Annotated in this window: 47 protein-coding genes, 1 CRISPR repeat array and 1 riboswitch (1 of these 49 running past the window's edge); of the genes, 25 read left to right on the forward strand and 22 right to left on the reverse strand. The window is 66.3% G+C overall.

Annotated elements, in window-relative coordinates:
- Window positions 1-72: 72 nt before the first annotated feature.
- The 4 genes from AC3WP6_RS15015 to AC3WP6_RS15030 form a co-directional block, all read right to left on the reverse strand.
- Window positions 73-5058: an RHS repeat-associated core domain-containing protein gene (locus AC3WP6_RS15015; RefSeq protein ID WP_492628417.1), complete on the reverse strand. Its 4986-nt coding sequence runs from the start codon at window positions 5056-5058 to the stop codon at window positions 73-75.
- Between the two features lie 738 nt (window positions 5059-5796).
- Window positions 5797-6543 (reverse strand): class I SAM-dependent methyltransferase, encoded by a 747-nt coding sequence (locus AC3WP6_RS15020; protein WP_492628418.1) that lies wholly within the window; start codon window positions 6541-6543, stop codon window positions 5797-5799.
- Between the two features lie 41 nt (window positions 6544-6584).
- Window positions 6585-7118, reverse strand: a complete 534-nt coding sequence (locus AC3WP6_RS15025) for a pseudouridine synthase (protein WP_492628419.1) — start codon at window positions 7116-7118, stop codon at window positions 6585-6587.
- Between the two features lie 7 nt (window positions 7119-7125).
- Window positions 7126-7788, reverse strand: coding sequence for an NYN domain-containing protein (locus tag AC3WP6_RS15030; RefSeq protein WP_492628420.1), 663 nt, complete (start codon window positions 7786-7788; stop codon window positions 7126-7128).
- Between the two features lie 144 nt (window positions 7789-7932).
- Here AC3WP6_RS15030 and AC3WP6_RS15035 point away from each other — a divergent pair, with 144 nt between their 5' ends.
- Complete coding sequence (locus tag AC3WP6_RS15035) at window positions 7933-8982, forward strand: aldo/keto reductase (protein ID WP_492628421.1); 1050 nt, start codon at window positions 7933-7935, stop codon at window positions 8980-8982.
- Here AC3WP6_RS15035 and AC3WP6_RS15040 read toward each other — a convergent pair.
- The 3 genes from AC3WP6_RS15040 to AC3WP6_RS15050 all read right to left on the reverse strand — a co-directional run bounded on the left by AC3WP6_RS15040 (window position 8880) and on the right by AC3WP6_RS15050 (window position 13433).
- The gene (locus AC3WP6_RS15040; protein WP_492628422.1) at window positions 8880-9956 is read right to left on the reverse strand and encodes a TraB/GumN family protein; all 1077 of its coding nucleotides are present in this window, start codon (window positions 9954-9956) and stop codon (window positions 8880-8882) included. The two genes, AC3WP6_RS15035 and AC3WP6_RS15040, sit on opposite strands and share 103 nt — an antisense overlap.
- 135 nt (window positions 9957-10091) lie before the next feature.
- Window positions 10092-10496: a DUF4156 domain-containing protein gene (locus AC3WP6_RS15045; protein WP_492628423.1), complete on the reverse strand. Its 405-nt coding sequence runs from the start codon at window positions 10494-10496 to the stop codon at window positions 10092-10094.
- A gap of 60 nt (window positions 10497-10556) precedes the next feature.
- The gene (locus AC3WP6_RS15050; protein ID WP_492628424.1) at window positions 10557-13433 is read right to left on the reverse strand and encodes a M16 family metallopeptidase; all 2877 of its coding nucleotides are present in this window, start codon (window positions 13431-13433) and stop codon (window positions 10557-10559) included.
- A 174-nt stretch (window positions 13434-13607) separates the two neighbouring features.
- Between AC3WP6_RS15050 and AC3WP6_RS15055 the strand changes: the two genes are divergently transcribed.
- The 5 genes from AC3WP6_RS15055 (at window position 13608) to AC3WP6_RS15075 (ending at window position 17653) form a co-directional block, all read left to right on the forward strand.
- Complete coding sequence (locus tag AC3WP6_RS15055; RefSeq protein ID WP_492628425.1) at window positions 13608-13799, forward strand: hypothetical protein; 192 nt, start codon at window positions 13608-13610, stop codon at window positions 13797-13799.
- Window positions 13800-13830: 31 nt separating this feature from the next.
- The gene (locus tag AC3WP6_RS15060; RefSeq protein ID WP_492628426.1) at window positions 13831-14304 is read left to right on the forward strand and encodes a tRNA (cytidine(34)-2'-O)-methyltransferase; all 474 of its coding nucleotides are present in this window, start codon (window positions 13831-13833) and stop codon (window positions 14302-14304) included.
- 209 nt (window positions 14305-14513) lie between these two features.
- Complete coding sequence (locus AC3WP6_RS15065) at window positions 14514-15170, forward strand: ubiquinone biosynthesis accessory factor UbiJ (RefSeq protein WP_492628427.1); 657 nt, start codon at window positions 14514-14516, stop codon at window positions 15168-15170.
- On the forward strand, window positions 15167-16816 hold the full coding sequence (gene ubiB / locus AC3WP6_RS15070) for a ubiquinone biosynthesis regulatory protein kinase UbiB (protein WP_492628428.1): 1650 nt from the start codon (window positions 15167-15169) through the stop codon (window positions 16814-16816). Before AC3WP6_RS15065 ends, ubiB begins: the two co-directional genes overlap by 4 nt.
- A gap of 111 nt (window positions 16817-16927) precedes the next feature.
- A complete protein-coding gene (locus tag AC3WP6_RS15075) occupies window positions 16928-17653 on the forward strand; it encodes a pseudouridine synthase (protein WP_492628429.1) in 726 nt (241 codons plus the stop codon).
- Here AC3WP6_RS15075 and AC3WP6_RS15080 read toward each other — a convergent pair.
- The gene (locus AC3WP6_RS15080; RefSeq protein ID WP_492628430.1) at window positions 17639-18034 is read right to left on the reverse strand and encodes an acyl-CoA thioesterase; all 396 of its coding nucleotides are present in this window, start codon (window positions 18032-18034) and stop codon (window positions 17639-17641) included. The genes AC3WP6_RS15075 and AC3WP6_RS15080 overlap by 15 nt on opposite strands.
- Window positions 18035-18177: 143 nt before the next feature.
- Between AC3WP6_RS15080 and AC3WP6_RS15085 the strand changes: the two genes are divergently transcribed.
- From AC3WP6_RS15085 to cas2, 4 genes are all read left to right on the forward strand, one after another.
- Window positions 18178-20520, forward strand: coding sequence for a S9 family peptidase (locus AC3WP6_RS15085; protein WP_492628431.1), 2343 nt, complete (start codon window positions 18178-18180; stop codon window positions 20518-20520).
- A gap of 242 nt (window positions 20521-20762) precedes the next feature.
- Window positions 20763-23981, forward strand: a complete 3219-nt coding sequence (gene cas9, locus AC3WP6_RS15090; RefSeq protein WP_492628432.1) for a type II CRISPR RNA-guided endonuclease Cas9 — start codon at window positions 20763-20765, stop codon at window positions 23979-23981.
- A 1-nt stretch (window position 23982) separates the two neighbouring features.
- Entirely contained in the window at window positions 23983-24930 is a 948-nt protein-coding gene (gene cas1, locus AC3WP6_RS15095) for a type II CRISPR-associated endonuclease Cas1 (protein WP_492628433.1), read from the forward strand.
- A gap of 43 nt (window positions 24931-24973) precedes the next feature.
- Window positions 24974-25273, forward strand: a complete 300-nt coding sequence (gene cas2, locus AC3WP6_RS15100; protein ID WP_492628434.1) for a CRISPR-associated endonuclease Cas2 — start codon at window positions 24974-24976, stop codon at window positions 25271-25273.
- 73 nt (window positions 25274-25346) lie between these two features.
- A CRISPR array of direct repeats spans window positions 25347-28062; the repeat unit is 37 nt; unit sequence GAGCGTAGCAGATCAGGAAATGCGCTCTGGCCGGAAC.
- Between the two features lie 203 nt (window positions 28063-28265).
- Here the strand turns inward: cas2 and AC3WP6_RS15105 are convergent.
- The 4 genes from AC3WP6_RS15105 to AC3WP6_RS15120 form a co-directional block, all read right to left on the reverse strand.
- A complete protein-coding gene (locus AC3WP6_RS15105) occupies window positions 28266-28499 on the reverse strand; it encodes a glutaredoxin family protein (protein ID WP_492628435.1) in 234 nt (77 codons plus the stop codon).
- A gap of 167 nt (window positions 28500-28666) precedes the next feature.
- Window positions 28667-29782 carry a ribonucleotide-diphosphate reductase subunit beta gene (locus AC3WP6_RS15110; RefSeq protein ID WP_492628436.1) on the reverse strand — a complete coding sequence of 372 codons (1116 nt, stop codon included), beginning with the start codon at window positions 29780-29782 and terminating at the stop codon, window positions 28667-28669.
- Window positions 29779-32283, reverse strand: a complete 2505-nt coding sequence (locus AC3WP6_RS15115; RefSeq protein WP_492628437.1) for a ribonucleoside-diphosphate reductase subunit alpha — start codon at window positions 32281-32283, stop codon at window positions 29779-29781. Before AC3WP6_RS15115 ends, AC3WP6_RS15110 begins: the two co-directional genes overlap by 4 nt.
- 183 nt (window positions 32284-32466) lie before the next feature.
- A riboswitch (cobalamin riboswitch) is annotated at window positions 32467-32680 on the reverse strand.
- 90 nt (window positions 32681-32770) lie between these two features.
- Entirely contained in the window at window positions 32771-33109 is a 339-nt protein-coding gene (locus AC3WP6_RS15120) for a P-II family nitrogen regulator (protein WP_492628438.1), read from the reverse strand.
- A gap of 178 nt (window positions 33110-33287) precedes the next feature.
- Between AC3WP6_RS15120 and ubiK the strand changes: the two genes are divergently transcribed.
- The 3 genes from ubiK (at window position 33288) to AC3WP6_RS15135 (ending at window position 37274) form a co-directional block, all read left to right on the forward strand.
- Window positions 33288-33545, forward strand: coding sequence for a ubiquinone biosynthesis accessory factor UbiK (gene ubiK, locus AC3WP6_RS15125; RefSeq protein ID WP_492628439.1), 258 nt, complete (start codon window positions 33288-33290; stop codon window positions 33543-33545).
- A gap of 155 nt (window positions 33546-33700) precedes the next feature.
- Window positions 33701-35200 carry a YifB family Mg chelatase-like AAA ATPase gene (locus tag AC3WP6_RS15130; protein ID WP_492628440.1) on the forward strand — a complete coding sequence of 500 codons (1500 nt, stop codon included), beginning with the start codon at window positions 33701-33703 and terminating at the stop codon, window positions 35198-35200.
- Between the two features lie 283 nt (window positions 35201-35483).
- A complete protein-coding gene (locus tag AC3WP6_RS15135; RefSeq protein ID WP_492628441.1) occupies window positions 35484-37274 on the forward strand; it encodes a cation:proton antiporter in 1791 nt (596 codons plus the stop codon).
- Between the two features lie 48 nt (window positions 37275-37322).
- Here the strand turns inward: AC3WP6_RS15135 and aceA are convergent, their stop codons facing one another.
- A complete protein-coding gene (aceA, locus tag AC3WP6_RS15140) occupies window positions 37323-38609 on the reverse strand; it encodes an isocitrate lyase (protein WP_492628442.1) in 1287 nt (428 codons plus the stop codon).
- A gap of 37 nt (window positions 38610-38646) precedes the next feature.
- Window positions 38647-40245: a malate synthase A gene (aceB, locus tag AC3WP6_RS15145; protein ID WP_492628443.1), complete on the reverse strand. Its 1599-nt coding sequence runs from the start codon at window positions 40243-40245 to the stop codon at window positions 38647-38649.
- A gap of 138 nt (window positions 40246-40383) precedes the next feature.
- Here aceB and AC3WP6_RS15150 point away from each other — a divergent pair, with 138 nt between their 5' ends.
- Window positions 40384-41409 carry a LysR family transcriptional regulator gene (locus AC3WP6_RS15150; protein WP_492628444.1) on the forward strand — a complete coding sequence of 342 codons (1026 nt, stop codon included), beginning with the start codon at window positions 40384-40386 and terminating at the stop codon, window positions 41407-41409.
- Window positions 41410-41425: 16 nt separating this feature from the next.
- On the opposite strand, the gene AC3WP6_RS15155 is transcribed toward AC3WP6_RS15150, so the two are convergent.
- From AC3WP6_RS15155 to AC3WP6_RS15165, 3 genes are all read right to left on the reverse strand, one after another.
- A complete protein-coding gene (locus AC3WP6_RS15155) occupies window positions 41426-42019 on the reverse strand; it encodes a 1-acyl-sn-glycerol-3-phosphate acyltransferase (protein WP_492628445.1) in 594 nt (197 codons plus the stop codon).
- Window positions 42019-42441, reverse strand: a complete 423-nt coding sequence (gene arfB, locus AC3WP6_RS15160) for an alternative ribosome rescue aminoacyl-tRNA hydrolase ArfB (protein ID WP_492628446.1) — start codon at window positions 42439-42441, stop codon at window positions 42019-42021. Before arfB ends, AC3WP6_RS15155 begins: the two co-directional genes overlap by 1 nt.
- Before the next feature lie 166 nt (window positions 42442-42607).
- Window positions 42608-44575: a M1 family metallopeptidase gene (locus AC3WP6_RS15165; protein WP_492628447.1), complete on the reverse strand. Its 1968-nt coding sequence runs from the start codon at window positions 44573-44575 to the stop codon at window positions 42608-42610.
- A gap of 161 nt (window positions 44576-44736) precedes the next feature.
- On the opposite strand from AC3WP6_RS15165, the gene queF reads away from it, so the two are divergent.
- Window positions 44737-45561 carry an NADPH-dependent 7-cyano-7-deazaguanine reductase QueF gene (queF, locus tag AC3WP6_RS15170; RefSeq protein ID WP_492628448.1) on the forward strand — a complete coding sequence of 275 codons (825 nt, stop codon included), beginning with the start codon at window positions 44737-44739 and terminating at the stop codon, window positions 45559-45561.
- On the forward strand, window positions 45558-46052 hold the full coding sequence (locus tag AC3WP6_RS15175; RefSeq protein ID WP_492628449.1) for a hypothetical protein: 495 nt from the start codon (window positions 45558-45560) through the stop codon (window positions 46050-46052). Before queF ends, AC3WP6_RS15175 begins: the two co-directional genes overlap by 4 nt.
- Here AC3WP6_RS15175 and AC3WP6_RS15180 read toward each other — a convergent pair whose 3' ends face one another.
- Window positions 46053-47075, reverse strand: a complete 1023-nt coding sequence (locus tag AC3WP6_RS15180) for a glycerophosphodiester phosphodiesterase family protein (RefSeq protein WP_492628450.1) — start codon at window positions 47073-47075, stop codon at window positions 46053-46055.
- An 81-nt stretch (window positions 47076-47156) separates the two neighbouring features.
- Between AC3WP6_RS15180 and AC3WP6_RS15185 the strand changes: the two genes are divergently transcribed.
- The 5 genes from AC3WP6_RS15185 (at window position 47157) to AC3WP6_RS15205 (ending at window position 50880) form a co-directional block, all read left to right on the forward strand.
- A complete protein-coding gene (locus tag AC3WP6_RS15185; protein WP_492628451.1) occupies window positions 47157-47828 on the forward strand; it encodes a hypothetical protein in 672 nt (223 codons plus the stop codon).
- A gap of 76 nt (window positions 47829-47904) precedes the next feature.
- A complete protein-coding gene (locus AC3WP6_RS15190; RefSeq protein ID WP_492628452.1) occupies window positions 47905-49335 on the forward strand; it encodes an MFS transporter in 1431 nt (476 codons plus the stop codon).
- 81 nt (window positions 49336-49416) lie between these two features.
- Window positions 49417-49920 carry an SRPBCC family protein gene (locus tag AC3WP6_RS15195; protein ID WP_492628453.1) on the forward strand — a complete coding sequence of 168 codons (504 nt, stop codon included), beginning with the start codon at window positions 49417-49419 and terminating at the stop codon, window positions 49918-49920.
- 72 nt (window positions 49921-49992) lie between these two features.
- Window positions 49993-50358 (forward strand): cupin domain-containing protein, encoded by a 366-nt coding sequence (locus AC3WP6_RS15200; protein WP_492628454.1) that lies wholly within the window; start codon window positions 49993-49995, stop codon window positions 50356-50358.
- A gap of 57 nt (window positions 50359-50415) precedes the next feature.
- Window positions 50416-50880 carry a hemerythrin domain-containing protein gene (locus AC3WP6_RS15205; RefSeq protein WP_492628455.1) on the forward strand — a complete coding sequence of 155 codons (465 nt, stop codon included), beginning with the start codon at window positions 50416-50418 and terminating at the stop codon, window positions 50878-50880.
- Between the two features lie 7 nt (window positions 50881-50887).
- Here AC3WP6_RS15205 and AC3WP6_RS15210 read toward each other — a convergent pair whose 3' ends face one another.
- Both AC3WP6_RS15210 and AC3WP6_RS15215 read right to left on the reverse strand, forming a co-directional pair.
- Window positions 50888-51760, reverse strand: coding sequence for a DNA ligase (locus AC3WP6_RS15210; RefSeq protein WP_492628456.1), 873 nt, complete (start codon window positions 51758-51760; stop codon window positions 50888-50890).
- Window positions 51761-51874: 114 nt separating this feature from the next.
- Entirely contained in the window at window positions 51875-52417 is a 543-nt protein-coding gene (locus AC3WP6_RS15215; RefSeq protein ID WP_492628717.1) for a DNA-3-methyladenine glycosylase, read from the reverse strand.
- Window positions 52418-52544: 127 nt separating this feature from the next.
- On the opposite strand from AC3WP6_RS15215, the gene AC3WP6_RS15220 reads away from it, so the two are divergent.
- Window positions 52545-52868 carry a DUF1820 family protein gene (locus AC3WP6_RS15220; RefSeq protein ID WP_492628457.1) on the forward strand — a complete coding sequence of 108 codons (324 nt, stop codon included), beginning with the start codon at window positions 52545-52547 and terminating at the stop codon, window positions 52866-52868.
- Here AC3WP6_RS15220 and AC3WP6_RS15225 read toward each other — a convergent pair.
- Complete coding sequence (locus AC3WP6_RS15225) at window positions 52865-53500, reverse strand: class I SAM-dependent DNA methyltransferase (protein WP_492628458.1); 636 nt, start codon at window positions 53498-53500, stop codon at window positions 52865-52867. The genes AC3WP6_RS15220 and AC3WP6_RS15225 overlap by 4 nt on opposite strands.
- Window positions 53497-53667, reverse strand: coding sequence for a hypothetical protein (locus AC3WP6_RS15230; RefSeq protein WP_492628459.1), 171 nt, complete (start codon window positions 53665-53667; stop codon window positions 53497-53499). Before AC3WP6_RS15230 ends, AC3WP6_RS15225 begins: the two co-directional genes overlap by 4 nt.
- Before the next feature lie 158 nt (window positions 53668-53825).
- Here AC3WP6_RS15230 and AC3WP6_RS15235 point away from each other — a divergent pair, with 158 nt between their 5' ends.
- The 3 genes from AC3WP6_RS15235 to AC3WP6_RS15245 all read left to right on the forward strand — a co-directional run.
- Window positions 53826-55112: a sensor domain-containing diguanylate cyclase gene (locus tag AC3WP6_RS15235; protein WP_492628460.1), complete on the forward strand. Its 1287-nt coding sequence runs from the start codon at window positions 53826-53828 to the stop codon at window positions 55110-55112.
- Window positions 55113-55472: 360 nt separating this feature from the next.
- Window positions 55473-56537 carry a glucokinase gene (locus tag AC3WP6_RS15240; RefSeq protein WP_492628461.1) on the forward strand — a complete coding sequence of 355 codons (1065 nt, stop codon included), beginning with the start codon at window positions 55473-55475 and terminating at the stop codon, window positions 56535-56537.
- Between the two features lie 145 nt (window positions 56538-56682).
- Window positions 56683-57671, forward strand: the start of a protein-coding gene (locus tag AC3WP6_RS15245) for a TonB-dependent receptor (protein WP_492628462.1). The gene runs 2203 nt beyond the window's last position; 989 of the gene's 3192 nt are visible here — the first part of the coding sequence; its start codon is at window positions 56683-56685; the stop codon falls past the right edge of the window.

Here is a 57671-nt window from a genome sequence, read left to right on the forward strand (position 1 = left end):
CAAAGACAATCGAGAGCGGTACTCCAAGCGGAGCAATAAGGGTCGCCTTCCAAATGGTTGGCTTGTTTTCATTCATGGTTGGCAGGCCGCTCCACTACACCACCTCCATCCACCGGTGTTACCGAAGATAGGAATATCCCCACCGAAAACGGGGAACGGACCCCATCCTTTAGTTGCACCATAGCGTTTGAAAATGGCATTGTGAAAGTCAGAAATATCTTTCGCTGTCGCCCTAAAGGGATTGCTTGGCGTAGCCTTGGAGAGCTGCTTTACGCGAGCCCGCATTAAGTCATTCCTGATACTTTCCATATCCTTCTCTGGGCACTTACTCCCTCCGATCCTTAGGGCGTAGTGAAGATTGGCATTAGTGAATTTCGCACCGATCGAAGAAGAGACACTATCGCCCACACCAGTCGCAACCACACCAGCGGCACAGGCATATGAGTCATTACCAGCGCATGCAGTTTGATAGTACATAGCGTAATTCCCTGCCTGTGCATATGCCATTTCAGTCTTCGTATTCCAGCAACCTTGTTGGTTGCACATTAGCCCGAGACTATCTACCCGACTCAGAGGGTTCCCATTCACATAGGCATAAGTACTCCAGCCACCAGTTAATCCAATGGGATCGCTTTGTATATAGCGTGCCGTCGCAGGGTCGTAGTCACGATTGACGCTGTAGCTGAGCCCCGTCTCTGCATCGAAGTACTGCCCCGGGAACCGTGGGTTATACGTATACCCGTTGCTCGTCGGCATCTGCTCCCCCCACGCATTGCCCTGATAGGCCCAGCGCCAGATCACGGCACCAGTGCCGTTGCTGATGGCCCGCGGTGTGCCTAGTTGATCGGCCACCACATAGGTCACGGTGCTGAAGCCGCGGGTATCCACGTTCGCCACCGGGATGTCGTCCAGCCACACATAGTCACGGCTCGCCTTCCCGTGTTCGGCCAGTAGCTGGCTGCCCTCGTCGTACGCGAACCGTTCGATGCCGCGCCCGCCGCCCTGCCCTCGGGGACCGTGCATGTTGCCGTGCCCACCCTGTCCGCCATGGGGGTTGCGACCGCTGAGGTCCTTGACGATGCGCTCGCCCAGCGCGTTGTAGGCATAGGCCGCCACCGTATTGCCATTCAGCTGCGCTACGCTCAGCCGGTTGCGGTTGTCGTAACCGAGCCCATAGGCGACACCGGCCTCCCTGACCGCGGTGGTATTGCCGTTGGCATCTGCCGCCCGCGTCGCATTGCCGGTAGAGACGAGCTGGTGGGTTCCCGGCTTGTAGCGGTACGCGCCCGTGGCCAGGCCGCTGCCGCGCTTGCTGAGCCGGTCGCCGGTCTGGTTGTAGGTGACGTTTTCCAGCGCGCTGCCGTTGGCCTGGGTGATCGCGGTGAGGCGGTACAGCGGATCGTAGCTGTAGGTTTCGGTCGCCGGATTCGCGCCGGGAGCGTTGCCGATGGCCGTGATGTTGCCCATCGCATCCCGTGCGGCGTGCAGGCTGAAGGCTGGGCTGGCGAGGTCCGTCAAGCGGTAGTTCGCATCGTAGGTCCGTGTGACGGTTTGCCCGTTACCCAGCTTGTAGCCACTAACCGGACCGAACGGCAGGTAAGTGACGTCGTTCACCGCCGTGACCGCGCCGCCACGCACCGGCACCACTTCGATGGCACGAATGCGTCCGTCCGCGTCGCGGGTGTAGTTCGCGCGACTGCCATCCGGGTAGCCAAGCGCCCGGAGCCGTCCCGCTGCCGTGTAGGCGTAGTCGACGGTGTCGCTGCCGCTCGACACGATCTGCCGCTTGCGGATGACACGCCCCTGGGGGTCGTAGCAATACACGGTGGTGGTGGCAGCCTCGACGATGCGGGTCAACCGACCCACTGGAGCCGAACGGGCGCATCCGGTGACACCATTGGCCTCGTCGTAGCGATAGGCCACGTTCTGTGTGTTGTCGGGATAGCCGGCACCCGTCCGGCGCCCCAGTGCATCGTAGGTGTAGGTCGATGTAACGCCCCTGGCATCGGTGCTGCTGAGCAGGTCGCCTGCCGCATCGAAGCGACGCATGGTTGTGCCGGTATCCGGGCTGTGCAGCGCAACGGCATCCCCCAAGCCATCGTAATCGTAGCTGGTGACAAGGTCGTCGGGATCGCTGACGCCATTGAGGCGATCCAATGCGTCGTAGGCGTACAGGCTCAGGGTGTTCTTTGTCGCCGCATCAGTGCCGTTGTAGTTTTCGATCGTACTGACCAGCCGATCCAGGGCGTCATAGCTCCGACGCTGCTGCACGCCCAGGCTGTCAGCGCTGTGCACCAGGTTCCCGTTAGCATCGTAGCCGTCGCTGGCACTCGCACTGAACACTGTCCGGTTCAGGCCATCGACCACCTTCGTCAGTTCACCCCGCATATTGAAGGTGCGGCCGAGCCGGCGGCGTACCGCGTGGTTGCTGTCAAGCACTTGCTCAGCCGTCTTGTTGCCGGCAGCATCCAAGGTGTATTGAACGCGGTTGCCCAGTGAGTCCGTAATGCCTGTGAGGCGGTGGGCGGCATCATAGGCATACCGGGTAGTGACGTTATCCGGATCGATCATGGAAGCGACCGCGCCGTAGGGCGTGTAGGTAAATCGGGTGGTGGCCCCACCCACGCGGCGCGAAGCGAGCCAGCCACGCGGGGTGTAGGCAAGGTCGGTGTGGACGCCGTTGGGGTCGGTCTGTCGCGTGACGCGACCGTCGGCATCATAGGAGGCGATGGTCGTGACATGCCCCAACGCATCGGTGATGGTGTGCAGATCGCCGGCCTGATGGCAGGCAGCGCCGGGCGTGCCGCAGTCGACGGCACTGTTGGCCAGGTAGTAGCTGTACCTGGTGACCTGCGCCACGTCCGTGCGCGGCCCCGTCGAACTCAGCAACAGGCCAATCAGCGGGCAACGCGCATCGTCCACCGCGTCACAATAGGTGTATGTCCAGCGGCGCACCCCTGCCGGCACGGTGCCCGAGACACTGCACGCATAGCCGCTCGCTGCGCGGTTGCCTGGGTCGATCTCGCAACGGGCCAGGGGTTGGCCGCGAGTGTTGTAGACCCATTGTGTGGAACTGACGACAGCACCGCTGGCGTCCGCCACGATACGTGTCAGCGGCACCCGCAATGACGTGTTCCAGCGGAGACTGGTGGTGCGCTGCACAGGCGTACCCGAAGCGTCGACCTGCTGTGCCAGCAAGCCGTTGGCGCCAAAGGCCGTCTTGGTGGTGCTGCCATTGAAGTCCGTCGCGGACGCGACGCGACCATTCGCATCAAACGTCGCCGACCGATTGGGCTGTCCGCACTCGGGCCCGCAGGGGGAACTCACCGTGCTCGTATGCATGGAGCCATACGGCGCAACGAAGTTCAGCGTTGTCTGCGCTCCGGTCGGATACGACACCGTCGTTGTGCCTCCCGCGTTGTAGGCGACCCGCGTTTCTTCGACACCTGATGCCAGCATCGACAGGACGGCCTGCCCTTGGGCGTTGTAACCGATGCTGGTGTAGCGATTGCCGGCTTCGTCGATGCTGCCCGTCAAGGCGCTGGAAAGATTCGCCCCGCCTGTAAGCGAGCTTTCGTTGTACACATACCGGTGTGACGTCTTGTCGGGATACGTGACCGACGTCAGATTGCCTTTTGTGTCATGGCCGTAGGCTATCACACCACCGTCCGGTTCACGAAGAGCTGTCAACTGCGCGTTGCTGTCGTAGGAAAAGCCCAGCGTCCGCCCATGCGGACCGGTAACCGCAAGCAGCAGTCCCGGCGCCGGCGCTACGCCGGCAGGGGTGTCGGCCGCACTGTAGGCCAGCGTCGTAACCTGGCCATTCGTGTCCGTCATGGAGAGCAGCTTTCCGTCCCGGTCATACCCCTCGTGATACCGGGTCGCGGCGTCGAAATAATCCCAGCCGGTGACCGCGCCAGAAGCATCCATCAGCTCCATGAGACGGTCGGAAACATCGGGATCAGGGGTCCACTGGCCCGCGGCCAGGGTGAACTTCAGCTGGCGCCCGTCAGCACGGAAGATCGTGGCAGCTGTCGCTTTGCCGCCGGCGTACTCGATGCTGCGATCGAAACTGCTGCGCCAGTTCGCACCAACATGGGTCGAAGCAACGGTTGAATCACTGTTGTAGTAGCGATGGAAGCTGAGTGCGCCCAGTGACAAGTCGCCATCGTCCCGGAATTCATTACCCGTTGCAAGGTTTATGGGATCGCCGGCGCAATTGCACGGCTTGCCGAGGTTCTTCCCCGGGTCATACAAACTTTGGGCGGCGGGAACGATTGCTATGCTGGTTGGACTAAAGTTGTCATTGAAGAGAGTGAATTTGGACAAGAGGGCGCCGGATTGTACGTCGAACTGATAGACCCGGCCGCTCCACATGTCGAGCGCAATGAACGTCTTCTGCTTCGGATCCACCGCTACATAGGACAAGCTGGGATAAGGGCTGTCATTCGCAACGTACTGTTGAATGACGTGCCCATCCTTGTTCAACCCGTATACGAAATCCTCCCACGTCCCCACCAGCATGTTGCCGTTGTCGATGCCCCGAATGGAATAAAGCAATTCGTAGGGCGGCTGAGCAGCAGGATCCGGGAATGAATCCACGAGGTTGGGCATTTGGGTGCCCGTGCAGACATTGAACTGCTTTACGCTCTCCCCCATCGAGGTGTAGCGGATCGTGCACTGGTCGGCGGCCAGATAGGCGTAATCCACCCCAAACCCAGAGGTTGGATCCCACTGAGCAGCGTAGGTTGCCAGCACATTACCGCGACCATCAACCTTGAAGATGGGCGCAGGTTTATTCGGTAGGCCATCCGCACCTATATAAGCATTGCCGCTACTGGAGAATACGATTTGATTTATGCCGACACTGGCACCGCCATAAGTTCCGCCGAATCCGCCAGCTCGACTGCCATCCCCATTTATCTTCAATACTGTATTGAGAAGTTGCGACGGGTTGTAGCTACTGCCCGTGATTGGCACATACATATTGCCTATCGAATCGAAAGCCACGCTTGCCGGCCAGGTATTGCCGACACCCAAGTCAAAAGTGTCAAGCAAAACACCGGTCGAACTGTAATGCCTGATTTGACTATCCCAGTAGTACCCATAACCTGAAGTACCAGTGACAACAACGTCCCCGGCGTGAAAGGGGACTCCGTCGGCTAGCACTGGTGTTGCGCACACGCTAACCAACGCGGCGACGAATATGCGGAGAACGACTCTATTGACTGATCGAAGCCGACGGACCGCTCTGTCGACAACTGGGTATACTCGAGTCGAATTGCCCATAACCCCTCCTGGACTTGTATTCCGAATCACTTGACTGCAATTTATCGAGTCAGCAACAGCACACACATGTACGCCCGTCGTCACCGGCCGGTGACGCATAATCAGCGCCCATCAAGGCGCTCTGATACCCAAAATCTATCGTCGACACAGGGCAGGCATCATCGAGATATGCCCGACCGCTTGTCGCAAATCCCCTTGTCCCCTTGCGCGGGCGCCCTGTCACCCACGTCGGATCGGATTATAAACTCACGAATCCGCACTCCGTCAACCAACAGCATCTTGCGAACTTGCAGCTGAGTGAGTTTGCGCAACCCAGCGTGGGCATAACCACTCTTCACCCTTTCCGGCGAAGGACATGTTGGCGGATTGAACCGATACACCGGCCGAGGAAGGTGAGGAAGCACGCAGCGCCGGAAATCGCATTCGACCGCGGCGAGCCCGTCGAACTCGCCACAGCGAACGTCGCAGCAGCGACTGAGGGGGCCTCCGGCCGGCGGCGGCCCTGAATTACTCCACCCGACCCACGCGCACGAAGAACGGCCAGCGCACCGCACGCTTCCGGTCGGGATCACCCCAGGCAACGGCCAGTTCAGGCGCAGCGTTCGCCACCGCGTCGACCCCGGTGCGCTTCGCGTGCCGCTGGGTTGCCGACCACGAGCGGAGGTAGGCGAGGAACTGGGCAAGGTTCCAGTCGGCGCGCAGCATGAAGCTCGGCGCATCCACCCGCTGATACGGAAACGGCAAGCCTGCATAACCCGCATCCACCAGTGCGCGCTCGGGTGGCCAATCGGGGCCCAGCGTATCGGTGTAAAGGTGCCGTTCGACGGCATCGACCGCACGGCTCACGCTGCAATTGCCGTAGGCGGAGATCGCCACGAGTGCGCCGGGTTTCGCCACGCGGCGCACCTCGGCATGGAAGGCCGCGCGGTCGAACCAGTGATACGCCTGCGAGACGCCGATCAGGCTTGCGCTGCCGGCCGCCAGCGTGCTGTGTTCGGCGGGCTCCACCCGGTAGTCGATGCGTGGATGCGCCGCGGCCTGCGCAATCTGCGCGGCACTGGGATCGGTGGCGACCACGCGCGCGAAATGCGCGGCAAGGCCCACACTGGCTTGGCCGTTGCCGCAGCCGGCGTCCCAGGCCAGCCCGCGATCCGGTGCCTGCTGTGCCAACCAGTCGAACCAATCGGCGGGTGGCACCGGGCGGGCGTCGCGATACAGCTCGGCGTGGCCGGAGAAGTGGTCCTTGAATTCCATGCGCAGACTCCGGTGACGACAGGTGCCGCGATTATTGCCGCTCAGCGCAGCACGCGCGTCTCGCCCGGCGCAAGTCCGTCCAACGCGTAATCGCCGATGCGCACGCGGATCAGGCGCAGGGTGGGAAAGCCGACCGCGGCGGTCATGCGGCGTACCTGGCGGTTGCGGCCTTCGCGCAGGGTGAGGGTGAGCCAGCTGGTGGGAATGGCCTTGCGGTAGCGCACCGGCGGCTCGCGCGGCCACAGCCAGCCTGGCTCGGCCGCGGGCTCGGCGTGCGCCGGGCGGGTCGGGCCGTCATTCAATACGACGCCGCGCGCGAGCGCGGCCAACGCCGCGTCGCCGGCAATGCCTTCCACCTGCGCCAGATAGGTCTTCGGCTGCTTGTGGCGCGGGTCGGTGAGGCGGTGCGCGAGCGCGCCGTCGTCGGTCAGGAGCAACAGGCCTTCGCTGTCGCGATCCAGCCGTCCAGCCGCATAGACGTCTTTTTGCCCGATGTAGTCAGCCAAGGTCGGGCGCCCCTGCGCGTCGGTGAATTGGCACAGCACGCCGTACGGCTTGTTGAAGGCGAGCAGCACGGGTGGCTCAGAACGGCCGCGGACACACCGACTGCAAGCCGTCGATGTGCTCGTGCAGGTCGGGGGCGATGCCTTGCCACATCGGATCGAGGATGAAGTCGATGCCTTCGCGACGCGCCAGCTTGGCCGCCGGAATGAAATCGGCGTCGCCGGCAATCAGCACGATCTGATCCACCAGGCGCTTGTAGGCCAGCGCGGCGATGTCGATGCCGATCTTCATGTCGACCTGGGTCTGGCGCATGTCGGGTTCGTAGTGCTCGTCGCGCAGGTCGGCCCAACGCAGGCTGCCGTCACGCAATTGCTGCAGCGTCGCGGGTTTCAGTTTCCACTCGCCGCGCTCGGCGAGACGGCCCAGGCGCAGCGCCATCTTGCGCTGGCGGCGCAACTGGTCATGCAGCTCGCGGCGAAAGGCGGCGGCGCCGCTCTTGCCGAAATCCACCGCCTCGCCGCTGACCGGGCGTGTCAGGACACGTTCCAGCGGCGGGCAATCGTAAAAAAAGATGCGGTACAGCGATTCACGCGGGCGGTCGAGCGCCTTCAGGTGTTCGAGCGTCATGCCAAACACGGTCTTGGCGACGGTGCGCGCGTCGCCCGCGTCGCGGTCGCTCCACACCTTGCGGTAGCGGGCAAGAAAAAAGGCGCCGTCGACGAGTATGGCGGTACGTTGCATAGGTGGTCCTCATGAACTTTCGGATGGTGGAGCGGCGCGAAACCAGGCACGCGTGGGCATTTTAGTTGATCGACCGCAACGCGCCGTTGATCGTGCCGGCCGCATACTCTCCAACCTCACCGTACATTGCGCCGGAGGCATCGCATGCAAACCCGCCAGCTTGGCCGCTCTCCGCTCACCGTGACGCCGTTGATGCTCGGCGGCAACGTGTTTGGCTGGAGCGCCGACGAGACCGCTTCGTTCGCCGTACTCGACGCCTTTGTCGCCGGCGGCGGCAACTTTATCGACACCGCCGACGTGTACTCAGCGTGGGTGCCGGGCCATCGCGGTGGGGAATCGGAAACGCTGCTCGGCAAGTGGCTCGCCAAAAGCGGCAAGCGCAACCAGGTGCTGATCGCCACCAAGGTCGGCAAATGGGACCAGCACGTCGGGTTGTCGCCGCTCAACCTGCGCACCGCGCTGGATGCCTCGCTGCGCCGGCTCGGCACCGATCATGTGGATCTCTACTTTGCGCATCAGGACGACGCCAGCATCCCCACCGTCGACATCCTCGGCGAGTTTTCGCGCCTGATCGAAGCCGGCAAGGTGCGCGCCATCGGCGCGTCCAACTTTACCGCCGGGCGCTTCCAGCACGCGCTGGAAACCGCGCGCCAACACCACCTGCCGCGCTACGAATGCCTGCAGCCGCAGTACAACCTGGTCGCGCGCAAGATCTACGAGAGTGAACTGGCACCGCTGGTGCGTGACGAAGGCGTTGGCGTCACTGCCTACTCCGCGCTCGCGAGCGGGTTCCTCACCGGCAAATACCGCAGCGCGCGCGACCTTGCGAAGAACTTCGCGCGCGGCGGCAGCGTGCAGCGCTACCTCACTCCACGCGGGCTTGCGGTGCTCGCTGCGCTGGATGCAGTGGCGGCGAGCCACCAGGCCACGCCGGCACAGGTGGCACTGGCGTGGCTGCTGACGCGCCCCGGCATCACCGCGCCGATCGCAAGCGCGACCAGCGTTGCGCAAATGCACGAGCTGCTCGGCGCGCTGACGCTGGAACTCGGCGCAGCGGACATCGCGGCGCTGGACGCCGCGAGCGCACCGCCTCAGCGTCCGGTGCCGCTGCTGGTGCTGCCAGCCGGGCTGGCCGGCGTGCTGGAAGCCGGCGCCGGGTCGTCGTCCAGGCTGCTGGGTGCTTCGACGGTGTAACCCTGCGCCGCAAGCTGTGCGAGGTAGCCGTGCGGCGACAGCAGCTCGTCCATCGGCAACATCGCGAAGCTGGTCGGGTTGGCCGCCAGCGCCTTGCGCGCGACGTCGAGCCATGCCGCGGCGAGGCGAGCCGGGACGTCGTCCAGACCGAGTTCGTGGGCGAAGCCGGCGCGGATCAGCGCGTTGACGCAGGCGTCGCGACGATGGCTGTCGGGCAGCGCGCGCAACGCGGCGAGGTCGCCGGTGGCCCAGGCGTTGGCGCGCTCGGTCATTGCCGGCAGGTCGTGCTCGATCGCGTCGAGCGTGCGGTTGAAGCACTCCATGTCGCTCGGCGCCGCGGCCTTGAACGCCTTGATCGCAGCGCGCGGCTGCTTGATCTCGACCTGATAGGTCACCGGCATTTCGGCCACGCCATCCTGCTTGGCGAGCGCGGCCACCGTGCCGGGCACGCCGCCGTTCGCGCTGAGGCCGTTGGCCTTGAGCGCCTTCTTGTACAGCTCCTGCGCCGCAAACAGCGGACGCCAGCGCTCGATGGCGCGATCGCTGCCAAGGTACTTGGCCTTGAGCACCTGCCAGCGCGCATAGGTCGGCGCGTCCATCACCTGGTCGAGCGTCTTGTCGTCCGGATTCTTGCGCGCGCCGTAGGCGCTGGGCAGCAGGAACAGCTTGCCGAAGAAGCCGACGTCGGCCTTGATCCTGATCTTCGGTTCGAGCAGCACCGCCTTCGATTGCGCCAGCGCCTGCTGCACATCGCGCGACTCCCACTGCATGCGCCCCGGCAAGGGCGAAAGCGTGCCCAGCACCCAGAGCACATGATCGCCGCGGCTCACCTTCCACAGGCCCGGCCCCGGCACCACGCCGCTGACCACCACCGGCGCCAGGGTCGGCACGCTGGCCGGCACCGGTGGCGGTGCGGTCTGCGCCATCAGCGGCAAGGCCAGCCAGGCCAGGGACAACCACCATCCGCGTTTCACGTCACGCACCTCGGATCCGGCAACGAAACGCGCCAATGCTGGGCCACCAGGGGTCAACCGTGCTTGAACGCGGATGCAAAAAGCCACCGGCCGCGAACGGCCGGTGGCCCGGGAATCGATCACCGCAACCGGCGCTCAACCGCCCTTGATCGGAAAGGTCTTGGTGGATTGCCCCGCTCCCGGCGCGGGGTTGCTGTTGTTGTTGCCGGCCGGCTGGATGGCGCGCGAGCCGCACTTGTAGGCGCCCCACGGCTGCTCACCGCCCTTGGGGTCGGCCAGCGGCTTGATGGTGTCGGCGTGCATGTCCGCCGCCTGGTTGCGCGCCATCACCTGCAGCTCGTCCTGCACCTTGATCTGGTTGCGATCCACCGGGCCGACGCGGTTCATCACCGACACCGTGATCTTGCCCAGATCCTGGCATTGCGAAACGTCACCGCTCCACACCGTGCGCACGTTCTGCGAGGCGGGTGTGGGGTTGATGCCCCAGGTGCAGCCGGCAAGCAGGATCGCGGGAATACACAGCGACAGGGTCTTGCGCATGAATCACTCCGTCTGGTTCGAGGGAAGGCCGGGCGCGGGTGCCCGGCCATCATGCTAACGCTACTTGGCAACCGGGTTGCCGTCGGCGTCGAGCACCTGCACCTCGCCAAGGTTCAGCGCACGCACCGGCGCCTCGATCTGCTTGAGGTCGCCCACGATCACCCAGGTCAGCGCATCGGGCTTGACCACCTGTTTAATCGCCGCCTCGGCGGCTTCCGGGGTGATCGCTTCCAACCGCGGCTTAAGTGTCCGCACGTAGTCATCCGGGCGTCCGTACTCGACGATGCCGTTCAGCGCACCCAGCACGGCGGCGGTCGTCTCGTAGCTGCCCGGCAGGGCGCGGATGCGCTGGTCCTTGACCTTGGCGATCTCCGCCGCGGTCAGCGGCTTGGCGCCGATCACGGCCCGCGCCTCCTTCAACACCTCGGCGGCCGACGCGGCGGTCTTGTCGGTTTGCACCGGCGCGTAGAACAGCATCGGGCGCTGGCCCTGCGCGTCCATCAGCATGCTTTGCGCGCCGTAGGCCCAGCGTTTGTCCTCGCGCAGGTTCATGTTGAGGCGCGAGGTGAAGGTGCCGCCGAACGCACCATTGGCCACGCCCATGGCGAGGTTGTCGGGGGCGCGGGTGGACGGCGCGAGCAGGCCGGCCATGATCAGCGACTGCGGCGCATCCTTGCGGTCGATCAGAAATACCCGCGGCCTGGCCTGCGCGGCCACGGTGGCGATGGCCTTGTGCGGCACTGCGCCGGCGGGCGCCTGCCAGTTGCCGAACGCGGCATCGAGCTGCGGAATGATCGCCGCCAGCGTGGTGTCGCCGGCCACCAGGATCTTGACGTTGTCCGGCCGCAGCCAGGTGCGCTGGTAGGCGCGCAGGTCACCGGCGGTCAACGCCGCAATGCTGGCCTCGGTGCCGGTGCCGGTGAACGGAATGCCGTAGGCGTGGCCGCTGCCGTACAAGAGCGGCGGCAAGGTGCGCAACGCCAGGCCGACCGGCTGGGTCTTTTCCTGCGCGATGTCGGCCAGCCACTGGCCGCGCACCCGCTCGATGTCGGCCGGCTTGAACGCCGGGTCGCGCACGATGTCGGCAAACAGCGCAAGCGACGGGGCGAGCTGGTCGTTCAGCGCGTTGAGCGACGCCACGCAGGTATCCAGTCCGCAACCGACACGGGTGATGGCGCCCAGCCGCTGGCGCGCCTTGGCGATGTCCACCGAATCGAGCTTCTGCGTGCTTTCGTTCATCAGGCGCGCGGTGAAACTCGCGGTGCCCAGCTTGTGGCCCTGGTCGGCGGCGTAGCCGGCGTCGAACAGCAAGCGCACCTGGGTCACCGGGATGGTGTGGCGCTCGGCCAGCACCACCTCGATGCCGTTGGCCAACCGGCCGCGCTCGATGTTGGGGAAGCTCAGCGCCGGGAAACTCGCCACCGCCGGCACACCCTTGGCGCGATCCACGTCGGATGCCGTCACCCGGTCAGCGTGTGCGGCCGGAGCCTTGGGCGCCGGCTTGCCGGCCACGGCCGCCAGCGGCTTGACCGCCTTGTCCTCGGCCGCTGGATCAAAGTCAGGGCCGGCGGGCAATACGGTCAGGAGGTAATCGCCCTTGCCGAGCCAGGCATCAGCCGCGGCCTTGATGGAAGCCGGCGTCGCGGCGTCGGCACGCGCAAGGTCGTCCTTGTAGGCGCCGGGGTTGCCGCGGTAGACCTGCCCCTCGGCGAGAATCACTGCCTTGCCGCCGAAGCCGCCGACCTTTTCCAGCCCGCGCACGAACTGCGCGCGGTTGCCGATCCTGGCGCGCGCCAGCTCGTCGGCGGTCGGGCCTTCTTTCAGGAATCTCGCCAGCTCATCGGCAATCGCCGTTTCGACTTTGGCCGGATCGACGCCCTGCTTCACGTCGGCCTGGATCTGGAACTGGCTGGCCAGCGCGAACGGGGCGAGGCTCGCCGACACATCGTCGGCCAGCTTGTCCCGATACACCAGCCGCTGGTACAGCCGCGAGGTCTTGCCGCCACCCAGCACGGTCGAGGCCAGGTCGAGCTGCACCGCGGCATCGGTGCCGAGCTGCGGCACCACCCAGGTGCGGTAGATGCGCGGCTGCGCCACGTGGTCGTGCTGCACGCCGCGCGTCGATGTTGCCAGCGGCGTGATCCACGGCTGCTGATGCGCCACCGGCGCACCGGCCGGGATGTCGCCGAAATACTTGAGTGCTTTCTCGCGCGCCTGCGCCACCGTGATGTCGCCGGCCAGCACCAGCGTGGTGTTGGCCGCACCGTAATTGGCGTGGAACCAGCCCTTCACGTCGTCCAGCGAGGCGGCATTCAAATCCGCCATCGAGCCGATGGTGGTGTGCTGGTAGGGGTGGTTGGCGGGGTAGGTGTTGGCGAGGATGTTCTCGTCCACGCGACCGTAGGGGCGGTTCTCGCCCTGGCGCTTCTCGTTCTGCACCACGCCGCGCTGGGTGTCGAGTTCCTTTTGCCCGATCGCGCCGAGCAGATGGCCCATGCGGTCGGATTCCATCCACAGCGCCATGTCCAGCGCGGTGGTAGGCACCGTCTCGAAATAATTGGTGCGGTCGAACCAGGTGGTGCCGTTCATGTCGGTGGCGCCGGCCAGCTCGAACGGCTGGAAATACGTGCCCTTGTGGTGCTCCGACCCGGAGAACATCAAGTGCTCGAACAGGTGCGCAAAACCGGTCTTGCCGGCCGGCTCGTCGGCCGAGCCGATGTGGTACCAGATGCTGACCGCGACGACCGGCGCCTTGTGATCCTCATGCACGATCACGGTGAGCCCGTTGGGCAGGGTGAAGCGGGTGTAGGCGATATCCGGAATCTGCTGCGAAGCAGCTGTTGCATGTGCCATGGTGGCCTCCGTGGTGACCGGCAGGCTGGCGCCGGCGACACCCAACAGCCCGGCAACCAGCAGGGCAAGGGGTTTGCTACCCATGGTGATGCTCCTTGTGTGCGGAACGCGAGAAGCTAGAGCAAAGCGCAAGTTCTTGACAGTGACGATCGACACCCGTGCGGGCAGATTCCGCAGGTCGACCGTACGGCGGCCAAGCTGAAGGAACCCTGCCGCAGCAATGCGGTCTCCGCCCTGTCTTCCGAACGGAGCGCCACGATGGAACGCGAAACGTTGACCCTGCGCGGGGTACTGGCCATGGCCGCCATCGCCTGCATGCTGGCCCTGGGTTCGATGCTGTGGCTGGGCGCGCCGGCGCCCATCAGCCGCCTCGAGTCGCTGACGGCGAACCATTCCATGCCGGCCTGCACGCCGGATACCGCCACGCGCTGCGACGCGGCGCGCGGCTGACGCGCGCGGCGCATGCCGCGATAATCGCGGCATGCTGCACGTCATCCTGCATCACCCCGAGATTCCGCCCAACACCGGCAACGCGATCCGCCTGTGCGCCAACAGTGGCGCCATGCTGCACCTGATCCGCCCGCTCGGCTTCGCACTGGACGACGCCAAACTGCGCCGCGCCGGGCTGGATTACCGCGAGTACGCCGAGCTTGGCGTGCACGACACGCTGGCTGATTGCCTCGCCGCACTGGGCACGCCGCGCGTGTTCGCGTTCAGCACGCGCGGCCGCGTACGCTACACCGACGCGCACTACGCCGAGGGCGACGCCCTGCTGTTCGGCTGCGAATCACACGGTCTGCCCGACGCCGTGCTCGACGCCCTGCCCCCGACGCAACGCCTGTGCCTGCCGATGCGCCCGCACAACCGCAGCCTGAACCTCTCCAACGCCGTCGCCATCGCGGTGTACGAGGCGTGGCGCCAGCTGGGGTTCGATGGAGCTGGGATTCGGGATTAGGGATACGGGATCGGGAAAGAGCGCCTCGTGGCAAGTCGTGGTGGTCCCGTGGGTAGGGTTTCGGCCCGACAGGCAATACGCGAAACGCCAGCCGGGTTGAAACCCGACCCACAGAAACGTCGTTCTCGCCACGGCTTGCTGTTGCGAATCCCCAATCCCGAATCTCGGCCGGCCCAATCTCCGCCGGCCCTGCCGGCTACAATCGCCGCATGACCGACTCCACCCCCAACGCCTGGCTGCCCGCGTCGTTGCGCAAGCTGGCCGGGCATGCGCTGGAAACCGCGCTGAACCACGCCCTGGCGCTGGATCCCGATACCCAGCAGAAGCTGGCGGCGCTCGACGGTCGCCGCGTGCAGCTCGAACTGCGCGGCCCGCAGCTGGCGCTGGGAATCGTCGTGGCCGATGGCCGCCTGCGCGTCGAACCGCCAGCCGCCGAACGCGAATCCGGTGCGCTGCACGTAGCGGCAACACCGGGCAGCCTCCTGGCCCTGGCATTGCGCCGCGGCGATGACGGCACGGCGCCGGGCAAGGTCGAGATCGCCGGCGACGCCGACCTCGCGCGCCGGCTGGAAAAACTCGCCAGCGCGTTCGCGCCCGATTTCGAGGAAGCCTTCGCGCGCAGCTTCGGCGACGTGCTCGGCGTGCCGCTGGCGCGCGCCATGCGCGACGCGCTCGCGCATGCAAGGGATTCCGCCGAACACCTGGTGGACGACGGCGCAGCGTGGTTGCGTGACGAAGCCCGCATGGCCATCGCACCGGGCGAAGTCGAAGCGTTCCTCGATGGCGTGGATGCGCTGCGCGAGCGCGGCGAACGGCTCGAGGCGCGTGTTGCGCGCTTGCTGGCGCGCAACGGGAAAACCGCGTGACCCCGCTCGCCGTCGTGCCGCGCCTGCTGCGCGTCGCCGCCGTGCTGCTGCGCTACCGGCTCGACGAGCTGGTCGATGCCACCCATCTGTTCCGCCCGTTGAAACTGCTGCGCCCGCTGCTGGGTGCGCCCAGCGTCGACGTGCGGCCGCTCGCGCGCGGTGCGCGCCTGCGCCTCGCGCTGACCGAGCTGGGGCCGATCTTCGTCAAGGCCGGGCAGGTGCTGTCCACCCGTCGCGACCTGGTGCCGGCCGACATCGCCGACGAGCTGGCGCTGCTGCAGGATCAGGTGCCGCCCTTCCCCGGCGCGGAGGCGCGCGCCATCGTCGAGCGCGAGCTCAAGGCGTCGGTGCCCACCCTGTACGCGAGCTTCGACGAGCGCGCGCTTGCCTCCGCCTCGATCGCGCAGGTGCACGCGGCGACGCTGCCGGACGGCCGCGCGGTGGTGGTGAAGGTGCTGCGCCCCGGCATCGACGCCAAGATCGCGCGCGACGTCGGCCTGCTGCGCTCGCTCGGTGCGCTGGCGCAGCGCTGGCACCCGGAGGCCGACAAGATCCGCCCGCTGGATGTCGTCGCCGAGATCGAGAAGATGCTCGAGAACGAGCTCGATCTGCAGCGCGAGGGCGCCAGCGCGAACCTCCTGCGGCGCAACTTCGCCGACGGCAAGGATCTCTACGTACCCGAGGTGCACTGGGAACTCACCGCCGCCCGCGTGCTCACGCTGGAGCGCGTGTACGGCGTCTCCTGCGACGACATCGCCGCGATCGACGCCGCCGGCATCGATCGCAAGATGCTGGCACGCAAGGGCGTGCGGGTGTTCTACGAGCAGGTGTTCCGCGACAACTTTTTCCACGCCGACGCGCACCCCGGCAACATCTGGATCGACCCGTCGCGGATCGCCGAGCCGCGCTTCATCGCGCTCGATTTCGGCATCATGGGTTCGCTGCCGGAGGCCGACCAGTACTGGCTGGCGCAGAACTTCATCGCGCTGTTCGAACGCGACTACGCGCGCATCGCGAAGCTGCACGTCGATGCCGGCTGGATGCCGCGCACGGTGCGGCTGGACGAGCTGGAAGCCGCGGTGCGCACCGTGTGCGAGCCGTATTTCACCCGTCCGCTGGCGCAAATCTCGCTGGCCGAACTGGTGGTGAAGCTGTTCCAGACCGCACGCCGGTTCCAGCTGACGCTGCAGCCACAATTGATCCTGCTGCAGAAGACCCTGCTCAACATCGAGGGCGTCGGCCGCCTGCTCGACCCGGAGATCGACATCTGGGCGGTGGCGCACCCGGTGCTGAAACGCATCCTGCGCGAGCGCTACAGCCCGCTGCGCACCTTTGGCGAAGTGCGCAAGCGCCTGCCCGAATGGTTCCACATGGCACCGCGCCTGCCGGGCCTGGTGCACGACGCGCTGGAACAGGCCGCACGCGGCGAGCAGCATTTGCTGGCCGACGTCGAGACCCTCGGCCACCAGAGGAAACTGGTGCGCAACCTGATGCGCATGCTCGCCTGCGGCCTGTTCGGCGCGACGATGATCGTCTGCGCCACGCTGCTGTGGGCGCTGGCGCCGCAACACGGTTACTGGTTGCCGCTAGCCATGGCCAGCCTCGGGCTGCTGGCCTTCGTCTACGGCTGGTCGCACCGCAACTGAGTTCGTCGGCGCCACCGCAAGCCCATACTCGCAGGAGTCCGTTCGCGGGCGATGCTCTTCGCAAAAAGCCCATCGTCCGCGAGCGCGCCCCTGCAACAACCCCGCACGCCCATGCCCGCCATCGACATTCTTTATCGGGACGACGCCCTGGTCGCCATCAACAAGCCCGCCGGCATGCCGGTGCATCGCTCGCAGATGGTGAACGACGCGCCGCATTACCTGGTGGACGTGCTGCGCGAACAGCTCGGCGGCAAGGTGTTGCTGGCGCACCGGCTGGATCGCGCCACCAGCGGCGTGCTGCTCGTTGCGCGGTCGAACGAGGTGGCCGCCGCGCTCGGCGCGCAGTTCATGCAGCGCACGGTGCACAAGCGCTACCTTGCGGTAGTGCGCGGCTGGCCGGAACCGGCGGAAGGCGTGGTCGACTATCCCTTGCCCGGCGCGCGTGAAACCGGCCCGCGCCACGACGCACGCACCCGCTACCGGCGCCTGGCCATGGTGGAGGTGCCGATTGCGCTTGGGCGCTATCCGCAGCAACGCTACGCGCTGGTCGAGGCCACGCCGGAAACCGGGCGCTTTCGCCAGATCCGCAAGCACCTTGCGCATCTGCACTACCCGATCATCGGCGACTGCCAGCACGGGCGCAGCGACCACAACCGCCTGTTCAAGCAGCACTTCGCCTGCCACCGCATGCTGCTGCACGCGTGGCAGCTGGAGTTCGCCCACCCGGTGAGTGGCGCGCCGATGACGCTGCATGCACCGCTGGATGCGGACTTTGCCGCCATCGTCGCGCGCTTCGGCTGGTCGACCGCGCTGCCGCCGCCGTCACACGGTGGCTGAAGCTTCCAGCGGCGGCACCGCGGTGGGCACGCCGTTCGCGTCCAGCGCAATCATCACGAAACGGCCGGTGGTGCAAATGCGGCGGTCGCCGGTGAGCGGGTCTTCGGCGGTCACCTCCACTTCCACCTGCATCGAACTGCGACCGACGCCGGTCAGCCGCGCCACCAGCTCCACCAGTTGGCCGGTGCGCACCGGCACGCGGAAGTTGACCTCCTCCGAACGCGCGGTTACCACCACCCGCCGCGCATGCCGCGAGGCCACGATGAACGCGGCCTTGTCCATCCACGCCAGCACCTGCCCGCCAAACAGCGTGCCAAGGTGATTGGTGTGGTCGGGAAACACCATTTCCAGCAGGCGGGCTTCGGGCAGGGCTGGAGGCATCGGGCGTGGCCGCAATGGGGAGACCTGCATTGTGCCGGCGCTTGTGGCACCGCGCCAAATCCGCCACCAACCTTTGGCATGGGTGGGCAGCCCGGCATCGGACTAGCATCCGGCGCTGGTGTGCACGTCGACAGGGTGACGAGATGACAGTGATGACAGGCAAAGCGTGCCTTCCCGGCGCGCTGGTGGCGGGTTTGCTGGCGGCCTCCCCCGGCGCCTTCGCGCAGGGGCAGACTTTCACCGCGCAGGATTACGCGCGTGCCGAGCGCTTCATGGTCTACGACGCCGCGCCGCTGGTGGACCACGACGTGCAGCGCGTGAAATGGCTGGACGCCACCCACTTCTGGTACCGCGACCACGACGCCCGCGGCGACCACGTGATGCTGATGGACACCGCCACCGGCAAGGCCGCGCCGGCGTTCGACCAGGCCAAGCTCGCCGCCGCACTGGCCAAGGTCACCGGCAAGCCGATGCCGGCGGACAAGGTGCCGCCACGCGGTTTCGATTTCAGCCTGCTGCCCGATGGCCGCTATGCCGTGACCCTTGCAGGCAAGCACTACACCTGCGATCTCAAGGGCGCCGGCGAATGCACCGCCAAAGCCGCAGCCAAGAGCGGCGACGAACCGGGCATTCTTTCGCCCGACAAGACCCGGCTCGCCTTCGTCCGCGACCACAACTTGTGGGTGCGCGACGTCGCCAGCGGCAAGGAAACCCAGCTCACCCATGACGGCGTGGCCGATTTCGGCTACGCCACGGACAACGCCGGCTGGATCCACACCAACCGCCCGGTGCTCAACTGGTCGCCGGACTCCAGGAAAATCGCCACCTACCAGCAGGATCAGCGCGGCGTGGGCGAGATGTACACGGTGAAAACCGAGGTCGGCCACCCGGTGCTGGATGCGTGGAAATACCCGCTGCCGGGCGATGCGAAGGTGTTCATGATCGAACCGGTGGTGATCGACGTCGCCAAGGGCCAGCTGGTGCGCGTCAAGCTGCCGCCGCAGCAGCGCCTTTCCAGCCTGTGCGACGACATCAGCTGCAAGAGCGACGGTCACTGGGACGACCTGAAGTGGGCGCCGGACAGCGCGAGCTTCGCCATGGTCAACAGTTCGCGCAACCGCCAGACCGTGTGGTACCGCGTGGTGGACGCCGCCACCGGCGCGGTGCGCACCGCATTCGACGAAACCGTCAAGACCTATTACGAAAGCGGCCACGGCGAGGTCAACTGGCAATATCTGCCCACCGCCGATGAGGCCGTTTGGCCGTCCGAACGCAACAACTGGAACAACCTCTACCTCTACAGCCTCAAGACCGGCAAGGCGCTCCACCCGATCACCACCGGCGACGGCAACGTTGCCGAAGTGCTGCACCTGGATCGCACCGCACGCGAGCTGTGGTTCGTCGGCGTGGGCAAGGTGCCGGGCGTCAACCCGTACTACCGGCAGTTCTGGAAAGTGAACCTCGACGGTGGCCAGCCGGTGCTGCTCACGCCCGAGGACGCCGACCACACCATCAGCATGGCACCCGACGGCAAGACCTTCGTGGACAGCTACTCGACGCCCGTCACGCCGCCGGTCACCGTGCTGCGCTCCAGCGCCGACGGCCACGTCATCGCCACCGTCGCCAAGGCCGACATCACGCGCCTCAAGGCCGCCGGCTGGGTGCCGCCGGTGCCGTTCACGGTGAAGGCGCGCGACGGCAAGACCACGCTCTACGGGCTGATGTTCAAGCCGACGAATTTCGACCCGGCCAAGAAGTACCCGATCATCGACTACGTCTACCCCGGCCCGCAGACCGGTTCGGTGCGCGGACGCAGCTTCCTGCCCGCGCGCGGCGACAACCAGGCCATGGCCGAGCTCGGCTTTGTCGTGATCGCACTGGACGGCATGGGTACGCCGTGGCGCTCGGCCGACTTCCACCACACCTGGTACGGCGACATGGGCGACAACACCCTGCCCGACCAGGTGGCCGGCATCAAGGAGCTGGCGCAGCGCTACCCGTGGATCGACGCCAGCCGCGTCGGCATCTGGGGCCACTCCGGCGGCGGCAACACCACGGCGGATGCGATGTTCCGCTACCCCGACTTCTTCAAGGTCGGCTGGGCCGAGTCCGGCAACCACGACAACCGCGTGTACGAAAACGACTGGGGCGAGAAGTACCAGGGCCTGCTCGTCACCAACAAGGACGGCAGCACCAACTACGACAACCAGGCCAACCAGGACATCGCGAAAAACCTCAAGGGCCACTTGATGCTGGTGCACGGCACCATCGACGACAACGTGCCGATCGAAAGCACCTACCTCGTCGCGCAAGCCCTCATCAAGGCCAACAAGAATTTCGACATGCTGGTCATCCCCAACGTCCACCACGGCTACGCCGCGGCAACGCCCTACGCCACCCGCCGGCGCTGGGACTACTTCGTGCAATACCTCGCCGGCAACACGCCGCCGAAGGAATACGAGCTGAAAAAGTGGCCGTGGTTCTGAACACAGCGGTTTGATGCGGGAGGCCGGGACCGGGGCGGATGCCCCGGCCCTTTTTTCTTGTGGTCTCATACCATGAGACGTGCAGGCGCTAAAAACGACAAAGGCCGGTTACCCGGCCTTGTCTGATTTGGTGCATCTTTCAGCTTTTGGCTGATCAGCTTGTTAGCGGAAAGAGCGCATTTCCTGATCTGCTAGTGTGGTCGAGGTTACGTGCGCCGCAAGGGAACGTCAAGGGGGATGGCATGGAAAAAATCGACTATCGGCTGGCGTTGGATTTGGGCGCCAATTCGCTGGGCTGGTGTGTCTATCGGTTGGACGCACACAGCGAGCCGGACAAGATCATCCGCATGGGTTCGCGCATCTTTTCGGATGGGCGCGACCCCAAGACGCTGGCTTCCCGCGCTGCTGATCGTCGCCAAGCGAGGCAGGCGCGCCGTCGGCGTGATCGTGTGCTCAAACGCCGACACAAGCTAATGCAGGCACTCATACGGTTCGGGCTGATGCCGGCCGATGCCGCAGAACGCAAGCGGCTACAGACGCTCGACCCCTACGCGCTGCGTGAGCGCGGTTTGGATCAGCGCCTGGAGCTGCACGAGCTGGGCCGAGCCCTGTATCACCTCGCGCGCAAGCGCGGTTTTCGCAGCAGCAGGAAGGACTCGCGCGACGATGAGTCGGCCAAGGAATCGGGCAAGGTAAAGCAGGCCATCGGCGCCTTGCGTAAGCGCGTTGTGGCGGCGGGTTGCCGCACCGTGGGCGAATACCTCGCCCGCGAGCATGCCGAACGCGCGCCGGTGCGTGCCCGTCGCAACAGCGATGGCGGTTACGTGCTCTACCTGCAACGCGCGATGGTGGAGGAGGAATTCGATGCCCTGTGGCAGGCACAGCAGCGCCATCATGCGAACACGCTGACCGACGCGGTACGCGAGGAGCTACGCGACATCCTGCTCTTCCAGCGCCACCTGAAGCCTGTTGAAGCGGGCCGCTGCCCATTCGAGCCGACCCAATACCGCGCTCGCCTGTGCGCGCCCCTGCAACAACGCTTCCGCATGCTGCAGGAGCTCAATCATCTGCGCGTACGCGATGGCATCGACGAGCGAGCGCTGACGCTGGACGAACGGAACGCCATGCTGGCCGACTTGGAGATGGACGCCGGCCCCAAGCCGGTGAGCTGGGCGCGGCTGGCCAAGGCGGTAGGCTTGCGCAAGGCGGATTTCAACTTGGGCCGCGATGAAAAACGACAAGGCTTGAAAGGTGATGCCGTAGGCGCGCGCTTCGCCTCCGATACGGCACTTGGTGATGCGTGGAAGCAACTGTCACCAGATCAGCAATACGCTCTCGCCGTGCTGGTAGCGCTGGCCGATCAGGTGTCCACGCTGCACACCGCATTGCTGGCATTGCCAGCCCATTCGGCTGCCAGCGAGGAGATTCTGAAAGGCATCTTTGCCAAGGAAGAGCGCGAAGTGGTGGCTGCTGCGTTGCAATCCCTGCCACTGAGCTTGAGCGACGCGCAGGCACACACCATAGCTGGCTTCACGCTGCCCGACGACTACGGCAGTCTGAGCCTGAAGGCGCTGGCGCGTATCGTGCCCGAACTGGAACGCGAGGTGGTGACTTACGACGAAGCCGTGCGGCGTGCCGGCTACCTGAGTCATTCGCAATTCCACACCGGCGAAATCTTCGACCGCTTGCCGTACTACGGGCAGGTACTGGCGGGCTACACCGCACCAACGCCCACCGCAAAGGACCCGGACGAACGCCGATACGGCAAGATTCCCAATCCTACTGTGCATATCGGCCTGAACCAGGTGCGATTGCTGGTGAATGCGCTCGTCAAGCGCTACGGCCCGCCGAAGCAAATCGTGATCGAGTTGACCCGCGAGTTTGGCGCCTCTGGCGAGAAGCGCCGCGAGATCATGGCCAAGCAAAAGGAGAACCAGGATCGCAACGACGGCTACGCGGAAGCCCTGTCGAAACTGGGCGTACGCAACAGCCGCGAGAACCGCCTCAAGCTGCAACTTTGGGACGAGCTCGGCAAGGACGACGCCATGGATCGCTACTGCATCTATAGCGGCAAGCGGCTGAGCAAGACCATGTTGTTCAGCGACGAAGTCGAAATCGACCACATCCTGCCGTTCTCGCAAACCCTGCACGATGGCATCGGCAACAAGATCCTGTGCATGCGGCAGGCCAATCGCGACAAGGGCAATCGCACACCGTTCGACGCCTGGGGTCACACAGAACGTTGGGCCGAAATCGAAGTGCGTGCCGAACGTCTACCGGCGCACAAGCGCAAGCTGTTCCTCGAAGGCGCACTGGAGGCCTTCCTTGGTGACCAGGATTTTCTTGCCCGCCACCTCACCGATACCGCCTACCTTGGCCGGGCGGCCAAGCAATACCTCACCTATGTGTGTAACAAGGACGAGGTATGGGTCTCCAGCGGCAAGCTCACCGGCATGCTGCGCGGCCACTATGGTTTGCCCAAACTGCTATGGAACGACGGCGCCAAGAACCGGAACGATCATCGCCACCACGCGCTGGATGCTGCCGTGATCGGCCTGTGCAGCCGCAGCTTGATCCAACGCATGGCCAAGGCGGCAGAAGCCGCCGAGCGTGATGGCAAGAACCGCCTGCTGGAACGGCTGGAACTGCCTTGGCCCGGCTACCGTGACGAGTTGAAGGCTTGTCTGGATGTCATCGTGGTGTCGCACAAGCCGGATCGCGGCGTGCAAACCGCCATGCACAAGGCAGGCAACTACGGGCTGCGCGGCAGCACGGATGACCCCGCCGAACGGCTTTACTGCAGCCATGTTCCCGTGGATGGGCTGAGCTATGGCAACGTTGCTCCGCCCACGGGCAAACCCGGTCGTCCCAGCCCGAAAGTGCGCGACCGAGCCTTGCGTGAACAACTGGCCACATTGCTCGAAGGCAAGTCGGATCGGGAAGCCAAACAAGTGCTGCAGGCGTTCTCGCGCGACACGGGCATACGGCGAGTGCAACTGCAACAGAACTTCGGCACCGCCATTCCCATCGTGAGCAGGCGCACCGGCAAACCCTACCGCTACGTGTTGCCGGACGAAAACTATTGCCGGGACATTGTCCGCAGACCGGATGGCAAGTGGGAAAGCCTGCTCGTCAATGCCTTCGACGCCAACCGGCGCGGGTTCGACCCCAACGCCAAGGTCTCCACGGATGGACGCCCGATCGTCATGCGCCTGCGCAAAGGCGACATGCTTGCCATCGAGGAAGACGGCCATACGCAGGTCATGCGAATTGCCATGTTCACCAACGAAGGGGTGGCGCTGGCAGAACACATGGAGGCAAACACATCGGAGCGGGATGCCAAGCATGTGGGTGGCTTCAGCTACCGTCGCGTGCTGCCGGAGCCGTTGCGCAAACTCAAGGCACGCCTTGTCGGCGTGGATATTCTGGGCTACGTCAACGACTCCGGCTCCAAGGACTGACATGATCGGCCGCATCGTCGAGATTGCCGGCGACGGGCGCTATCTGTCGCTGGATCGCGGCTTCCTCGTGGTCAGCCACAAGGGCGAAGAGGTGGGGCGAACACCTATCGACGATGTGGCGGCGCTGATCGGCAACGCCCACGGCTTGGTCTACAGCAACAACCTGTTGGTCGCCCTGGCCGAACGCGGAACGCCCTTCGTGCTATGCGGCACCAACCACAAGCCGGCGGGCCTGCTGTGGCCGGTGGAGGGCCATCATCGGCAGGCCGCGCGCATGGACGCGCAACTGCGCGCCAGCCTGCCCCTGCGCAAGCGCCTGTGGAAGGGAGTGGTGCAGACCAAAATCACCATGCAAGCCGCCGTGCTCGGCCTGTTCGACGGGCCGGAACTGCCGCTACGCCGGCTGGCAGGCAAGGTGCGCAGTGGTGACCCATCCAACATCGAAGGGCAGGCAGCGCGGGTCTACTGGGGGCTCTTGCTGGGCAAGACCTTCCGCCGCGACCGTGACGCACCCGGCATCAATGCCATGCTCAACTACGGCTACACCGTACTGCGCGCGCTGGTGGCACGACAGATCATGGCGGCCGGCCTGCACCCCGGCATCCCGCTGCACCACGCCAACGAAGGCAATGCGATGCGCCTGGTCGATGACCTGATGGAGCCCTTTCGCCCACTGGTGGACGCCTGCGTGCGCCGTTTGGCGGAGGCGGGGCACGTCGAACTCGATCCAGCCGTGCGTCGAGAGCTGGCCGTGCTGGGTACACGCAGCCTGCACACCACGCATGGCATCAGTCCGGTGGGATGGGTGGTGCAGCGCTTCATCGGCAGTCTGGCCCAAGCCTACGAAACCCCCGCCGCGCCGCTCGAATGGCCGTCCACCGACAAGGCCGCCTTGGCGTCACTGTGGGACGACTCGTATGACACGCACAAAGACGAGGGCGCCACCTGAGCGACGGCCGGCACCTCCGCTCTGCGCGTACCGACTGATGTGGATGCTGGTGATGTTCGACCTGCCCGTGGACACCGACGAGAACCGCAAGGCGGCGAACGACTTTCGCCACGACCTGCTCGATTTCGGCTTCGAGCGCTGCCAGTATTCGGTCTACCTGCGTTTCTGCGAAGGCCGTGAGCAGGCGGACACTTGGACGCGCCGCGTGCAAGCCGTGCTGCCATCCGGCGGCAAGGTCTACTGCCTGTACTTCACCGACAAGCAGTACGAGGGCATCGTTCGCTTCGAGCGGCGCCAGCGCCGCAAACCGATGAAAAACCCCGATCAATACCAGTTGTTTTGAGCCGCCATGACGCGGATTTCGCTAGCTCGACACCACGGTAAGCTCTTTGAAATCACGAACTTACCGTGGTGCGGAGCGTAGCAGATCAGGAAATGCGCTCTGGCCGGAACCATCAAGTGCATGGCCAGCCGCTTGTTGTCGAGCGTAGCAGATCAGGAAATGCGCTCTGGCCGGAACCTGCACCGTATGCGACCGGTCGTCACGTCGGAGCGTAGCAGATCAGGAAATGCGCTCTGGCCGGAACAGCAACGGCCACCCCGTGGAGCCAAGCCATGAGCGTAGCAGATCAGGAAATGCGCTCTGGCCGGAACTGGCGGAACCGTTATCGATCACGCGAAGGTGAGCGTAGCAGATCAGGAAATGCGCTCTGGCCGGAACCGGCTGTGCAACAACTACCCCGGCGCGGCGGAGCGTAGCAGATCAGGAAATGCGCTCTGGCCGGAACAATCAAGTCTAACACTGATACTATTCATGTGAGCGTAGCAGATCAGGAAATGCGCTCTGGCCGGAACCCTACAAAGCTCGCGTGTACGACATCAAGGGAGCGTAGCAGATCAGGAAATGCGCTCTGGCCGGAACGATTGTATACAGCTACGTCTTTAACGGTTAGAGCGTAGCAGATCAGGAAATGCGCTCTGGCCGGAACTCACTCATGGCTCGGCTCCTTCGGTGGGTTGAGCGTAGCAGATCAGGAAATGCGCTCTGGCCGGAACCGCGGTGCCCGCGACGGTCGTCTGGTACTTGAGCGTAGCAGATCAGGAAATGCGCTCTGGCCGGAACACTGCGGCCGGATCGGAGTTCCCCACCACCGAGCGTAGCAGATCAGGAAATGCGCTCTGGCCGGAACTGGTGGCATCCATCATGCGCAAAAACAACGGAGCGTAGCAGATCAGGAAATGCGCTCTGGCCGGAACAAAACGGTCGCGGAACGGTACGGCCGAAATGAGCGTAGCAGATCAGGAAATGCGCTCTGGCCGGAACAAGTTCGGGCTGTCCAACGCGGCCGCGGCACGAGCGTAGCAGATCAGGAAATGCGCTCTGGCCGGAACCGTGACGCGGGCATAAAGCGCACCCGTTGGGAGCGTAGCAGATCAGGAAATGCGCTCTGGCCGGAACCGTGCGCGCCGTCAGCTTCACCGGCGCCAGAGCGTAGCAGATCAGGAAATGCGCTCTGGCCGGAACGGACGACGCAGCGGCGAGATCAACCAGCGGGAGCGTAGCAGATCAGGAAATGCGCTCTGGCCGGAACGCTGCTGCCGATCTGCGCGCAGTCGCCGCTGAGCGTAGCAGATCAGGAAATGCGCTCTGGCCGGAACTGGAGTTGCGACACTCGGCGTGGCAAAAAAGAGCGTAGCAGATCAGGAAATGCGCTCTGGCCGGAACCGACTGCAGGCCGAGCAGCTTCGCGCCGGCGAGCGTAGCAGATCAGGAAATGCGCTCTGGCCGGAACGAATGCCCCGAGTGCCAGCACTCCCTGAGCGAGCGTAGCAGATCAGGAAATGCGCTCTGGCCGGAACCACCACCGCGCGCACCGACCACATCGCATCGAGCGTAGCAGATCAGGAAATGCGCTCTGGCCGGAACCAGATCGCTTTCCGCGGCGCCTTGCATACGAGCGTAGCAGATCAGGAAATGCGCTCTGGCCGGAACCGGCATGACCGGTCGCCGCATCGTGCTCGTGAGCGTAGCAGATCAGGAAATGCGCTCTGGCCGGAACTGACTATCTTACGGCAAGGCAAAGTGGTGTGAGCGTAGCAGATCAGGAAATGCGCTCTGGCCGGAACATGCAAACGAACTGGCTCAGCTCAAACGAGGAGCGTAGCAGATCAGGAAATGCGCTCTGGCCGGAACGCATTTCAGTTCCTTGATGGCAGCCCCGTAGAGCGTAGCAGATCAGGAAATGCGCTCTGGCCGGAACCTGTTGCTTGGTGCTTCCAACCGCTTCGCCGAGCGTAGCAGATCAGGAAATGCGCTCTGGCCGGAACCGCAGCAGGCTATCCGTGGCGGTGGCGATAGAGCGTAGCAGATCAGGAAATGCGCTCTGGCCGGAACGGCGCGACGCTGTACGTTACGCCGCTCGCGGAGCGTAGCAGATCAGGAAATGCGCTCTGGCCGGAACGACCGGCATGAACATATCCGCCGTAAGTTTGAGCGTAGCAGATCAGGAAATGCGCTCTGGCCGGAACAAGGGCAACAGCCTGCTCGCGCTGGGCAGCGAGCGTAGCAGATCAGGAAATGCGCTCTGGCCGGAACTCGTTCCGCACTTCGGTGGTGCCGCGCTCGGAGCGTAGCAGATCAGGAAATGCGCTCTGGCCGGAACATCTTTGATCGCGCCGCGCTCGGTGATCGTGAGCGTAGCAGATCAGGAAATGCGCTCTGGCCGGAACTTGTCGGCGCAGCGTCCGTCGGCGACATGGGAGCGTAGCAGATCAGGAAATGCGCTCTGGCCGGAACTGCGGACATGAGGCCCTGATTGCCCGCCATGAGCGTAGCAGATCAGGAAATGCGCTCTGGCCGGAACATGCATAACGCACCGTAATCGGCGAGGTGGGAGCGTAGCAGATCAGGAAATGCGCTCTGGCCGGAACCGTCGCGGTGCGCATCACTGTGCGGTGCGTGAGCGTAGCAGATCAGGAAATGCGCTCTGGCCGGAACGACGATCCGGCAGGGCAGGGACTGGATTGTGAGCGTAGCAGATCAGGAAATGCGCTCTGGCCGGAACTACCTCACCTGTCCGGATGGGCAAACGTGGGAGCGTAGCAGATCAGGAAATGCGCTCTGGCCGGAACTGACCCGCGAACTGCGGGACGGGCTGAGCAGAGCGTAGCAAATTAAGAACGCGCTCCGGCCGGTACAGCCAACGGCTCAGCCCACGCCACATCACGGCGAGCCAAGCTCCGGTGAGCGCCCTCACGTGATCTCCCGACTGCCCGCATTCGAACCGGCAAGATCATTGACTCGTCAATGTGTCGCCACCCGCTTGCGTGGGCGATCAGGCTTTTCTTGGCACAAGCTGTCGAATCCTCTCCGGTTGATGGCCTGACCACGCATCCATACCGGTCTCGACCACCGGCGCGCTGCGCCAGCCGGCTTCGATGAGGCGCGCACGTTGCGCGGGGTCGGCGGCGAGGTCGACGGTGGCGTAGGGGATGCCGAGCCGATCCATTTCGTGTTTGGTCTGTACGCATTGCGGGCAGCCGGGTTTGGCGTAGACGGTGACGTTCATGGGTTTCCTCGGTTGGGTGGGTTCGAGCGTTTCCCGGTGACGTCATGCCCGCGGAGGCGGGCATCCAGCCTGGTCTTGCCGAGCCGCCAAGATGGATTCCCGCCTGCGCGGGAATGACGTCAGTTTTCAAGTTCGGCCCATTGGAGTGGGCGAAGCTGCGGGCGGGGTCAAAACTCGACGGCAAACACTTCGTCTTCGTCGTCGCGGCGCATCACGCCGACCTTGTATTGCGCGGTGTCCTCCTCCTGGTTGGACGCCTGGATCTTGCTCATGTCGAGCCAGTTCTCCATGTACTTGAGCGGGTTCTGATCGACCAGCGCGAAACCCACGCGATCCTCCACGCCGAAGAAGCGCGCCACGTCGGTGGCGCTGTAGCGCACCCAGTCCTTCATCATGTCGCAGGTGACGCCGGTGAGTTCGCGGCCTTCGGAGAACGCGTAGTCGGTCCACGCCAGCTCGCTTTGCGTCACCTCGTCGATGAGCTGCACGATGCGCTCCCGGCACGCCTCGAAAGCGGCGCGTCCGCGCGCGGTCGCATACAGCGTGCGCAATACCTCCTTGCCGAATTGCACGTGGATCTCGAACTCGTCCTGCGCGACTTTCTGGATCGCCTTGCCGATCGGCTGGAACAGGCCGGTGCCTTCGCAGATGCCGAAGGTGACCGCAAACGAGGCCAGGAACTGGATGCGTTCCATGCACAGGATGGCGGCAACGAAGAGGTAGATGCGGTTGTACGTTTCCTGGTCGTTCGGCGCCACGCCGCGCGCGTAATCGTGGCTCGCGGCCAGGGCGTCGTCGAACACCGCGGCCACGGTCTTGAGCCGGCTCATCGCCTCTTTCACCGCGAGGATTTCGCCGAGCACGTCATTCGGATTGTCGAAGCTGTTGCGCACGATCTCCGAATAGGTCGCCGCGTGCACGATCTCGTTGCGGGAAATTTCCATCCACCCCGCCCACGCCTCGCTCGACGTGCAGACCGGCGCCAGCACGGCAATGAACGAGCGCGCGGCCACGCTGTCGGCCTCCCACTGCCAGGCGAGCGTCTTCACCAGCATGTCGTAGGTGGTCTTGTCGCAGCCCTTGAACTGGACGTTGCACGGCGCGTAGTCGAACTCGTTTTCGTCCCAGTCCTGCGCCTTGAGCGTCTTGTACAGCTTCCACAGCGCCGGATGCGCCTTGTTGATGGTGTCGAACAGGCCCGGGTCCTCGCCCAGGAGGATTTCCGGATTGGCGTGGTCGGTCTTGCCGGTGTTGAAAATCTTGGCAGGCAGTGGTGCGTTCACAGGGTGCAGCCCTCGCAGGCGGCGGCGCTGATGCTGCCGGCGCGGGCAATGGATTTGTCGGAGGCGACGTTGGAGTTGTAGTAGTAGCGGGTTTTCATGCCGTACTTGAACATCGCCAGGTATTGGCCCAGCAGTTCGCTGGAGCCGACCTTGGCGTCGTCCTTGATGCGCCGCCACAGGTCGGCGGAAATCGCCTGGTCGGTGAATTTCTGGAAGATTGCGTAGGCGCGGATCATGTCCAGCTCGGACACGTCCCAGGCTGACTGGTACTCGCACGCGTCATCGTCGCTGTCGGGCGCCGCCCAGCGGATGGTGACGTTGCCGTCGGTCTTGGCCAGCGTGGTGTCGCGCACCGGGTAGATCGAGTTGGGCTGGCCCAGCGCCTTGGATGAGGATTCGCCCGGCATGTAGGCGACGAGGCAGGAATGGCCGATGCCGCCGTTGGCGACGATCTCGCGACGTAGCGCTTCCCAGTCGTAGCGGTATTCGAACGGGCCGAGCTCGTCCACCGCGCGGTTGTAGCTGTCGATCGGCAGCCAGCCGTCGGGCCATTTGGTCTTGTGGATCCAGCGCGGCAGCCCGCGCTCGCGCGCGACGCGCAGCGAGGCCTTGATGGCGAAATACATGTGCCGCTCGGCAATGCGGTGCAGCTCGGCGCGGCCTTCGGGCGTGTCGTAGCGCAGGCGTTTGCGCGCCATGTGCGCGGCCACACCCATCAGGCCCACGCCCGCGTTCATGCGCGCCTTGGCGGTGACGCCGATGTGCGGCAGCGTGTAGGCGCTGTGCTCGATGCAGTAGTCGATCATCCTGAGCGTCAGGTACATCGCCTCTTCGTAGGCCGCGTCGTCGCGCTCGTCGATGCGGTCATACGCCAGCGCGCCAAGCGAGCACATCGCCACTTCCGGCTCGGCGTGCAGCGCCTCGATGCCGGCCACGATGCGGCCATCGGCCAGCGCATCGCCCGCTGCCAGCTCACCGGCAAACGCGGTGTGGCCATCCATGCGTTGCACGGCGGCATTGAAGTTGAAAGCCATCTCCGCACCATCGGCAAAACGCAGCGTGACGCTGCCCACCTCGTGGTCGGCGTAGAGGTCGCGCATGTCTTCGTACGCACGATTTGGTTCGCAGATTTCCAGGCACAGATTGCTGGAGTGGATCGCCTCCTTGAACGGCGTATGGCGGTTCATCTCGTCGATGTTGCCGAGATAGGCCACGCCGGTTTCCAGCGCCTCGTTGAGCGCGGTAAGCACCAGCTCGCGCGGGCGGAAGCACTGCTTCTTGAATGCGTCATCGTGCTCAAGCCGCTCGTACTCGCGCTTGAACGCGGCCGCATCGCCGCCGAAAAACAGCTCGGTCAAACGCGGCGCGGTGTACACGTTGAACGCGAACGCCTCCTCGTTGCGCGCGACTTTTTCCGCAAACAGGCGATTGGTGAGCAGCGCGTAATGCAGGTCGCGATTCTTGCGGTCTTCGGTGGAGCGCGGATTGCGCAGGTAGGCGATGGTTTCCGCCTCGGGGTCGAAACCGGAGTAGTACGAGGTGCACGCGCCGCCGCGCCCGGCCTGCATGTTGGCGTGCACCGCCTTGCCCAGCGCGGCGAGGTAGGGCAGCTTGCCGTGGTGCTCGATCAACCCGCCGCGCACCGGATCACCCTTGCTGCGCGTGATGAGGTGCGCGCCGATGCCGGCCGACACCGCGGTCATGCGGTAGGCGATGTGGTCGCCGATGGCCAGCGAAGCCTCGCTGTCGCCGGCGACGTACAGGCAGCACGAGGCAAAGCCGCGGTGACGGGTGCCGAGGTTCACGTAGTTCGGCGTGGGCGCCGAGATCGCCTTGTGCGAAAAGCCCGCGTAGAAACGCCGCACCAGATCGAGGCGTTCGCCCTTCGGGGTGCCCTGCGCCAGCGCCATCGCCATCCGCATGTAGACGAACTGCTGGGTTTCGTACTCGGCGCCGGTGGTGCGGTTCTGCAGCGCGTATTTCTTGCGGATGTAGTGCAGCGCGAAGTGCGGCGTGGCGTAGTCGCGCGCGTGGTCGATGAAGGTCTCGATCGCGGCGTAATCGGCATCGTCGTAATCGAGCTGGCGCAGGATGCCGGCGGCGACCATGCGCTGGTGCAGCACCTTGACGCTGGGTATGGCCGCGCCGTGGATGGTCTTGTGCAGGTGCGCGGCGTAGAGCCTGCCGGCCATCAGGTAATACGACCAGGTCCCGCGATCCAGGCAATTCTGGATCAACTGCTCCTGCAGCTGCGCGCTGGTGGCGGTGTCCGGCATCGCGCTGACGGCGCCGATGACGATGCTGCTCCAGTCCACCCGGGCGCCCAGCACGGCAGCGGCCCACTGGCCCCAGCCGTTGAGTTTTTTCGGCTGATAGGGCTCGCGCCGGCCATCGCGCTTGATGATGGTTTTCAGCATGCCGCGCAACGGCGGCGTGGCGGGCGGGGATTCGACGACAACCGCCGCGTCAACCGGCGGCGGCAAAAGATCCAGCACTTGCATGGCGGGCTCTCCGAAGCGAGCCGCGGGCGGATGACCACCGCGCGACCTCACGCGACAAATCCCTGCTCCCGCGCGCAGGACCTGTGGGTGGAACCGCCCCGGGAATGCGCAGCAAGGCCGCCAGCCAGCCGGCGCCCATGCGACGCGCTTCCCCGCGGAAGTCGTCACCACGCACCGAAGCACGTTCGCCCCGGTGTGCCGGCAGGTCTTCGGACTTGCGGACATGGGCCATGAAGCCCGCCTACTGGCACCCGCTTCCCGGTTCGAGCGAACCAGTGCATGAGGGTGCGGTCGTTTCCGCTTACCGCTGCGGGGCAGTTCCGGTTTTGCACCGGATTCCCTATTGAGCCAACCCGGTCACACGTACCGGGCAAGCACCGACCGCCACAACATATCGGCGTCGATGGGTGGCGTCAACCCAACATGTTGGGTGTGCAGTGCGCCGACGCTCGAGTGGCTCCGGGACGACGAGCGCGGCGGCGTGCGCCTACAGCGCGTCCTGATCGAGCTCGCCGGTGCGGATGCGGATGACCTGTTCCAGCGGGCTGACGAAAATCTTGCCGTCGCCGATCTTGCCGGTGCGCGCGGAGTTCTGGATGGCCTCCAGCACGCGGTCGAGCTGATCGTCGGTCACCGCGGCTTCGAGCTTGATCTTGGGCAGGAAATCGACCACGTACTCAGCGCCGCGATACAGCTCGGTATGGCCTTTTTGCCGGCCAAAACCCTTCACCTCGCTCACCGTGATGCCCTGCACGCCGGCTTCGGCCAGCGCTTCGCGCACGTCGTCCAGCTTGAACGGCTTGATGATCGCCACGACGAGTTTCATGGGAGTCTCCAATGGCATCGCGGCGCGACGTGGGCGACTATTCTGCCTTTCCGGTCGCGCGCTGTCGCGCCGCGGCGTTCGTGTAGGCAAATTCCTACAAGCCTCGAAGGAGTCGTCTGATGGTCACCCCCCCTTGCCTTTGCCGATACTTGTTCCCGACGAGTTCGAGGCGCCTTCCATGATGGACAGGCTGGATATCGATCAGATGGCACGGCGCCTAGCATCGTTGGTTCCGCCAGGAGTGGCACAGGCGCAACAGGATTTGCGAGCCAATTTCCACGATGTCCTGGCGCAGGGACTGCGCCGCCTCGACCTGGTCACCCGCGAGGAGTTCGAGGTGCAAACCCAGGTGCTGGCACGCACCCGGGCCAAGGTCGACGAACTCGAACGTCGGGTTGCCGAGCTGGAAGCCGCTGCCGCCGCGCGCGGCGACTAGCCCCTCTCCCGGGAGCCGCCCCCGATCCGTCACCCTCACCCCGAGTACCACGATCGGGGGCGGTTATTTTCCCGGCCTGCCCCTGCCCCTGCTCCGGAGTCGCCGATGCACCAGCGTGACCGCGACTTGCTCCGGATCTGCCGCAGCGTGCAGCCATGAGCCTGGCCGTGACGCTCAGCCGCGCGCAGGAAGGCATCGCCGCGCCGCAGGTGATGGTCGAGGTGCACCTGTCCGGTGGGTTGCCGGCCACCAACATTGTCGGCCTGCCCGAGGCCGCGGTGCGCGAGGCACGCGACCGCGTGCGCGTTGCCATCCAGAACACCGCCTTTGAATACCCCAGCCGCAAGGTCACCGTGAACCTGGCGCCAGCCGAGCTGCCGAAGGACGGCGGCCGCTTCGACCTGCCGATTGCGCTGGGCATCCTCGCCGCCAGCAACCAGGTGCCGCGCGAAAAGCTCGACGACTGCGAATTTCTCGGCGAGCTCGCCTTGAGCGGCACGCTGCGCGGCGTGCCCGGCGTGCTGCCGGCCCTGCTGCGCGCCCGCGCGCGCGGCCGCCGCGTGGTGGTACCGCGTGCCAATTCCGCCGAGGCGGCGCTGGTGCCGGAGGTGAACGTGCTGGTGGCTGATACCCTGGCCGAGGTGTGCGGCTGGCTGCGCGGCGCGCAGGAGTTGCCGCCGCCAACCGCTGCGACGGTCGACGGCAGTCCGTTCGAGGGACCCGACCTGCGCGACGTGCGCGGCCAGCTCAAGGCACGGCGCGCGCTGGAGATCGCCGCGGTCGGCGGCCACCACCTGCTGCTGGTCGGCCCGCCCGGCACCGGCAAGACCATGCTTGCCGAACGCCTGCCCGGCATCCTGCCGCCGCTGTCCGAGACCGAGGCACTGGAAACCTGCGCCGTGCTGTCGATCGCCGGCCAGCCGACCGACCCCACCCGCTGGCGCCGCCGCCCGTTTCGCGCACCTCACCACACCGCTTCGGCAGTGGCGCTGGTCGGCGGCGGATCGCTGCCGCGTCCCGGCGAGATTTCGCTCGCGCACAACGGCGTGCTGTTTCTGGACGAGCTGCCAGAGTTCAGCCGACACGTGCTGGAGGTGCTGCGCGAGCCGCTGGAATCCGGCCACATCGTGGTGTCGCGCGCCGCGCGGCAATGCCTGTTTCCGGCGCAATTCCAGCTGGTGGCGGCGATGAACCCCTGCCCGTGCGGCTACGCCGGCGATCCGCACCGGCACTGCACCTGCACGCCCGACCAGGTGCAGCGCTACCGCTCGCGCATTTCCGGCCCGCTGCTCGACCGCATCGACCTTGCGGTGGAGGTGCCGCCGTTGCCGCTGTCGGAGATGGACGCGGCGCGCAGCGTCCGCGACGAGGATTCCGCCACCGTGCGCGCGCGCGTCATCCACGCGCGCCGGCATGCCTTGATGCGCGCCGGCCGGCCCAATGCCGAGATCAACCACCGCGAGCTGGAGCGCGATTGCGCGCTCGGCCCGGCCGAACGCCGCTGGTACGAACAGGCGCTGGAACGCCTCGGCATGTCGGCGCGCGCCTACCACCGCATCCTGCGAGTCGCGCGCTCGATTGCCGATCTCGACGGCGGCGCGGCGACGCTGGAAAAAGAACACCTGGCCGAAGCGCTGCAATACCGGCGGTATTGAGCGCACGACGTGAGCGGCCACTCCGGTGCACGCGGCGGCGAGGTGGAGCAACCCCGCCGCGTGTCGGGCTGAAGCCCAACCCACATCCCAAACCCGACCCCCATCGACCCGGTCGGGCCTCGATTCCACACGCAACCACAGGATCAAGACCGGACGAGGTCATCCCGCGTCGTCCCGTGGGCCGGATCCGAGCCGGCAGCCGCCGGCGCCGTTGCGCCGGTCGCGCTTTACTCACCCAGCCGCGCGTGTTCCGATACCCGGTCGATGACCGATGGACTCCCCGATGACGATTGATCTTGGCCTGATGCTGGCCGGCATGCTCGCGGTCGGCTTTCTGTGCCAATGGCTGGCGTGGCGGGTGAAATTGCCGGCGATCGTGTTTTTGCTGATTGCCGGCCTGTTGCTGGGCCCGGTCAGCGGCGTGCTCAACCCCGATCAATTGCTTGGAAAGCTGCTGTTTCCGCTGGTATCGCTCGCGGTGGCGCTGATTTTGTTCGAAGGCAGCCTGACGCTGCGTTTCGCCGAGCTGCACGACATCGGCAGCGCCGTGCGCGGACTGGTGAGCTACGGCGCACTCGCTGCGCTTGGGCTGCTGGCCCTCGCCGCGCATGTCATTGCCGAAGTGACCTGGCCGATCGCCCTGCTGTTTGGCGCGCTCACCTGCGTCACCGGCCCCACCGTGATCGTGCCGATGCTGCGCACGTTGCGGCCCAACGCCAAAATCGCCAACACCTTGCGCTGGGAAGGCATCGTGATCGACCCGCTGGGTGCGTTGTTCGCGGTGCTGATCTTCGAGGCCGTGGTTTCCCATCAGGAAGGCCACACGATCGGCGTGTTCCTTGCCACGATCGCCAGCGGAGCCGTTGTCGGCAGCGTTGCCGCGTGGCTGCTCGGCGTCGCGCTGCGGCGCGGGCTGATTCCCGAATACCTGCAAAACTATGGCGTGCTCGCCACTGTGCTGCTGGCGTTCGTCGCCGCCAACACACTCACCCACGAATCCGGCCTGCTGACGGTGACGATCATGGGCATTGCGCTGGGCAACATGCGCAGCGTGCACATCGACGACATTCTCGATTTCAAGGAAAACCTCACCACCCTGCTGGTGTCGCTGCTGTTCGTGCTGCTGGCGGCCCGGCTGCCGTGGCCGCTGCCGGGGCACTTGTTGTGGCAGGGTCTGGCGATCTTCGCGGTCGCGCAGTTGCTGATCCGACCACTGACCGTCGCCATTGCCAGCTTTGGCAGCGCGCTCGATTGGCGCGAGCGCGCGCTGATCGGCTGGGTCGCACCGCGCGGCATCGTCGCCGCCTCGGTGTCGGCACTGTTCGCGCTGCGCCTGCAGGAGCTTGGCGTGCCGGGTGCGGACGCACTGGTGCCGCTGGTGTTCATCATCATCATCGGCACCGTGATCCTGCAGAGCGCCACCGCGCGTCCACTGGCGCGCTGGCTCGGCGTGGCCGAACCGGAGCCACGCGGCGTGCTGATCTACGGCGCCGACACCGTGGCACGCGAAATCGGCAAGGCCCTGCACGAAGCCGGCGTGCGCGTGATGCTGGCCGACGACGATTACGACGGGTTGCGGCGCGCGCGCATGGCTGGGCTGGCCACGTTCTACGGCAGCCCGGCATCCCCGCTTGCGGAACGCCATCTGGATCTTTCCGGCATCGGCCGCCTGCTGGCGATGACCGTGCACCGCGAACGCAACACGCTGGCCTGCGTGCATTACCGCGAAGAATTCGGTCGCGACAAGGTTTATCGCCTGCGCGTGCTGGCACCGGAAGAAAACACCGAGCGCGCCGCCCTCACCAACAAGCTGCTCGCCCCGCCGCTGTTTGCCGACGACATGACGCATGCCCGCCTGATCGACCTGCTGGAGCGCGGTTGGCAGATCAAATCCACCCTCCTCACCGCCAGCTTCGACTGGTCGCAATTCCTCGCCCAGCATGGCGCGGAAAGCCTGCTGCTGTTCAGCGTGGAGGACAAAGGCGTACTGCACGTCGCCTCGGCCAAGCGCAAGCTGGAGCCAAAAGTCGGCTGGACGGCGATTGCGCTGGTGGCGCCGGCCGCGAGTGCGTGAAACCGGGGTCGGCGTCCAGAGCGCCGACCCCGGCGGTGTGCCACGCCCTCACGCCACCGCGAACTGTGCCTCTTCGGTGGAACCGGTCAACGCGGTCACCGACGACTGCCCCTGCTGGATCGCCTGGGTGACGGCGTCGAAATAGCCGGCGCCCACTTCGCGCTGATGCTTGACCGCGGTGAAGCCGCGTTCGGCGGCAGCGAATTCCTTTTGCTGCAGGTCGACGAAGGCACTCATCTGCCGGCGCGCGTAGTCGTGCGCGAGGTCGAACATGCCGTAGTTCAGGCTGTGGAAGCCGGCCAGGGTAATGAACTGGAACTTGTAGCCCATGCGGCCCAGGTCGTTCTGGAAGTTGGCGATGGTGGCGTCGTCCAGGTTCTGCTTCCAGTTGAAGCTGGGCGAGCAGTTGTACGCCAGCAGCTTGCCGGGGAACTGCGCGCGGATCGCCTCGGCGAAGCGGCGGGCGTCGGCCACGTTCGGCTTGCTGGTCTCGCACCAGATGACGTCGGCATACGGCGCGTAGGCCAGCCCGCGGCTGATCGCCTGCTCGATGCCGGCGCGGGTGCGGAAGAAGCCTTCCACCGTGCGCTCGCCGGTGATGAACGGCGTGTCGTTCGGATCGACATCGGAGGTCAGGAGGTTGGCGCCATCCGCATCGGTGCGCGCGACGATCAGGGTCGGCACGCCGCTGACGTCGGCAGCGAGGCGCGAGGCGTTCAACTTGTCGACCGCCTCGCGGGTGGGCACCAGCACCTTGCCGCCCATGTGGCCGCACTTCTTGACGCTGGCGAGCTGATCCTCGAAATGCACGCCGGCGGCGCCGGCTTCGATCATCGCCTTCATCAGCTCGAAGGCATTGAGCACGCCGCCGAAACCGGCCTCCGCGTCGGCCACGATCGGCGCCAGCCATTCGATCGCGTCGTTGCCCTCGGCGTGGTGCAACTGGTCGGCGCGCAAGAGCGCGTTGTTGATGCGCTTGACCACGTGCGGCACCGAGTTGGCCGGGTACAGCGACTGGTCGGGGTACATCTCGCCGGTGATGTTGGCATCGGCCGCGACCTGCCAGCCGGACAGGTAGATGGCCTTGAGCCCGGCCTTCACCTGCTGCATCGCCTGGTTGCCGGTGAGCGCGCCGAGCGCGTTGACGTAGGGCTCGTCATGCAGCAGCCGCCACAGGCGTTCGGCGCCGTGGCGCGCGAGCGAATGCTCGACCGCGACGGTGCCGCGCAGGCGCGCGACGTCGGCGGCGGTGTAGTTGCGGCGGATGCCGTTCCAGCGCGGGTTGTTGGCCCAGTCCAGGGTGATCTGTTCGGCGGTCGGCAGGGTGGTTTTCATGGCGTGGCTCCAATGGATGGCGAGGAAAAACGCGCGCTCAGGCGAGCTGCCCGTAGGCGGGCAAGGTGAGGAAATCGGCCAGCTGGTCGGCGTGCACCAGCTCGCCAATGAGCTTGGCCGCGGCATCGGCTTCCGCCGCGCCGGGGTACTGGCTGGCGCGCAGCCGGTGGGTGTGGGCACCGAGCGCGTGGTCGAACAGCGCAAAGTCGATCGGCGCGCCGTCGTCGAACTCGAGTCCGCCGTGGTGCAGCCACTGCCACAGTTGCGCGCGGGCGATCTCGGCAGTGGCGGCGTCTTCCATCAAGTGATGGATCGGTACGCAGCCGAGGCCGTCCAGCCAGGCGGCGGTGTAGCGCAGGCAGACCTCGACGTTGTTGTCGAAGCCGGCGCGGGTGATGGTGCCGGCGCAGGGCGCGAGGAGCTGCTCGCGGGTGACGCGCACGTCGTCGCGTTCCACGTCACGCTGGTTCGCCTCGGGCATGTATTCGTCGAAGATCGCCTGCGCCACCGGCACCAGCGCCGGGTGCGCCACCCAGGTGCCGTCGTGCCCGGCCTTGACCTCGCGCAGCTTGTCGGCGCGCACCTTGGCCAGCGCGGCGGCGTTCGCGGCCTCGTCGCCCTTGATCGGAATCTGCGCCGCCATGCCGCCCATCGCGAACGCGCCGCGCTGGTGGCAGGTCTGGATCAGCAGCTCCGAGTAGTTCCGGAGGAACGGCACCGTCATCGCCACCTGGCCGCGCTCGGGCAGCAGGCGGTCACCGTGCCGGCGCAGCGTCTTCAGGTAGGAGAACACGTAATCCCAGCGGCCCGCGTTGAGTCCCACGCAGCGCGACTGCAGCGCGTGCAGGATCTCGTGCATCTGGAATGCGGCCGGCAGGGTTTCGATCAGCACCGTCACCTTCATGCTGGCCGGCGGGATGTCGATCGCGGTCTCGGCGTGGGTCATCACGTCGTCCCACAGCGCCGCCTCCTCCATGCTCTCGAGCTTGGGCAGATAGAAATACGGGCCGCGATCACGCCGGTGCAGGGTGCGCGCGGTGTGCCACGCGTACAGCGCGAAGTCGACCAGTGCGCCGGCCACCGGCTCGCCATCGACGCTGAAATGCTTGTCGGTGAGGTGCCAGCCGCGTGGGCGCACCACCAGCACCGCGGGGTTGTCGCCCACCGCGTAGCGCTTGCCCTCGAGCGTGGTGAAGTCGATCTTGCCGGCGACCGCGTCGCGCAGGTTCACCTGGCCGTCGAGCACGTTGGCGAAGGTGGGCGTGGAGGAGTCCTCGAAATCCGCCATGAACACCTTCGCGCCGGAGTTCAGCGCGTTGATTATCATCTTGCGCTCGACCGGCCCGGTGATCTCCACCCGACGGTCGCGCAGCGCCGCAGGAATCGGTCCGACCGTCCATTCGGATTCGCGGATGGCGGCGGTATCGGCGCGGAAATCCGGCAGCTCGCCGGCGTCCCAGCGCGCCTGGCGTTCGCGGCGCGCGGCGAGCAGTTCGCGGCGGCGGGCATCGAAGCGGCGGTGCAGGTCGACAAGCAACGCCAGCGCTTCGGGGGTGAGGATCGCGCGCTGGGCGGCGGTCGGGTTGCCGTGGATTTCAACGGCGCTGGCTTCGATGCGTTCGCGTGGCAAGGCCATGATCGGCTCCGGACTGAAGGACGGCTCGAAGCTAGGCCACGTCAATGTGGTTTGACAAAACAAATGTTTCAATCTTTATTATTGACGCCGCACATATCACTCGTAACTCATTGAGCTTGCTGATGAGGAGGCAACGCGATGCCCGCGAAAATCGTGAAAAACCCGCGTCGCAACGCAGCAAAAAAACGGACACATGGGCAGGGCGAAAGCGGCGAGCTGGCCCGCTACTACTACAAAGGCAACCGCCTGAAGCAGCTGCGCGCGTTTGTCGCCACGGTGAAGCTGGGCACGCTGAGCCGCGCCGCCGAATCGCTGTACCTGTCGCAGCCATCGGTCAGCCTGCAACTACAGGCGCTGGAGCGCGAACTGGGCATGGCGTTGCTGGAACGCCGCCGCCGCCGGGTGAACCTGACCGATGCCGGCGAGGCGCTGTACGAGCTGGCGCGGCCGCTGGTGGAAGGCTGGGAAACGCTGGATCGCGATTTCGAGGCCAAGGTGAAAGGGCTGCAGGCCGGCAAGCTGGTCGTCGCCGCCGGCACCTCCACCATCCAGTACCTGCTGCCGGATCTGGTGCGCCGCTATCGCGAGCGCTACCCCGCGGTGCACCTGCAACTGGCCAACGTCACCGGCAAGGACGGCCTCGCCATGTTGCGCGAGGACAAGGCCGACTTTGCGGTGGGCTCGATGCTCGACGTGCCCAACGACATCGCGTGGGCACCGGTACACCACTACGACCCGATGCTGATCGCGCCGCGCGACCACCCGCTCGCCGCGAAGGAGCCGCTGGAACTGCAGGACCTGTCACCCTACGGCCTGATCCTGCCGCCGCAGCGGCTGTCCACCTATCGCCTGGTCGATCTCGTGTTCCAGCAGAACCAGGTGCCGTACAAGGTGGCGATCGAGGTCGGCGGCTGGGACGTCATCAAGGAGTACGTCGCGCTCGGGCTCGGCGTCTCCATCGTCACCGGCATCTGCATCACCGACGCCGACCGCGCGCGCCTCGCCGTGCGCAACATGTCGCGCTGGTTTCCGCAGCGCAGCTACGGCGTGGTGATGCGCAAGGGCAAGTTCCTCTCCGCCGAAGCACGCGCCTTCATCGACCTGATCCGGCCGGGGCTGCTGACGTATCGCGATTACGACGAGTCGGGGCAGTCGGCGCGCTGAACGCGGCCATCACGCTTCACAACCCGTGATGTTTGCCCTGATACGGCTGGTAAAACGCGCGCAGCCGTTCGGTGTCGGCGGCGAGGTCACCGGTGGTGGGATACAGCGGGCCGAGGTGGATGGTCTTGTCGGGGTAGTGGAAGGCCACCGGAAACACTGGCACGCCGGCGCGATGGGCGATGTACCAGAAACCGCTTTTCCACTTGGGCACATGGCGACGCGTGCCTTCGGGCTCGATGCCGAGCCATAGCTGTTCGTGGTGGCCGAAGCGCTCGATCATCTGCTCCACCACGCCATGGGCAGCGCGGCGCGCAATGGGAATGCCGCCAAGGCCGCGCAGCAAGGCGCCAAGCGGCGGGCGAAACAGCTCCTGCTTGGCCATGAACTTGATATCCGCGCCGATGCCGACCTTCACCACAAGACCCCAAATGCCGTCCCACCACGAGGAATGCGGCGCGGCGATCATCACCAGCCGGGGCACGTCGGGGAACTCGCCGACCAGGCGCCAGCCGGCAAGGCGCAACACGCCGCGACAGACCACACGCCGCCAGTTGTCGGCGAGGTGCGGCATCTGCGCCGGCAATTCTTCGGGTGCCGGGATCGGTCGCATCAATCGAGATCCACCCGCCGCGAGCGGTTTTGCTTGAGCCGGCCCCGTTGCTGCTTGCCGGCGAGACGGCGCTCCTTCGAGGCGCGCGTGGGCTTGGTGGCGACGCGCGTTTCCGGCACCACCTGGGCCGCGCGCAACAGGGCCATCAGACGCTCGCGGGCGTCCTCGCGATTGCGTGCCTGATCGCGAAACCGGCGCGCCTGGATCACCAGGACCCCGGCGTCGGTCAGGCGCCGGTCACGCCGCGCGAGCACCCGCGCACGCAGCGGCTCGGGCAACGACGGCGAAGCGGCCACGTCGAAACGCAACTCCACCGCGCTCTCCGTGCGGTTGACGTGCTGGCCGCCCGGGCCGTCGGCACGCAGGAAATGCTCGACCAGCTCGGATTCGGGAATGGACACGCTGTGGCTGATCGTCAGCATGCCTGGAAGTGTACGAGAAGCCGGGATTCGGGATAGGGGATTCGAGATTCGGCAGAGCGGATCGCGGCGAACGACAAGGCTCCAGCCAACCTGTAAAGGCCGCGGCGCTCGCGCGATGCGACCTTTACGAGTCCCGAATCCCCCATCTCGAATCCCGTAACCCCAATCACGGCATCACCAACCCATTGTTCGCGCGGTCGGCGTCCGGCAGCTTGTGGTCGGGGTCCAGGGTCAGGGTCTTGACCGGCTTGGTGGTGTCCAGCGTGAGCTTGGGCGTGGCGCCGAAGCGCCAGGTTTCGACCGGCACGTGCACGTCGCGCTGGCTGCCGTCGGCGAAGGCGATGCGCAGCGTGGCCGGCATCACCAGTTTCTGCTGGCTGACGAGGTTCACCGTGACGCCCTTGGCGGGGTCGTCGTCCACGTAGCTGGCGCCGGTGATGCCCAGGTCGAGCTGCCAGTTGTGGAGGTACCAGCCGCGCCACCACCACAAGAGGTCCTCACCGGCGGCGCTGTCCATGAAGCGGAAGAAATCGCTCGGCGTCGGATGGTGGTACGCCCAGGTGCGGATGTAGGCGCGGAACGCGGGGTCGAAACGGTCCGGGCCGAGGATCTGTTCGCGCAGCAGCACGAGGCCCAGCGCGCCCTTGAAATAGGTCACCGGGTGGCGGTATTTCTCGCTGATCGAGTCGGCGTGCGCCATCAGCGTGGGCGCGTTCGGGTCGGCCAGGATCGGCAGGATCTCGTCCACCGGGTTGCCGCCCTTGGGCGCGTATTCGCCATCGCGCTTGGGGCCGTATTTGCCGCCTTCGAACGCATCGGAGAAGTACACGTCGATGAAGGTGTTGAAGCCCTCGTCCATGAACGCGTGGCGGCGCTCGTTGGAGCCGACGATCATCGGGAACCAGGTGTGGCCGATTTCGTGCGCGGTGATCCAGAACAGGAACTTGCCGGCGTCCTGGTAGCCGTCGAACACGATGCCGGGGTATTCCATGCCGGCGCCGTGGCCGCCGAGATTCACCGCCACCGGCCACGGGTACGGGTACCACTGCTGCGAGAAGTACTCGACTGCGCCCTTGAGAAACTTGGTGGAGTCATCCCACTTGCCGGTGCCCGCGCCTTCGACCGGGTACACGCTCATCGCGAGCGAATGCTTGCCGCCCGGCAGGTTGATGCGCGCCGCGTCCCACACGAACGCGGGCGAGGCGGCAAACGCGACGTCGCGGGTGTGCTCCATATGGGAGCGCCAGGTGAGCGTGCCGCTGTGCGTCGGCCGCGTGGCCGGATCGTTCACCTCGTCGGGCCTGCGGATGTAGACCGTGGCGTCGCTCTGCGCGGCCTGCGCGAGGCGCTCGCGCTCGGTTTTCGTCAGCACTTCATTCGGGTTCGTCAGCTCGCCCGAACCGGCGACGAGGTAATTCCACGGCACGGTGACCGCGTAGTCGATGGTGCCGTATTCGAGATAGAACTCCTGGCCAAGGTACGGCAGCGTGTCCCAGCCGCGCACGTCGTCGTACACCGCCATGCGCGGGTACCACTGCGCGATCTCGTAGATGTCGCCGTTCTTCGTCGGCGTCACCGCGGTGCGCCCGCCCCAGGTGCCGGGCACGGTGTAGTGGTAGCGGATGGCGAGCTTGAGCTTGCCGCCATGCGCGGCGAGCGGGGTCGGCAGATCGACCCGCATGCGGGCGTCGCTGACGAGGTAATGCACCGGCTTGCCGTCGATTTCCACCGCGTCGAGCTGGTAGCCATCAGTGGATCGCCCGGTTTTTTTCGGCCGCGGCGAGGCGAGCGCGCCGCGCGAATCGCTCTTGTAGATGTTCTGGTCGAGCTGCACCCACAGCTCATTGAGCGCATCCGGGCTGTGGTTGGTGTAGGTGATGGTTTCCGCGCCGGTGAGGCCGTGCGTGGCCGGATCGATCGTGGCGTGGATGGCGTAGTCGGCGCGGTTCTGCCAGAACGCCGGGCCGGGCTTGCCGGCGCCGTCGCGGAACGCGTTGGCCGGGTGCGGCAAACTCAGCGGCGCAAACAGCGCCTGCGCGTCGAACTTGGCGTCCTGCGCAGCAGCCGGCAGCGCGACCAGGGCACACAGGGTCAGCAGCGCGGCGACCACACGGATCGGGCAAAACAGCTTCATGATTTACTTCGCAACGTGAGGGCCCGCCCATTATGGAAAGTGCACGCGGCCGACGGATAGGCCAAAAGTCACCGCCGTCCGTGGGTCGGACTTCAGCCCGACATGTCCTGCGCAGAAGTCGGCCGGCATGAACGCCACCCCGCACCGTCTAAAATGCACACATGCACACTCCCGACCAATCGCAACTCGGCAAGGCCACGGTCTACGCCGACCATTACGACGCCAAGCTGCTGTTTCCGATCCCGCGCGCGCCAAAGCGCGCCGAGCTGGGCATCCGCGGCAAGCTGCCGTTTCACGGCGTGGACGTCTGGAACGCGTATGAACTTTCGTGGCTCGACCTGCACGGCAAGCCGCAGGTGGCGGTGGCGGAGTTCCGGTTTCCGGCGACTACGCCCAACCTGATCGAATCCAAGTCGTTCAAGCTGTATTTGAACGGCTTTGCACAGGAACCACTGGCCAACCGCAAGGCACTGCACGCGCTGCTGCAGCAGGATCTGACCACCGCCGCCGGCGACGTGGTGGACGTGACGTTGCACGACGCGCGCACCGTGGCGCAGACGTTTGCCGACCTTGCCGGCGACTCCATCGACGGCCTCGCGGTGGCGATCGACGACTACGGCCCGCCGCAGCCCGACTACCTGCGCACGGACACCGAGGCCGCCGTGGTGGAGGAAACCCTCACCTCGGACCTCCTGCGCTCCAACTGCCCGGTGACTGGCCAGCCCGACTGGGGCAGCGTGCAGATCCGCTATCGCGGCGCGCCGCTCGACCGCGCCGGGCTCTTGCGCTACCTCGTCTCGTTCCGCACCCACAGCGCGTTTCACGAGCAATGCGTGGAGCGCATCTACACCGACCTCATGGCGCGCTGCGCGCCGGCGATGCTCAGCGTGTACGCGCGCTACACCCGGCGCGGCGGGCTGGACATCAACCCGTTCCGCAGCAGCGAGGCAACCACGCCTGGCAACGTGCGCGGCGCGCGGCAATGAGCACGCGCTGGCTGCTTCCGGCATGCCTCGCCCTGGCGCTCGCCGCCTGCGGCAAGCACGAGGCGCCGCCGCCCAAGCCTGCGCCGGCACCCGCCAAGTCCACGCCGAAACCGGTGCCACCGCCGGTGGCAACACCCGCGGTACCGGCTTTCCGCGTCACCGCCGTCACGCTCGGCACCATGCTCGACGACGCCTACGCGGTCACGCTGCCGACCACGCAGATTCCCGCCACCATCCACACCGTCTACGCCAGCGTCGCCACCACCGGCAGCACCCGCGGCGCCACGCTCGCGGCCAGCTGGCATTACCTCGAAGGCCAGGATCTTGCGGTCAACGAAACCAGCCAGAAGATCACCACCGACGGCCCGGCCACGACCGCGTTCAAGCTGTACAACCCGAACCGCTGGCCTGCCGGCTACTACCGCGTGGACATCTTGCTCAACGGCAAGATCGTGGCGCATCGCGCGTTCGAGGTAATCGAGAAAAAGTAGTCAGCCGCCATCCACCGCACGCCGGCCCAGCGCGGGGTCATCGGTAAAAAACGCGTCGATGCCGGCGGCGAGATGCGCGCGGATTTCTTCAATGCTGCCCGCTTCGTTGCGCTGCGCGTCCGCACCATCGCGCAGTGCCGGCGGCAGAAACGCGTTCTCGGGGCGGAACGTCCACACATGCACTTGCAGCCCGGCAGCGTGCGCATCACGCACCAGATGCGTCGGCGCGCCGAGCTTGCCCTCCGCGGTGAGCGGCAGCACCGCGCGCGTCGAGGGGCCGATCGCATCGGCGTAGCGGGCGATTTCGCGCAACCCTTGCGGCGTGGTCATGGCCGCGTAGTCGAGCGCGCCACCGGCGGCGGCAATGTCATACGGCTGCGCCGGTGGCGCGTCGAGAAGCTGCAGCAGCCGCACGTTCCGCAACCCGCGACGACGGCGCTCGGTGTCGAGATGACGCAGGTTGGCGGTTTCAAAGGACTGGATTTCGACCGGGCCAGCAGCGGGCAGCGCGTTGAGCAACACCTCCTCCATCGCCAAGCCGATGCCGCGGAAATACGTGCCATGCTTGATCTCGGGGATCAGCCCCACCGCCCGTCCGCGCGCCGCGCCTGCGGCCTGCGCCAGCGCGGCGATCTCGTCCCACGTCGGCACCGCGTACAGGCCATCGTGCGCGGTGCCGCGCAGCGCCGGCAGGCGTTCGCGGGCGCGCAGGGTCTTGAGCTCGGCAAGGGTGAAATCCTCGGTGAACCAGCCGGTAACGGCGGCGCCGTCGATCTGCTTCGTCGTGCACCGCGCGGCAAATTCCGCATGCGCGGCGACATCAGTAGTGCCGGAAATCTCGTTCTCGTGGCGCGCCACCAGCACGCCGTCCTTCGTCATCACCAGGTCGGGTTCGATGAAATCCGCGCCGTCGTCGATGGCCCGCGCATACGCGGCCAGCGTGTGCTCCGGCAACCACGCGCTGGCGCCACGGTGCGCAATGACCGCTACCTGTTTTGCCAGCGGCCGCTCCGCCATCGCCATCGCCTCCAGCCCGGAGCCGCCAGCATAGACGCACCCGACTGCGGTTCGTAGGATCGAGGCACCTCGCGCACGATTCCCGCCATGCCGAAAAAGCCTTCCACCAGCGTCAGCCCCGCCGCCCGCCTCAAGGCGCGCCATCGCGTCATCCGCGACGCGCAACCCGAGGCGCTGCGCCTGCGCATCCACCGCGCGCTGAGCTGGCTGGCGCGCGCGGAGCGGGAAACGACCGATCACGACGCACGCTTCATCTTCCTGTGGATTGCGTTCAATGCCGCCTACGCCAGCGAGTTCGGCTTCGAGCAGCGCGAGCGCGAGCAGACGCGCGGTTTCATTGCGCGCTTGCTGCGGCTGGATGGCGAGCACCGGCTGCACGCGGCGCTGTTCGACCAGTTCACCGGGCCGATCCGCACCCTGATCGACAACAAGTTCGTGTTCGAGCCGTTCTGGCGCGCGTTGCGCGAGCACGACGGCAGTGGCGCCTGGGAGGCCTCTTTCGCCAAGGCGAAACGGCTGGCGCTGGATGCGGCGATGGCGAACGACACCGCCACGCTGCTCTCCATCGTGCTCGACCGCCTGTACGTGCTGCGCAACCAGCTGATCCACGGCGGCGCGACCTGGGGCGGCACCACCAACCGCGCGCAGCTCCGGGACGGCACCGCCATTCTCGGCACGCTGGTGCCGCTGGTGATCGAGCTGATGCTGGCGGGCACGGACGACGAGGACTGGGGCGGCGTGGCATTTCCCGTGGTGTGAGCGGTACAGGCACCGCGCCCCATAATGCCCGGCGAGCGGTGACGCAAGGTGCGCCGCGCAGCAACCGGGCCAAGGCGTGCGCAACCTCGAATCCGACAGCAGCATCCCGGCACCGGAAATCTCGGCCGAGCGCATGCCCACCGCGCTGGCACACCGCCCGTGGGTGTTCGCCACCATTTCCTTTGCGCTGATGATGATGGCGATCGACGCCACCATCGTCGCCACCGCGCTGCACACGCTGCAGCACGACCTGCACGCGTCGATCAACTGGGCCGGCTGGACGATCACCGCATATTCGTTCGGCTTTTTGCTGATGCTGCCGGTGACCGGCAAGCTGAGCGAGCAGTACGGACGGCGGCGGGTGTTTCTCGCCTCGGTGACCGCGTTCACCGTGGCCTCGCTGTTGTGCGGGCTGGCCGGCAACATTTACCAGCTGATTGCGCTGCGCGCCGTGCAGGCCGCCGGCGGCGCCGGGTTCACGCCGTCGGCCACCGGCATCGTGGTGGATTACTTCGGCAAGGAGCGCGACCGCGCGGTGAGCCTGTTCGGCAGCATCTTTCCGATCGGTGCGGTGATCGGGCCGATCTTCGGCGGCTTTTTCGTCACCTACTGGAGCTGGCGCGGCATTTTCTTCGTCAACGTGCCGATCGGCATCGCGGTGATCGCGCTGTCGCTGCGGTTCATTCCCAAGGATCGCCCGGAGATCCTGCGCGCGCGCACCCGGCGCGACGTCATCGGCATGGCGCTGCTCGGCGTCGGGTTGGTGGGCGGCATGCTGGCGGTGAGCTATCTGGGCGAACGCCACGCGCAGCTGCAGCTCGCGGCGTTCTTCGTGCCGGGCGCGATCGCGGTGCTGGCGCTGTGGGGTTTCCTGCGCCACATCCGCCGCACGGCCGACCCGTTCATTGCGCCGCACATGATCTACGGCCGCGGCTTCGGCGCGGTCAACGCGATCAACGCGCTGTATGGCGGCGTGCGCTCCGGCGCCATCGTGCTGGTGCCGCTGTACGCCACCGCGCGCTACGGCATCGATGCACTGCGCTCGGGCACGCTGCTGGTGGCGCAGGGCGTGGCGACGTTCGCATTCTCCATCATTGCCGCGCTGCTGATCCGGCGCACCGGTTACCGCCTGCCGATCTACGTCTGCGGCGTCGCGGTGGCGATCGGCATCGTGCTGTTCGCACTGCCGCCACCGGCCGGCATCGCACCCTACACCTGGCTCGCGGCTACCGCGTTTCTCGTTGGTGCCGGCGGCGGTGGACTCAACCCGGCCAGCCGCAACGCCGGGCTGCAGCTGGAACCGGAACACGCCTCCACCCTGGCGGCGCTGCGCACGATGGCGCTGCAGATGGGCACCATCACCACCATTTCGCTCGCCACCGCGTGGCTCACCGGGCGCGCCGACCCGGGCACCGCGCAAGCCTGGGTGTTCGTTGCCGTCGCCGCCGCGCTGGTGGCCGGCCTGCCCCTGGTGGCGCGCATTCCCGATCACCGGGGTGCGTGGTGAACACGGCTTGATGCAGCGCAATCGAACGTCGCGCGCACGGCGGCTATGCTGGGGCCTTCAACCGGAACGTGGAGGGACGCGATGGGCGACGAGACGATCAAGGTGGGCACCATCCGGCGGCTCACTGGCGGGGCGTTCGAAGGCAAGCTCTCCCGCGTGTATGAAGGCCACACCCGCGCCGAAGTGTGGAAATTCCTCACCGTGCCGGCATCGATGGCGCAATGGCTTGCCGCCGGCACGATCGAACTGCGCGTCGGCGGCGCGGTAAACATCGACTTCCACGACAGCGGCGTGGTGATTGCCAGCCAGGTGACCGAACTCGACCCCGAGCGCGTGCTGACCTACTCGTGGAGCCACGGCAAGGACCCGGAGCGCCCGCTGCGCTGGCAGCTCGACGACGACCCGGCCGGCGTCAGGCTCACGCTCACCGTGCACACCCCGGCCAACGAGGACCCCGGCAAGGCCTGCGCCGGTTTCGAGGGCCACCTGGAAATGCTCGGCGCCGCGCTCGAAGGCGTGCCGATCAAGTTTCCCTTCGACGTGTTCCTCGCGGCGCGCACGGCGTATCGCGGCCAGCTCGAATAACGCCTTGATGCCGGTCATGGAGCATCGTGCGGGCGCGCACGATGCTCGAGGCCTCCATCCGGCCAGACCATCATGCTGATCGAATCCATCCGCGCGCTCGCGCAGTTCAGTCCCGACCACTTCACCCCGGTCACGCTTGCGCGCACCGAGCACAGCGACATGAAAGTCGTCGGGCTCGAAGCCGGACAGGCGATTCCGGTGCACCACCCCGGCAGCGACCTCACCATGGTGGTGATCGAAGGCGAGGCCACCCTGGTGGCCGGCGATGAGGAACTTGCGCACGCCGGCCCCGGTGCCGTGCTGCACGCCAAGGCCGGCGAGGCGCGCGGCGTGCATGCGGACACGCGCACCATCCTCGTCATCACCGCCAGCCCGCCGCCCACGCCGGCCGACCACCGCGAGTTGGCCGAGCACTTCGCCAAGGGCACCTGGCGCTGACCCGCCACGACAATGCGGGCGCACAATGGCCGGCATCGTCACGCGAGGAAACACTCCATGGACGCCACCACTCCCAGCAAACTGCTGGCCGTGCAGCACCAGCACATCGACCAGGGCGTTGCCGGCATCGTCGGCGGCAACGATGACACCGCTGCGCTGGCGGCTTCGCTCAAGCTGCTGCGCCAGCACCTGCACCTGGAGGAAACCGCGCTGTTCCCGCCGCTCGAAGCCGACGGCCTCACCCTGCCGGTATTCGTGATGAAACGCGAGCACGGACAGATGTGGCCGCTGATCGCGCGCCTCGAAGCGGCATGCGCGAACGGCGCCACCGCGGAAAGCCTGCGCGCGGATTGCGCCACGCTGCTGCAGCTCCTCGGCATGCACAATCCCAAGGAAGAGCAGATCGTCTACACCGCCGCGGACCGCTACGAACCCGCGCACCCAGGTACCCCGCTGGTCGCGGCCATGGCGAAGGCCAAAATGCCGGAAGGCTGGCGCTGCGCGATGGCGCCACGGGGGTAACCCCTGCTCATTTGCCGCCCGCCTCCGGCGGCGGTCCACCCGGCCGACGATGGAGGAACCGCGCAAAACGCGGCAAGCCGTTCCTGGTGTGGCCATTGAAACGGTAGGTCACCCACGCGCCAACGGGCGGCGGCACCGCGCGGTCGGCATCGGAAAAGCCAGAGCCAATGGCGAACCGGCGCCCGTCCGGCGTGCGCACTTCCAACGCGCCCATACGCCCCGCCAGCCGCCCCTTGCCCGGCCGGATCGCCACCACGCGCGCTTCCGCGTCCGCATACGGTTTCAGCTTGAACAGGCCCGCGTTGCGACCCGCCCGGTACGCTGCATCGCCACGATGCAGTACCAGCCCTTCGCCACCGCGCGCCACCACGCGCCCAAGCTCGGCGTCGAGCTGCGCCGCATCGGCCACGCGGAACTGGCGCACGGCAAGCACCCACGGCGCCCCGATCGCGGCCACCACCGCGCGGATCGCCGGCACCCGCGCATCGAAACGGCCGCCATGCGCCGGCAGATCGAACACCCGATAACTGATCTCGCGCCATGCGGGATCGTCCGCCGCCGCGCCGCGCACGATGGCCGACGCCCGCTCGAACCGCCCATAACCCGCCCACAGCTCGCCATCCAGCGGCGTCCGCGGCCAGCCGCGCGTGAACCAAGCCGGCACGCGCACCACCGTGCCCTCGCGCGTACGCAGGCGTTCACCGTCCCAGTAACCGCGCACGCCGTCGTACTTCTCGCTGACCCAGTAAGCCGGCAAATCCAGCCCACTGCGATACACATCCACCAATTCCACCGGCGGCCGCGCATTGCCGGCGACGACTGGCGCCAAGCCGCTCCATGCCAGCATGCCCAGCACCAGCCACCGCATCATTCCGCGCATGCCCGCCGCCCTGCTGAGGAGAGCATCAAATGCTCGAATCGCGTGATGCCAAGCGCCAGCAGTCCAGCACCAGATCACCCGTCATCCACGCCGCATCGCGGCGTAGGGCCACCCTCACTTCTTCGACACGAACCGGTTGTCGCGGAGGTAGAAGCGCAGGGGTTTGTTGGCCCATTCGCCGGCGTAGTCCACGCCCACGCGCGCGCGGGTGACAATGGCGATGCGGTGGCGGTGCGGGGGCTCGGCGAGGTAGAGGGTGTTGGCGCACAGGTCGCGGCCGTAATCGGCGAGGTCGATGGCCATCGCCTTGCACAGGCGGGCGGGGCCATTGGTGGGGCCGGCGAGGTTGGCGACCGGTTCGAGCGCGCGCAGCAGCACCGCGGTGCCGACGCCCTGGGGTTCGGTGACCACGTTCATGCAGTGGTGCATGCCGTAGACAAAGTACACGTAGGCATGGCCGGGCGGGCCGAACATGGCGCGGGTGCGCGGGGTTTCGCCGCGGGCGGTGTGGGCGGCCAGGTCGCCGGGGCCGAGGTAGGCCTCGGTTTCGACGATGCGGCCGATGCGGGCGACGCCGCCCACCACGTGCACCAGGTACTTGCCCAGGAGCGCGCGTGCCACCACCTTGGTCTTGCGGGCGTAGAAATCGCGCGGCAACTTGCACAGCGCGCGCGGGTCGAGTGTTTCGGAAGGAGCGATCACGGGGCACCATCGTAGTGCGCGGCTGGCGCTGCGCGGTGATTTACGTGATCCTGAGGGCCAGCGGCAAACCGGCGTTTTCAACATGTATCGAGTGAGCTTCATCAATCAGGGCAAGGTGTACGAGGTTTACGTGAAACACGTGAGCCAGCCGGATCTGTACGGCTTCGTGGCGCTGGAGGATTTCGTGTTCGATACCGGCTCCTCGATCCTGATCGACCCGGTGCAGAAGGCGTTGCAGGCGGAGTTCGAGGGCGTGAAGCGCTCCTACGTACCGATGCACGCAGTGATCCGCATCGACGACGTCGAGCAGGCCGGCACGGCGAAGGTGAAGCCGGGTACCGAAGGCGGCAGCGTGGTGACGCCGTTTCCGCTGTACGGCGGGCCGAAGTCGCGCCCGTCGGATTAGGAGCGCCGCGCCACCGCGAGGAAAATCGGGTATTCGTGCATGCTGCCGTCGTCGGCCGCGCGCTGCACCGTGTGTGCAGTGGTGAACTGCGGCTCGGCAAAGCCGGCGTCGCGCAACCAGGTGGCGAAGGTGGCGCGGTCGAAGCCGTGGTGGGCAACACCCTTGGCTGCGCCGTGGAAGCTGCCGTCTTCGGTGTCGAGATCAGCCAGCGCGACGCGGCCGTTCGGCGCCAGGTGGTCGAACAGCACGCCGAGCAGCGCCGGCACGTCGGCCACGTGGCGCAGCACCATTGACGCGTAGATGAGGTCGTACCGGTTGGCAGGCATGGCCTGCGGCACGTTGCCGGTGATGACGTCGACGTTTTCCAGGTGCTTGGCGGCGCACTTGGCGCGCAGCACGTTGAGCATGCCGGCAGAGGCATCCAGCGCCGTTACGCGCGCCAGGTGGCGCGCCATGATGAGCGTGACCAGCCCGGTGCCGGCACCGAACTCGAGCGCGGTTTCAGTGCCGGCCGGGGCGAGCGCGTTGCGCATCGCGCGGGCGACTTTCTGCGCCATGAAAACCCGCTGCGGATCGTTGTCCCACTCGTTGGCGAGCGCGTCGAAGCGCTCCACGTTGGCATCGGGGTTCATACCGTCTCCTGCTCGCCGCGCCGGGTGCCGCGCAGGCGTTTGCGGGCGCCACAGCGTGGGCATTTCCACACCGGCAGGCGCAGCGGCCGTGCGCCACGGCCGCGCACGGGTGCGGGTGCGACCGTGTCGGCGACGGTGCCGTCGATGGCGGGCTTCGGGTCATTCATGGGCATGGGGTGCACCCCGTGGCGGCAGGCCGCAATGGGTCAAGAAGTAACCGGTTTGACGGCGATTGTCGCTGACCCCGGTCAGCCGGTACCGCCGGCGTGTGCGAAACTTTGCCCACTGTATCGGCGGCGTTGCAAGACCAGGGGGAGCCGCGTTCATGCCAGCCAAGCCACCACCTGCACCGCCCCCGGTACCAGGGGAAGCGCCCTATCGCCTGCTGCTGGATGAAGTGGGCGCTTTTGTCTACACCACGGATCGGCGCGGCCGCTACACCTACGCCAACCGGCTGGTGCTCGACCTGCTCGGCCCGGGGTTGCAGCTGGAAGACGTGGTGGGCAAGGCGTTTACCGATTTTGTGGACATTGGCGAGACCACGGAAATACGCGCCACCGATCGCCGGGTGCTGGACAACGGCGAGACGATCTGCTGCGAAGAGTCCAACTTCATCCACGCCACCGGCGAACTGCGCACATACTGGTCGACCAAGAAGCCGCTGCGCGACCGCGCCGGCGCCATCATCGGCATGCTCGGCATCTCGCACGACATCACGGCAAACAAACGGCTCGAAGACGCGGTGCGCCAGCAAAAAACGCTGCTCGACACGGTGCTGGAAAACGTCGATGCGCTGGTCTACATGAAGGATGGCCAGCGCCGGTTCGTGTACGCCAACCAGCACCTGGCCGACGCGCTTGGCCTGCCGCTGGCGGCGGTGGTCGGCCGCCTCGACACCGAGGTGTTGCCGCGCGCGGCGGCCGACGCGTTCTGGGCCAAGGACCAGCACATCCTCGCCACCGGCGAGCGTTCGACCAGCGAAGAGGCCTTGCCGGACGCCTCCGGCCAACTGCGCCATTACTGGAGCGTCGCGGTGCGCGGCATTGGCCCGGACGGTGCACCGGCGGTGATCGGCCTGAGCACCGACATCACCGAGCTGCATACGCTGAAGGAGGCACTGCAGCAGCAGGCGCGCAGCGACGGCCTCACCGAGCTGGCCAACCGCCGCTGGTTTTTCGAGCAGGCAGAACAGGTGTTTGCGCATAGCCGGCGCGAGCGCCAGTCGCTCAGCGTGATCGCGCTCGATCTCGACCATTTCAAGGATATCAACGACACCTGGGGCCACCCGGCCGGCGATCGCGTGTTGCAAGCCTTTGCGCGCCGCTGCCTGGCAGAGTTGCGCTCGGGCGATATCTTTGCGCGCACCGGCGGGGAAGAGTTCGGCATTCTGCTGCCGGCGACCGGACTGGATGCCGCCCGGGAGCTGGCCGAACGCCTGCGGCGCCTGCATGCCCACGGCGATGCACCGGGCGGGCCGGCGCTGGTCAGCGTCAGCCTTGGCGTGACCAGCATGTTGGAGACCGACGCCAGTTTTGACGCCTTGTATTCGCGCGCCGACCGCGCGCTGTATCACGCCAAGGGCGAGGGTCGCGACCGCGTGGCGGTGCTGTAGCGCGGGTGCTGGAGACACCGGCTGCGGCCGTGGCGCTGCGGCCATCCTGCACGCCGGTTTCGGCCCACGGCGGCACGGCAGACTGGGAAGCCGCCGCGCAAACCGCCACAAAACGGTGCTACCGCGGCCGCTCGACCACCACCGTCCGGGCTTGCGGGCACACGATCGGCACGCGCGATGCTTGCGTTGGTGCACTGCCGCACAAAACATCGACCGCGTCCACATGCTGGCGGCACAAAAAGCCGTAAAAAAGCCGGTTTCGCCTGACTTCCCGCACCTCGCTGCCGTTTGTTGCTCCGCAAATTGACAGCGGTGTCAACGACTCGCAAGCTGAATATGACGGGAAACCAAGGGGAAGCAATGAGCGCGGCAGGCAACCATCCTGCGTCTCGACCGACGGCGGCGGCGACGCCGTTTCTGGCCACCGACATCGGCGGCACGCATGCCCGCGTGGCGTTGCTGCGGGCGGCGCCCGGCACGGCGCTGGGAGTGGAAACACTGGCCTACGAGGTGCTGGCTTGCGCGGATTTCCGCGGGCTGGGTGAACTCTTGCAGCGCTTCGTGCAAACCGCTGCGACCACGCCGGTGAAGCACTGTGTGCTGGCTTGCGCTGGCCAGGTGGTGGGTGACGAAGTGTTGAACGACAACGCCGCGTGGCCGATCCGCCTGAGCGCGGTGCGCCAGGCGCTGGCGTTGGACGAGCTTGCGGTACTGAACGATTTCGAGGCGCTGGGGCACGCGATCGGCGGACGCCGGATCGACGCCGCGCGCCTGCTGTGCGGGCCGGATACGCAAACTACCGGCCCGGTGCTGGTGATCGGCCCGGGCACCGGGTTGGGCGCCGCGGCCTGCCTCCCGGTTGCCGATGGCTACCGCGTGCTCACCACCGAGGCCGGGCAGATGGATTTCGCGCCGCAGTCGTTGCGCGAGCGCGCGGTGCTGGCGCAACTGGCGCCCGACGGCGGTTACCTTCCGTGGGAACGGGTGCTGTCCGGCCCTGGCTTGCTCGCCACCTACCGCGCGCTGTGCGCCAGCGACGGGCGCTCGCCGCAACTGACCACGCCAGAGGCGGTAACGGCGGCCGCGACCCGCCGCACCGACGTCCATGCAGTACAAGCCGTGGACGTGTTTTGCGCGGCGCTGGGCAGCTTCAGCGGCAACCTCGCGATGACCTTCATGGCCTTCGGCGGCATCTACCTCGCCGGCGGCTTTTTGCACTTGATGTTCGATCTGCTCCAGCCCAGCGCGTTTGCCGAGCGTTTCCTGCACGCACGCAGCGTGCGCCCCCTGCTTGAGCGGATGCCGGTGCGGGTGGTTTCGCACGGCCACCTCGGCGTACTCGGCGCAGCGCGCTGGTACCTGCGCCAATGCGCGCTGCGACCCGGCGCCCAACCCATGACCCCGGCTACCGGAGCGCCAGCGTGAACGCGCCGCGTAGCCACCGCCCGGGCCCGACCACTGCGGCACGCAAGCCGTGGCCGCCCCCGTCGCGTTTACCGCCCCCTTTGCACGCACCCAAACCCGGCCAGTCCAGCCCGACTCAGCCGACACTCATCGAGAGGTAAGGCCCATGTCCACCGATCAACGCAAACGCCCACTTGCGTTTGCCATTTCCATCGCGCTGTTTGCCGTTGCTGCGGCCGCCACCGCGGCGACGACTCCCACCGATACCACCGACACCCCGGTTGCCAGCGCCCAGGACTCCACCGCGCCAACCACTGCCACCACGCCGCCGGCGACCAAGAAAAACCAGCCGGCGAATGCGAAAAACGCGGTGAACTTGTCCGTCGTGAACGTGGTGGGCGTGCGCGCTTCGCAGATGCGCGCCATCGACCTGAAACGCGAGGCACCGAACATCCAGGACAGCATCACCGCCGAAAGCATCGGCCAGCTGCCGGACGTAACCATCACCGACGCCCTGCAGCGCATCACCGGCGTGCAGATCAACCGCGATGCCGGCGTCGGCACCTCGGTCGATGTCCGTGGCCTGCCCGAAGTGGGCACCATGCTGAACGGCGAAGCGTTCATCACCGCCGACCAGATCGACTCGCAGCAGCCCGACTTCACCATGCTGCCGTCAACGCTGTTCCACGGCGTGGATGTCATCAAATCGCCCTCCGCCAGCACCACCGATGCCGGCATCAGCGGCTCGCTCAACCTGCACACTTTCCGGCCGTGGGATTTGCCCAGCGGCTTTACCTACAGCTACTCGGCCGACGGCGAGTACGGGCGCAGCACGCGCAAATGGGGGCCGGAGGCAAACGGCCTGATCTCGTACAACGCGAACGGGCGTTGGGGCCTCTTGATTTCGGCGGATGTCTCCAACACCACGCGCATGAACGCCAATGAAGGCCTCGACCAGTACGGCGTGGTGTTCAACGGCGAAAACGCCGCCAGCGCCGACAGCTACAACGGTTTCCTGACACCATGGAATGGCGCGCCGATCCCCTCGCAGATCGTGCAGAACGCCGACGGCAGCGTGGACGTGAACGGCGACGGCAAATCCAACGGTGTGTTCATGGGCAGCCAGAACATCGCCCTGTACGACATCACCACCCA

This window comes from Rhodanobacter sp. FW106-HT46G03, from assembly GCF_058789895.1.

What these genes read in the sequence shown, in the direction of transcription:
- AC3WP6_RS15105 (WP_492628435.1), bottom strand. Translation starts at nt 28,499, where the DNA reads ATGAACGTCACCGTCTACGCCAAACCCGGCTGCCCGCAATGCGTACAG.
- arfB (WP_492628446.1), bottom strand. Translation starts at nt 42,441, where the DNA reads ATGCTGACGATCAGCCACAGCGTGTCCATTCCCGAATCCGAGCTGGTC.
- AC3WP6_RS15205 (WP_492628455.1), top strand. Translation starts at nt 50,416, where the DNA reads ATGGACGCCACCACTCCCAGCAAACTGCTGGCCGTGCAGCACCAGCAC.
- AC3WP6_RS15080 (WP_492628430.1), bottom strand. Translation starts at nt 18,034, where the DNA reads ATGCCTCCAGCCCTGCCCGAAGCCCGCCTGCTGGAAATGGTGTTTCCC.
- AC3WP6_RS15200 (WP_492628454.1), top strand. Translation starts at nt 49,993, where the DNA reads ATGCTGATCGAATCCATCCGCGCGCTCGCGCAGTTCAGTCCCGACCAC.
- AC3WP6_RS15235 (WP_492628460.1), top strand. Translation starts at nt 53,826, where the DNA reads ATGCCAGCCAAGCCACCACCTGCACCGCCCCCGGTACCAGGGGAAGCG.
- AC3WP6_RS15060 (WP_492628426.1), top strand. Translation starts at nt 13,831, where the DNA reads ATGCTGCACGTCATCCTGCATCACCCCGAGATTCCGCCCAACACCGGC.
- cas2 (WP_492628434.1), top strand. Translation starts at nt 24,974, where the DNA reads ATGCTGGTGATGTTCGACCTGCCCGTGGACACCGACGAGAACCGCAAG.
- AC3WP6_RS15020 (WP_492628418.1), bottom strand. Translation starts at nt 6,543, where the DNA reads ATGGAATTCAAGGACCACTTCTCCGGCCACGCCGAGCTGTATCGCGAC.
- cas9 (WP_492628432.1), top strand. Translation starts at nt 20,763, where the DNA reads ATGGAAAAAATCGACTATCGGCTGGCGTTGGATTTGGGCGCCAATTCG.
- AC3WP6_RS15185 (WP_492628451.1), top strand. Translation starts at nt 47,157, where the DNA reads ATGCCGAAAAAGCCTTCCACCAGCGTCAGCCCCGCCGCCCGCCTCAAG.
- AC3WP6_RS15035 (WP_492628421.1), top strand. Translation starts at nt 7,933, where the DNA reads ATGCAAACCCGCCAGCTTGGCCGCTCTCCGCTCACCGTGACGCCGTTG.
- AC3WP6_RS15050 (WP_492628424.1), bottom strand. Translation starts at nt 13,433, where the DNA reads ATGGGTAGCAAACCCCTTGCCCTGCTGGTTGCCGGGCTGTTGGGTGTC.
- ubiK (WP_492628439.1), top strand. Translation starts at nt 33,288, where the DNA reads ATGATGGACAGGCTGGATATCGATCAGATGGCACGGCGCCTAGCATCG.
- AC3WP6_RS15195 (WP_492628453.1), top strand. Translation starts at nt 49,417, where the DNA reads ATGGGCGACGAGACGATCAAGGTGGGCACCATCCGGCGGCTCACTGGC.
- aceA (WP_492628442.1), bottom strand. Translation starts at nt 38,609, where the DNA reads ATGAAAACCACCCTGCCGACCGCCGAACAGATCACCCTGGACTGGGCC.
- AC3WP6_RS15240 (WP_492628461.1), top strand. Translation starts at nt 55,473, where the DNA reads ATGAGCGCGGCAGGCAACCATCCTGCGTCTCGACCGACGGCGGCGGCG.
- AC3WP6_RS15130 (WP_492628440.1), top strand. Translation starts at nt 33,701, where the DNA reads ATGAGCCTGGCCGTGACGCTCAGCCGCGCGCAGGAAGGCATCGCCGCG.
- AC3WP6_RS15030 (WP_492628420.1), bottom strand. Translation starts at nt 7,788, where the DNA reads ATGCAACGTACCGCCATACTCGTCGACGGCGCCTTTTTTCTTGCCCGC.
- AC3WP6_RS15210 (WP_492628456.1), bottom strand. Translation starts at nt 51,760, where the DNA reads ATGCGCGGAATGATGCGGTGGCTGGTGCTGGGCATGCTGGCATGGAGC.
- cas1 (WP_492628433.1), top strand. Translation starts at nt 23,983, where the DNA reads ATGATCGGCCGCATCGTCGAGATTGCCGGCGACGGGCGCTATCTGTCG.
- AC3WP6_RS15075 (WP_492628429.1), top strand. Translation starts at nt 16,928, where the DNA reads ATGCCCGCCATCGACATTCTTTATCGGGACGACGCCCTGGTCGCCATC.
- aceB (WP_492628443.1), bottom strand. Translation starts at nt 40,245, where the DNA reads ATGGCCTTGCCACGCGAACGCATCGAAGCCAGCGCCGTTGAAATCCAC.
- AC3WP6_RS15180 (WP_492628450.1), bottom strand. Translation starts at nt 47,075, where the DNA reads ATGGCGATGGCGGAGCGGCCGCTGGCAAAACAGGTAGCGGTCATTGCG.
- AC3WP6_RS15115 (WP_492628437.1), bottom strand. Translation starts at nt 32,283, where the DNA reads ATGCAAGTGCTGGATCTTTTGCCGCCGCCGGTTGACGCGGCGGTTGTC.
- AC3WP6_RS15155 (WP_492628445.1), bottom strand. Translation starts at nt 42,019, where the DNA reads ATGCGACCGATCCCGGCACCCGAAGAATTGCCGGCGCAGATGCCGCAC.
- queF (WP_492628448.1), top strand. Translation starts at nt 44,737, where the DNA reads ATGCACACTCCCGACCAATCGCAACTCGGCAAGGCCACGGTCTACGCC.
- AC3WP6_RS15085 (WP_492628431.1), top strand. Translation starts at nt 18,178, where the DNA reads ATGACAGTGATGACAGGCAAAGCGTGCCTTCCCGGCGCGCTGGTGGCG.
- AC3WP6_RS15220 (WP_492628457.1), top strand. Translation starts at nt 52,545, where the DNA reads ATGTATCGAGTGAGCTTCATCAATCAGGGCAAGGTGTACGAGGTTTAC.
- AC3WP6_RS15065 (WP_492628427.1), top strand. Translation starts at nt 14,514, where the DNA reads ATGACCGACTCCACCCCCAACGCCTGGCTGCCCGCGTCGTTGCGCAAG.
- AC3WP6_RS15175 (WP_492628449.1), top strand. Translation starts at nt 45,558, where the DNA reads ATGAGCACGCGCTGGCTGCTTCCGGCATGCCTCGCCCTGGCGCTCGCC.
- AC3WP6_RS15045 (WP_492628423.1), bottom strand. Translation starts at nt 10,496, where the DNA reads ATGCGCAAGACCCTGTCGCTGTGTATTCCCGCGATCCTGCTTGCCGGC.
- AC3WP6_RS15120 (WP_492628438.1), bottom strand. Translation starts at nt 33,109, where the DNA reads ATGAAACTCGTCGTGGCGATCATCAAGCCGTTCAAGCTGGACGACGTG.
- AC3WP6_RS15135 (WP_492628441.1), top strand. Translation starts at nt 35,484, where the DNA reads ATGACGATTGATCTTGGCCTGATGCTGGCCGGCATGCTCGCGGTCGGC.
- AC3WP6_RS15165 (WP_492628447.1), bottom strand. Translation starts at nt 44,575, where the DNA reads ATGAAGCTGTTTTGCCCGATCCGTGTGGTCGCCGCGCTGCTGACCCTG.
- AC3WP6_RS15230 (WP_492628459.1), bottom strand. Translation starts at nt 53,667, where the DNA reads ATGAATGACCCGAAGCCCGCCATCGACGGCACCGTCGCCGACACGGTC.
- AC3WP6_RS15225 (WP_492628458.1), bottom strand. Translation starts at nt 53,500, where the DNA reads ATGAACCCCGATGCCAACGTGGAGCGCTTCGACGCGCTCGCCAACGAG.
- AC3WP6_RS15055 (WP_492628425.1), top strand. Translation starts at nt 13,608, where the DNA reads ATGGAACGCGAAACGTTGACCCTGCGCGGGGTACTGGCCATGGCCGCC.
- AC3WP6_RS15150 (WP_492628444.1), top strand. Translation starts at nt 40,384, where the DNA reads ATGCCCGCGAAAATCGTGAAAAACCCGCGTCGCAACGCAGCAAAAAAA.